Origin of the sequence: Amniculibacterium aquaticum, from assembly GCF_003852705.1 — a bacterium.
GTDB classification, from domain to species: Bacteria; Bacteroidota; Bacteroidia; order Flavobacteriales; family Weeksellaceae; genus Amniculibacterium; species Amniculibacterium aquaticum.
In genome coordinates, this window is record NZ_REFA01000009.1 from 55,701 (window position 1) to 101,908 (window position 46,208).

Genomic DNA, 46,208 nt, shown 5'->3' on the forward strand with positions numbered 1-46,208 from the left:
ATAAGGAAATTTACGCACAGTTAATCGATGATAAAGACGGTAAAACTTTAGCTTCTGCATCTTCCAGAGCATTGAATGCTAAAGGTACCAAAGTAGAAATATCTGCTGAAGTTGGTAAAGCAATCGCCGAAAAAGCAAAAGCTGCAGGAATTGAAGCTGTAGTTTTCGACAGAAACGGTTTTGTATATCACGGTAGAGTAAAAGCTCTTGCTGACGGTGCAAGAGAAGGTGGATTAAAATTCTAATCATTAAAATTTCGGAAATATGTTAGGACTAGATAATATAGAAAAAGTAAAACCGGGAGGATTAGAATTGAAAGATCGTCTCGTAGCTGTTAACAGAGTAACTAAAGTTACCAAAGGTGGTCGTGCTTTCGGATTCTCAGCTATCGTAGTGGTAGGTGACGAAGACGGAACCATCGGTTTTGGTCTTGGTAAATCTAAAGAAGTAGCTTCTGCTATTTCTAAAGCAGTTGAAGAAGCTAAGAAAAATTTAGTGAAAGTTCCTGTAGTTAACGGAACTATCCACCACCAAGTATCTGCAAGATACGGAGGTGCTGATGTCTTCTTAAGACCAGCATCTCACGGTACAGGGGTTATCGCTGGTAACACCGTGCGTATCGTTGTAGAATCTGCAGGGATCAAAGATATTCTTTCAAAATCTAAAGGTTCTTCTAACCCTCACAATGTAGTGAAAGCTACTTTCAAAGCGTTGTTGGATATCAGAAGACCAGAAGAAATCGCTAGAATGAGAGGTATTTCATTAAGTAAAGTGTTTAACGGATAATAATAATCTCAATGGCAACAATTAAAGTAAAACAAGTAAGAAGCGCTATCGGGAGAACAAAAACCCAAAAAAGAACGCTTGAAGCATTAGGATTTAAAAAACTTCACCAAGTAATTGAACATGAGGCTACTCCTTCCATCTTAGGAATGATAAAATCAGTAGGACACTTACTAGAAGTTCAAAAATAATTTGAAAAAGAAGTTAGACGATTAAAAATCAGACCTAATTTTTAAGTCTGATTTTTAATCCAAAATCTAACCTCTAACATCTAAAATCTAAAAAACAATGAAATTAAATAACATTCAACCAGCATCAGGTTCTACTCACAATTCAAAAAGAATTGGTAGAGGACAAGGAAGCGGAAAAGGTGGAACTTCTACAAAAGGTCATAAAGGTCAAAAAGCCAGAGCCGGTTATTCTCAGAAAATCGGTTTCGAAGGTGGACAAATGCCTTTGCAAAGAAGATTGCCTAAATTCGGTTTCAAAAACATCAACAGAAAAGAATTTAGAGCCATCAACCTAGATAGCATCCAAACTTTAATTGATACTAAAAACATCGCAGGAGAAATCACTAAAGATGTTTTGGTAGCAAACGGTTTGGCTTCTAAAAACGAATTGGTTAAAATCATGGGTAGAGGTGAGTTGAAATCTGGTGTTTCTATCTCTGCTGATAAATTTACCAAATCTGCTGAAGAACTGATCGCTAAAGCTGGAGGTAAAGCAATTACTCTTTAAAATTAACGAATGAAAGGATTTATACAAACACTTAACAACATTTGGAACCTGAAGGAACTAAGAGAAAAAATTCTCTTCACTTTAGGGATCATTTTAGTGTATAGATTCGCATCTTATATCTCACTTCCGGCAATTAACTTGGCGGAAGTTGGAGATTTATTAGAACATTATAAAAATAACGGTGGAAACAAGCAAGGAGCAGGACTTCTTGGCTTGCTTTCCTCGTTTACAGGAGGCGCGTTTAGTCATGCTTCTGTAATGGCTCTAGGGATTATGCCTTACATTTCTGCTTCTATTATTGTGCAGCTGATGGGGATGGCTATTCCGTATCTTCAAAAATTACAAAAAGATGGAGAATCCGGTAGAAATACTTTGAACCAAATCACAAGATGGCTTACCATTGGAGTTTGTCTCGTACAAGCACCATCGTATCTAACTTCGATTACTCAAATGTTTTTACCTTATGCACAATTCTCTTCTGCATACTATATAGAACCGAACTCTATTATGTTCTGGTTGCCAAGTATCGTGATACTTACAGCAGGTTCTGTATTTGCAATGTGGTTGGGAGAAAAAATTACCGACAAAGGAATTGGTAATGGTATTTCAATACTAATTATGGTGGGAATCCTTTCCAGATTACCAGAGTCTTTCATGCAAGAAGTAGCAACACAAACCGGAAAAGGCGGCTTAGGATCTATCATGATCCTAGTCGAAGTTATTTTCTGGATGTTGGTGGTATTGCTAGCAATTATACTTTCTGTAGCTGTAAGAAAAATTCCGATTCAATATGTGAGTCGTGCTCAGGCTAGAGGTGGTGTAAACAAAAACCTTATGCAAGGTGCAAGACAATGGATCCCTTTGAAAGTAAATGCAGCTGGAGTAATGCCTATTATCTTCGCTCAAGCATTAATGTTCGTACCTGGTTTATTAACAAAATTTGACGAATCCAATACCTTCTTGGCCGGATTCAAAAATGTATTCTCTTGGCAGTACAATTTATTGTATGCGCTTCTTATTATCATCTTCTCATTCTTCTATACTGCGATTACCATTCCGGTAAATCAAATGGCAGATGACTTGAAAAGAAATGGAGGCCTAATACCTAAAGTAAGACCAGGAAAAGACACTTCCGATTATTTGGATGATATTTTGTCAAAAATTACTTTGCCAGGATCAATATTTTTAGCTATCTTTGCAGTCCTTCCTGCATTTGTGCACGGAACGATTGTTCAAACTGATGGATTTGCCCTATTTTTCGGGGGAACATCACTTTTGATTATGGTAGGAGTGGTACTGGATACCGTTCAACAAATCAATACTTATTTGTTGAATCATCATTATGATGGTCTTATGAAATCAAAATTATCAAGAACGAGCGGATTATAATATATGGCAAAACAAAAACATATCGAACAAGATGGCGTTATAGTGGAATCACTATCTAACGCCATGTTTCGTGTAGAATTAGAAAATGGGCATGTGCTTATTGCCCATATTTCTGGAAAGATGCGTATGCATTACATAAAACTCCTTCCGGGGGATAAGGTAAAGTTGGAGATGTCTCCGTACGACCTTACAAAAGGAAGAATAACATTTAGATATTAAATACACAGTAACTATAATGAAAGTTAGAGCATCTATTAAAAAAAGAAGTGCTGATTGCAAAATCGTACGCAGAAAAGGAGTACTTTTCGTAATCAACAAGAAGAACCCAAAATTTAAACAAAGACAAGGCTAAAATTAAATTATGGCGAGAATTTCAGGTATTGATTTACCAAAAAACAAAAGAGGCGTTATCGGCTTAACTTACATCTACGGAATTGGAAGAAGTACTTCTTCAGAAATCCTTAAAGCAGCCGGTATCAGCGAAGACAAGAAAGTCAACGAATGGAATGACGATGAATTGGCAGCAATCAGAACTTACATCTCCGAAAATGTAAAAGTAGAAGGAGAATTGCGTTCTGAAATCCAATTGAACATCAAAAGATTGATGGATATTGGATGTCAACGAGGAATACGTCACAGACTAGGATTACCTTTAAGAGGCCAAAGAACTAAAAACAATTCTAGAACCCGTAAAGGAAGAAGAAAAACTGTTGCTAACAAGAAAAAAGCAAGTAAATAATCTTTAGATTAGAATTATGGCAAAACAAACAAAAGTAGTAAAAAAGAGAAAAGTAAAAGTTGAAGCTATTGGTGAAGCGCATATCCAAGCGTCTTTCAATAACATCATCATTTCTTTGACAAATAAAAATGGAGAGGTTATTTCTTGGGCATCTGCAGGTAAAATGGGCTTCAGAGGTTCTAAAAAGAATACCCCTTTCGCTGCTCAAATGGCCGCTGAAAACTGCGCAGCAGTTGCACACGAAGCAGGTCTAAGAAGAGTAAAAGTTTTCGTTAAAGGTCCAGGTCAAGGTAGAGAGTCTGCGATCAGATCAATTCATAACTCTGGTATTGAAGTAAGTGAAATCGTTGATGTGACTCCTATGCCACACAACGGATGTAGACCACCAAAAAGAAGAAGAGTATAATCTGATATTTTAAATTTTTAATTTCATTTACGAAATCTAAAATCTAAAATCTAAAATCTATTACAATGGCAAGATATATAGGACCTAAAACTAAAATTGCAAGAAAATTTGGTGTTGCAATTTACGGAGACGATAAGAACTTCGAAAAAAGAAAAAATCAACCACCAGGACAACACGGACCTAACAAAAGAAGAGGGGCTAAGAAGTCTGAATATGCAAACCAGTTAACTGAAAAACAAAAAGCAAAATACACTTACGGTATTCTTGAAAGACAATTTGCTAACCTTTATGTAAAGGCGCAAAGAGCTAAAGGGGTTACCGGTGAAGTATTGCTTCAACTTTGCGAGTCCAGATTGGATAATGTTGTGTACAGAATTGGTTTCGCAAAAACCAGAGCTGCAGCAAGACAGTTGGTATCTCACAGACACATCACTGTTAACGGTGAGTTGGTAAACATCCCTTCTTATACTTTGAAGGCTGGTGATGTTATCGCAGTTAGAGAAAAATCAAAATCACTAGAAGTTGTAACCGATGCTTTGGCTTCTAAGTCAAACTACGAGTGGTTGCAATTTAACGACGAGAAGAAAGAAGCGACTTTCGTTTCTGCTCCAGAAAGAATTCAGATTCCTGAAGACATCAAGGAGAACTTAATCGTCGAACTTTACTCTAAATAATTTTAATCAAATTTTTGCTCAACCCAACAATATGGCAATATTACAATTCATAAAACCCGATAAAGTAATTCTATTAAATTCAGATGAATTCAAAGGTCAATTCGAATTCAGACCTCTAGAACCTGGTTTTGGACTTACCATCGGAAATGCATTGAGAAGAGTTTTACTTTCTTCTCTTGAAGGATATGCAATTTCATCTATCAAAATTGAAGGTGTAGAGCACGAGTTTTCTACAATTCCTGGAGTAATTGAAGATGTAACTGAGATTATTCTTAATCTTAAGCAATTAAGATTAAAAGCAAACGCAGAAAATCAAGCCAATGAGCAAGTGGTTGCTAAAGTATCCGGACAAACAGTAGTAACTGCCGGTGACCTAGGTAAAACCATCAACGGGTTTGAAATACTAAATCCTGATTTGGTAATTTGTAATATGACTAAGGATGTAAAATTCGAAATCACATTCAATATCGAGAAAGGAAGAGGATATGTGCCAAGCGAACAAAATAAATCTCACAATGCTCCTGTAGGAACCATCGCCATCGACTCTATTTTTACGCCAATTAAAAAAGTAAAATATGCAGTTGAGAACTATCGTGTAGAGCAAAAAACAGACTACGAAAAATTAGTATTGGACATCGAAACCGATGGATCTATCAGCCCTCAGAACGCTTTAACAGAAGCTTCTAAGATCTTGATCTATCACTTCATGTTGTTCTCTGATGAAAGAATTACTCTTGAAACAGAAGCCGTGAAAGCATCCGTTCAGTACGATGAAGAAACCCTACATACAAGACAACTATTGAAGTCTAAATTAACAGATATGGATCTTTCCGTAAGAGCCCTTAACTGTCTAAAAGCTGCTGAAGTAGAAACTCTTGGAGAATTGGTATCTTTCAGTAAGTCTGATTTGATGAAATTCAGAAATTTCGGTAAGAAATCTTTGACAGAATTAGAAGAATTAGTACATTCAAAAGGTCTTAACTTCGGTTTTGATGTAGCAAAATATAAGTTAGACGCAGAATAATTAAAACAAAACAATGAGACACGGTAAAAAAATAAATCACCTAGGAAGAACTGCTTCTCACAGAAAAGCAATGCTTTCCAATATGGCTTGTTCTCTTATCCTTCATAAAAGAATCAATACAACAGTAGCTAAAGCGAAAGCTTTAAGAGTTTATATTGAACCACTTTTGACGAAGTCTAAGAACGATACAACTCACAACAGAAGAACAGTTTTCGCTTATTTGCAAGATAAAGAAGCCGTTACTGAACTTTTCAGAACCATCGCTCCTAAAATCGCAGAAAGAAACGGAGGTTATACTAGAATCATCAAAACTGGTTTCAGATTGGGTGATGCTGCTGATATGGCTCTTATCGAATTGGTTGACTTCAACGAACTTTACAATCCTAAAGCTGAAGAGAAGAAAACTACGAGAAGAAGTAGAAAACCAGCTGCTAAGAAAGAAGTTGCTCCTGCAACTGAAACTCCAGCAGTTGAAACTCCAGAAGCTTCTACTGAAGAATAAGAAATTTATATTTCTAAATACTAAGCCACCTTTTTTAGGTGGCTTTTTTGTTATATTTTTTTATTTTTGAATTTCAAAAAACTTATTCTATGACCATGCGCCTTTATATTGCGTTACTAACTTTATTCTGTACTTTATTTTCGTTTGGGCAGAATACTTCCTCCACTTTTGAAATTAAAAATGGAGAATTTTATTTAAACAATAAAGAATTCAAAATCCATTCTGGTGAACTGCACTATTCCAGAGTTCCTAAAGAATATTGGAAACATCGATTGCTCATGATGAAAGCAATGGGTCTGAATGCTGTTACCACCTATGTTTTTTGGAATTACCATGAAGAAGCTCCCGGAAAATGGAATTGGTCCGGTGAAAAAGATTTAAAGAAATTCATTAAAACAGCACAAGAAATTGGGCTTTTTGTAATCATTCGTCCTGGACCTTATGTCTGTGCCGAATGGGATTTTGGGGGGTATCCATGGTGGTTACAAAATGATAAAAACTTGGAAATCCGAACCGATAACCAGGCTTTTTTAGAAGAATGTAACAAGTACATTGTGCAATTGGCTAAACAAATTAAACCTCTTGAAATTCAAAATGGTGGCCCGGTAATAATGGTTCAGGTGGAAAATGAGTTCGGTTCTTATGCCGTTCAAAGACCCGACATTTCTTTGGATCAGCACAGGACTTATTCCCATAAAATTAAAAAGATGATTGTTGACGCCGGTATTCAGTCCAAATTGTTTACTTCTGATGCCAGTTCTCTTTTCAAAGAAGGATCGGTTTTAGGCGCTTTGCCAACAGCCAATGGTGAAGATGATGTCGATAGACTAAAAAAATCAGTAAACCAATATCACAACAGGCAGGGTCCGTACATGGTTGCAGAGTACTATCCGGGTTGGCTGGATCATTGGGCAGAACCTTTTCCTAGAGTTTCCACAGAAAAGGTAGTGGCTCAGTCCAAAAAATATTTGGACAATGGCGTTTCATTCAATTATTATATGGTACACGGTGGGACTAATTTTGCATTTTGGGCTGGAGCTAATTATGATAATAACCACGACATACAACCCGACCTTACGAGCTACGATTACGATGCACCCATTTCTGAAGCCGGTTGGGCAACTCCTAAATACAATGCACTTAGAGCATTATTTCAATCAAAATCGTCTGAAAAATTCATAGAAGTTCCTAAAGCACAGCCTTTAATTGAGTTTAAAGATATTAAATTCACCAAGTCATTACCCATTTTTGATTTCGTAAAAACCATTAAACCTGTGGTTGCTGCTCAACCTTTGACCTTCGAAACTTTAGGCCAAGGTTACGGTTTCGTTTTGTACAGAACGACCGTAAAAAAATCGGAACAAGGAAAATTATTGATCAAAGGACTTAGGGATTATGCCAACATTTATGTAAACGGAAAATGGGTGGGCGAAGTAAACCGCTACTATAAAAAATACGATTTGGATGTACAAATCCCTGCCAATGCACAATTGGACATCTTGGTAGAAAATATGGGCAGAATAAATTGGGGTGCCGAAATTGTAAACAATCTTAAAGGAATAATTTCACCGGTTTTGTTGAACGATACACCAATTGACGGGCATTGGGAAATGTACCGTTTGCCTTTTGATAAAATGCCAAAAATGAATACCAATATTCAAGCGTTTGAGGCTCATCAACCCATTATAAAAGAAGCTACTTTTACCTTAAAAGAAGTGGGAGATACCTTCTTGGATATGCGAAATTTTGGTAAAGGTATTGTCTTTGTAAATGGCAGAAACATTGGAAGGTATTGGTCTAAAGTCGGCCCACAATTGACTTTGTATGTGCCGGGAGTATGGTTGAAAAATGGTAAAAATACCGTACAAATTTTCGAACAGATCAACGATACGGATCAAACCTCAATTTCCAGTCAAAAAGAACATATAGTAGATCAATTGGTTTCTAAAAAATAAAAGTAAACACCCGCCTAATCGATGATTGGACGGGTGTTTTGAAAAACAACTATAGGATCATGAATAAGGATTCTAACTTTTACAATGCTTCTTCTAAAATTTCATTTTGGATTTCCACGGTGTTCAAGGCTTGTTCCAGATCTGCGATAATGTCATCGATGTGTTCTATGCCCAAACTCAGTCGGATTTGTCCTGGAAGAATGCCGGCCTCCAATCGTTCTTGTTCCGACAATTGTTCGTGGGTGGTCGATGCCGGATTGATGATAAGTGTTTTCGCATCGCCCACATTGGCAAGGTGAGACACCAGTTGCAGATGATCGATCAATTGAACGGCACTTTCTCGCCCTCCTTTTATTTCAAAGTTAAGCACACCTCCAAAACCGTTTTTAAAATATTTTTTTGCGTTTTCGTAATCTGGGAATGTTTCCAAACCTGGGTACAATACATTTTTTATTTTAGGATGATTTTGTAGATACTTGGCAATTTTCAATGCGTTTTCCACCGTTCTCTCCACTCTCAACGATAGGGTTTCTACGCCGTGCAACAATAGGAAAGAGTTGAAAGGTGAGATTGCTGGGCCAAAGTCTCTAAGCCCTTCGACTCTGGCTTTTATGATGAAAGCAATGTTTCCAAATTGAGAATTGACTCCAAATACATCCGAGAAAACCAATCCGTGATACCCTTCTGAAGGTTCAGAGAATTGTGGGAATTTGCCGCTTCCCCAATCAAAGTTTCCTCCATCAATAATAATTCCTCCAATCGATGTTCCATGTCCACCAATCCACTTAGTAGCCGATTCTACAACAATGTTTGCGCCATGCTCAATGGGTCTGAACAGATAACCGCCGGCACCAAAAGTATTGTCAACAATCAGCGGGATGCCGTGTTTTTTTGCCACTTCCGAAATGGCATCAAAATCTGCAACATTCAATGTTGGGTTGCCAATGGTTTCTAGATAAATGGCTTTGGTATTTTCATCAATTAATTCCTCAAAATTTTCAGGTTGATCATCGTTTGCAAATCGAGCCTCAATGCCCAATTTTTTTAAAGAAACTTTAAACTGATTGTGACTGCCTCCATAAATGTAAGGTGAGCTCACAAAATTATCGCCTGCTTGCAGGATGTTGGTCAGTGCCAAAAATTGTGCAGAATGTCCCGAAGCGGTTGCCAAAGCTGCAACGCCTCCGTGCAAAGCCGCTAATCTTTTTTCCAAAACATCGGTAGTCGGGTTCATCAATCGGGTGTAGATGTTTCCAAATTCTTTCAGACCAAAAAGATTGGCTGCATGTTCTGCCGAGTTGAAAACATAAGATGCCGTTTGGTACAACGGTACAGCTCTGGAATTGGTGTCTTTGTCCACAGGTTGACCTGCGTGTACTTGCAAGGTTTCGAATTTTAAATTGCTCATAGTATAAATTATTTTAGGTTAATTTCTATTATTCGCAACTTATCCTGAATTCATCGGAAAAAAAATACTCTTCCGACAAGTCGAAAGAGTAGGATATAGTTTTGTATAACTATCGTACTGATTTTCGGACCTATCTTTCCCAAATTTTTGGGTTGAATGTGGCACCTTATCTTTCGACAGGTTGCCAAGGTTTCATCGGGTCAAGTCCCTCCACCTTTCTGGATAAGTTGTTCATTTATTTCTAAATGACGATGCAAATTAATGACATATTTTTTGAATATTCAAAATAAAATTCACTTTATTTTGTAAATATTTAAAAATTCATTCGGATTGTGTGGTGTTTTTTTCATTCCCTTTACTTTATTAATCGTATCTGGCCCTAGTTTTTTAGCCTTTTGGTTTTTGAGAAAAAATGTATCTTTAAGCCTTAATAAAAATGTAAAAATGATACGATATTTATTCATTCTCATGGTTTTTGTTTTTCAAAACCTCTATTCTCAAAATGAACTTATTCCACAACCAAAATCATTAATTCTAGAAAAAGGGGAGCTGAAATTTGGTGAAAATTGGCTCATAAATGCTAAAGAATTTCCTAAAGAAGCTCAATATTTGGAAGATTTTTTAAAACAGAATTTCAAATTTAATGTTGAGCAAACTTCCTTTTCTGCTAACGGGATTCCGAATGTTGTTCTAAAATCGAACACGAAATTAAAGGAAGATTTTTACACCTTGACGGTGGGTAAAACTGTGGTTATAGAAGCGAGAGACGGCAAAGGAATTTTTTACGGCATACAAACTTTAATACAGCTGATTCATGAGAATTTAAGCAAAGGCCAAATGCAGTATCTAAAAATTGAAGATCGTCCGGATTTTCAGTGGAGAGGTATGCATTTGGACTGTTCACGACATTTTTTTTCTAAAGATTTTGTGAAAAAATACATCGATTTTATCGCGATGTACAAAATGAATACCTTTCATTGGCACCTTACCGACGACCAAGGTTGGCGGATAGAAATTAAAAAATATCCAAAGCTAACAGAAGTAGGCGCTTGGAGAAACGGCTCTATGATTGGAGCTTACAGCGAGCAAAAATTCGATAACGAAAGATACGGTGGATATTACACGCAAGAAGAAATAAAAGAAATTGTAAAATATGCCGCCGATAGACATGTAAACATTGTACCCGAAATAGAAATGCCGGGACACGCCGTGGCTGCGATTGCCTCTTATCCAGAATTGGGATGTACAGGAAAACAGATTCCTGTTGAAAATAAATGGGGCGTTTTTGAAAATGTTTTCTGTCCGAAAGAAGAAACTTTCAAGTTTTTGGAAGATGTTTTAACGGAAGTGATTGCGTTGTTTCCCTCAAAAACCATTCATATCGGAGGCGATGAATGCCCGAAAGAAAATTGGAAAAAATGTGCACACTGCCAAGAGCTCATCAAAAAATTCAATTTGAAGGACGAACACGGACTCCAAAGCTATTTTATACAAAGAATTGAAAAATTTCTGAACGGAAAAGGAAGGGAAATTATCGGTTGGGACGAGATATTGGAAGGTGGACTGGCTCCAAACGCGGCGGTAATGTCGTGGAGAGGATTTGAAGGTGGGATAGAAGCCGCCAAACAAAAACACAATGTGGTGATGACTCCTGGAGATTTTTGCTATTTCGACCACTACCAAGGCGATGCCAAAAATGAACCTCTTGCTTTTGGCGGAAATACCACGGTAGAAAAAGTGTATTCCTTCAACCCAATTCCTAAAGAATTAAAAGAGGATGAAAAAAAATATATTTTAGGTGCTCAAGCCAATCTTTGGACCGAGTACATTTTAGATTCTAAACATGTGGAATACATGGTTTTTCCAAGAATAGCGGCTCTTTCCGAAGTGTTGTGGGGGAAAAAATCGTCGTATGACGAGTTTCAAAAAAGATTGTTCAGGCATTTTTCTTTACTTCAGTTATTGGGGATTAATTACAGCAAATCCATTTTTGAAGTCACCGGAAAATCGTTGGTCAACGAAACCGGAAATCCTGTAGTGTTCGCCTTGAAAGGTTTTGACGGTGCCCATGGAATTTATTATACTTTAGACGGTTCCGAACCGAATTTGAATTCAATAAAATACATTTCGCCATTCCCAATCAACAAAAGCTCCACCGTACAAGCGGCGTATTTTGAAAATGGAAAAATAAAGTCTAAAGTTTTTTCTCAAAAGATTAAAGTCTCAAAATCAACCGGTAAAAAAGTGGTTTTAGAAAATGAACCCAGTGAAAAATATTTTGGTATTGGTGCCCAAACTTTAACCGATGGGATAGAAGGAGTTGCTGCCAAATTCAGAAACGATTGGTTAGGCTTCACCGGTAAAGATGCGGTTGCAACAATAGATTTTGGTGGAAAAACCAATTTTTCTACCGTGAAAACCAATTTTGTAAAATCCAATGAAAACTGGATTCATCTACCACAAAGCGTTCAGCTGTTTGTTTCGGATGACGGTATTCATTTTAACAAAATAAAAGAAATTCCAAATGCCGATATTGTAAAAGCAAACGGTCAACTGAACATCAACATCGGAAACCAAAATGCCAGATTTATAAAAATGCTAGCTACCAACACGACCAAAATCCCCGATGGTTTTGCTGGTGCAGGATATCCGGCGTGGTTGTTTGTTGATGAAGTTTCTGTTGACTAGATTAAAAAATGAGCGAGATGCATAAGTCAGCAGATGGATTTATTTGATTTTAATATTAAAATTTAGCATTAATTTCAAATCTTTAACTGCAGTCCTAATTTTGTGAAATGTTACATGAAAATTTCAACTATGGAAAACAGAAGAAAATTTATAAAAAAAGCAGGAATACTTTCTGCAGTATTAGCCGTACAACCTTGGAAAGCAGAAGAGTTATTGCCCAATCAACCAAAAACTAAACGAAAGCCTGTGGTTATTTCTACCTGGGATTTTGGAAAATTAGCCAACGCCGGTGCTTGGGAAATTTTACAAAATGGAGGAAAAGCATTGGACGCGGTAGAAAATGGCGTGAAAATTACCGAAGCCGATCCAAAAGAAAGAAGCGTTGGTTATGGCGGAAGACCCGACAGAGACGGCAAAGTAACGCTAGATGCTTGCATCATGGACGAAAATGCAAACATCGGTTCGGTGGCTTGTTTAGAAAACATCATGCACCCCATTTCTGTCGCCAGAGCCGTGATGGAAAAGACTCCTCATGTGATGTTGGTGGGTAATGGTGCTTTTGAATTTGCACTCAGTCAAGGATTCAAAAAAGAAAATCTACTCACTCCTGAGTCTGAAAAAGAATGGAAAGAATGGTTGAAAACTTCTCGATATCAACCGGTGGTCAATATCGAAAACCACGATACCATTGGTATGATTGCTTTGGACAAAGACGGAAATCTTTCCGGTGCCTGTACCACTTCGGGTATGGCGTACAAAATGCACGGCAGAGTTGGCGATTCGCCCATTATTGGAGCCGGTTTGTATGTGGATAACGAGGTGGGTGCAGCCACAGCAACCGGACACGGTGAAGAGGTTATCCGTACCTGCGGGTCGCATCTGGTGGTGGAATTGATGCGTCAAGGAAAAACACCGCAACAAGCTTGTGAAGAGGCCGTGAAACGAATTCATAAATTTATTTTGAATAGAAAGAAAAACCCAAAAGACATACAGATTGGTTTTATCGCCCTCAACAAATACGGAGAAACAGGGGCTTTTTGCTTACAAAAAGGTTTCTCGTATGCGCTGAGAACCGATACAGAAGACACGATAATTCAAGGAAAAAGTTTAATTTAACATGAAAAGATTCACTTCTCTTTTACTCTTTTTTTACGCCATAAATTTCTTTTACACTCAGTCATGGGAAAGGAATTTGTCTTTGGAAAAATGGAATTTTAACCAAGAAGGAAAATCGGAAATTCTCCCGGCAAAAGTTCCAGGAACCGTACACACCGATTTGTACTACAATAAAAAAATAGAAGACCCTTTCTATTCCGACAACGAACAGAAAATACAATGGATAGAAAATGAAAATTGGATTTATACCACTCAGTTTGAAGTTTCTAAAAAGGAATTGAACCAAGATCATATTCAGTTGCAGTTTCTGGGTTTGGATACTTATGCACAGGTTTTTCTCAACGGCAAGAAAATTTTAGCGGCCAATAATTTTTTTAGAACTTGGGAAGTTGATGCTAAAAAACATTTGAATGTTGGAAAGAATGATTTGAAAATTATTTTCAATTCTGCGGTGAAAAAAGGAAAGGAAGAAATGGCCAAACTGCCGTACAAACTTCCGGAAAACGAAAGAGTGTTTGTAAGGAAACCGCAATATCAGTTCGGTTGGGACTGGGGACCTCGCTTGGTAACCGCCGGAATTTGGAAACCCATTTTGCTCAAATTTTGGAACAATGCCGAAATTATCTCGGTGAAACACCAACAAAAAATTAATAAAGAAAACGCCGAAATTCTTTTTAATATTCTTGTCAACGCTGACAAAACCGGTGTGTACAATTTAACCATCAATAAAAATAAAAAAGAATTTCAACTAAAGAAAGGAGTGAATTCCTTGGATTTTCCGGTGGCAATTACAAACCCTCAACTTTGGTGGACTCACGATTTGGGCACTCCCAATTTGTACCATTTTGAAATTGCTTTGGCAAAAGGTTCAACGGTTTTAAATTCAAAAAATATAAAAATTGGACTCAGAACCGTAGAGTTGGTACAAGAGAAAGACAACGCAGGAAAGAGTTTTTATTTCAAACTCAACGGCAAAAAGCTGTATGCAAAAGGCAGCAACACGATACCTCTGCATTCTTTTTTGCCCACTGTGACGGGTAAAGAGTACGAAAAACTCGTTGGCGAAGCTCTTTTTGCCAACATGAATATGATCCGGGTTTGGGGCGGTGGAATTTACGAAGACGATGCCCTCTACGATTTCTGTGATGAAAAAGGAGTTTTGGTTTGGCAAGATTTTCCTTTTGCCTGTGCCATGTATCCCGGCGATAAAGATTTTTTAGAAAATGTGAAAAAAGAAGTTGTGGACCAAGTTACCCGTTTGCAAAACCACCCAAGCCTTGGTATTTGGTGCGGAAATAATGAGAACGACGAAGGTTGGCACAATTGGGGTTGGCAAAAACAATTGGGATATACAAAGCAAGATTCTACAAAAATTTGGAAGGATTATGTGAAATTATTTCGAGAAATTATCCCCAAAACGCTGGATTCGGTTTCGGCACAAAAACCCATTTATTGGCAGAGTTCTCCTTCCAACGGATGGGGCAGGAAGCAAGCCTACACCGAAGGCGATGTACATTATTGGGGCGTTTGGTGGGGCATGGAGCCTTTTGAAAAATACAAGGAAAAAGTAGGACGATTTGTTTCGGAATACGGCTTCCAAAGTATGCCACAGGCGAGTACCTTTCAAGCGTTCACCCAAAATTTGAGTTTTGAAGATGCAGGAGTTAGAAACCATCAAAAACACAAAACAGGATATGAAACCATAAAAACATATATGGAAAGGGATTTTCCAGTTCCAGAGAAATTTGAAGATTTTATTTACATGTCCCAACTGGTGCAAGCCAGAGGAATGAAAATTGCGATTGAAGCCCACAGGACTTCAAAACCGTATAACATGGGGTCTTTGTATTGGCAACTGAACGATGTTTGGCCTGTAACTTCGTGGAGTTCTGTGGATTATTTTGGAAATAAAAAAGCGGCTCATTTCGACATAAAAAAAGCTTTTGAACCGACATTATTTACCGTAGATTTTAAGGACAATGCCTATAAAATATACCTCAATCGGGATGACGAATGGGTTGAAGCTGGGGAGTTGACTGTTGTTTTGAAGGATTTTAATGGGAAAATTTTGAAAAATTGGACAAAGAAATCGGAGAGAAAATCCGAACTCGAAAAGATGATTTTACAAATTAACTGCCCGGAACTGAACGGTTTTGATGTGAACAGTTCTTATCTGGAGCTGCTTTGGCAGAGTGATAAAGAAATTCGTCAGAACTATTTTTTTGTTGCTCCAAAATTCTTAAATTTAACAAAAGCCAATGTTCAAATAAAAAAAATAAATCGTCATAGCATAGCAGTTACAACAGATAAATTGGTAAAAGGTTTGTATTTGGAAAATTTATACGGAAATTTGTCTGATAATTATTTTGATCTTGGTGCCGGTGAAACCAAAATTATTACCGCTCCACACGAAATCGAGATCAAAAATATGAAGTCGTTGAATGATTTTATTCAACCTAAAAAATAAAATAGAAATGTTAGAAATCGCTTGTTTTGAAATCACTTCTGCCGAAATGGCTTTGCAATCTTCTGTGGATAGGATTGAGTTTTGCACCGAGCAACAAGAAGGTGGGCTGACTCCTGATTTGGAAGAATTTCGTTATCTAAAATCCAAATATGCCACACCCATCCATGTTATGATTCGTCCGGTTGGTGGCGGTTTTAATTATTCCGATGCCGAGTTCGAAGAGATGAAAAAGGAATTGATCGCCTTTAGAGACGCCGGTGCCGATGGTTTCGTATTCGGAATATTGAAAGGAAATCATGAAGTGGATGTCGATAGAAATAAAATCTTAGTACAGTTGTCGGAAGGCAGACCCTGTGTGTTTCACAGAGCAATCGATAGAACTCCGGATGTATTTTCGGCAATGGAGGATTTGGTGAACTGTGGTTTTTCTGAAGTGCTCACCTCTGGTGGGAAATCCTCGGCAATGGAAGGAAAAGAAACTTTGAAAAAAATGATTGATCGCTACAACGATACGGTGAAAATCCTAATTGGAGGTGGTGTTCGGTCTGGAAATATCGATGAGTTGAAATCCTCAACCGGTGGCAAAAGATTTCATTCAGCAGCCATTTTGCCCTATGAAAGTTTTGTGAACATCGACGAAATAAAAAAGCTAAAACACTAAACATAAACTTAAACTTAAAAACCGCACAAAATGAAAAAAACAATCCTTGGCCTTTTGATGTTGGGTCTACTCACACTTACCGCCTGTACTAAAGAATCGGGCAATAAAAACATCGTTAAATCTGAAACGACAGCGGAAGATCCGTCTGTGGATAAAGCGCATCGTTCTGGTAGCAATACCTATACCTACAGAGGCTTGGAAGGGTACAGAGCGAAAGTGATTTTTACCAACCTCGACGGTGAGAATACCCTGACCATACAAGCCAACAACAGCCGTTTTCAGTTGGATAAAAAATCCGAAGATGAAGGTGAAGTTCATTACGAAAGAAACGGAATTTCGGCCATTTCAAAAGGCGATTCCCTGATCGTTACCCAAGACGGAAATGTCATTCCTTTGGCTTGGGACAATTAAAATAGAAAACACCGTATTTCCATCATGGAAGGATTATCTTTTTAGTCCTTCCATGATTTTTTTTTTGCCTATTTTTGTCTTCAAATTTTTATAAAAATGCAACAGACGACCAATACTGTACTCATGATAGAGCCTATCGCTTTTGGATACAATGCTCAGACTGCCGAAAATAATTATTTCCAAGTGAACCAACAAGGCGATGAAACCCAACAAAAAGCGTTGGTAGAGTTTAATAATTTCGTAACCAAACTTCGCGAGAAAGGCATCCAAGTTATTACGGTAAAAGATACATTGGATCCGCATACACCGGATTCTATTTTCCCCAACAATTGGGTGAGCTTTTCTGCCGATGCAAAGGTTTTTCTCTATCCAATGTTTGCTCCCAACCGTAGAGACGAGAGAAGAATGGACATTTTGGAAATGGTACAATCTAAAGGTTTTAGAGTTGATGAAATCGTCGATCTAAGTGCTTCAGAAAAAGAAAATATTTTTTTGGAAGGTACAGGAAGTATGATTTTCGACCATGTGAATAAGATCGCTTATGGCTCGGTTTCTCTTCGTTTGGACGAACAATTATTTAGAGATTTTTGTGAAAAAATAGGGCATCACGCAGTGGTTTTCCACAGTTATCAAACGGCAGGAGAACAAAGGTTGCCCATCTACCATACCAATGTGATGATGTGTGTAGCAGATCGTTTTGCTGTAATTTGTTTGGATTGTATTGACGATGTTGCTGAGAGAAAAATGGTGAAAAATACACTGTTGAATTCCGGTAAAGAGATTGTTGAAATTACCGAGCAACAAATGCAAAATTTTGCCGGAAATATGCTTCAAGTTAACAACAACGAAGGCGTAACTTTTCTTGTGATGAGCCAGACGGCCTACAAATCTTTGAATGCTGAGCAAGTGATTGCCATAGAAAAATATTCAGAAATTATCTACTCGGATCTCAACACCATTGAAGTGAACGGAGGCGGTAGTGCAAGATGCATGTTAGCAGAAGTCTTCTTACCAAAGATTTAAGCACATCTTTTCAGTAATTTAGATACCACCTTTTGGGTGGTTTTTTTATTTTCGGAAGTGAAAATATTTATGCTTTTCATGAAAATAAATGGGCTTTTTAAAAAAAAAATATTTAATTTTTCAATTAATTTTTATAATATTGCAAAGGAAAGTTGCGAGTGCGAAGTTTTAGCATTAACGATTTGTTAATACTCAACGGTTCTGCAAGTCCAAAAGCACGAAGAAAATAGAATGGAAAATAGAAAGTTTATTACTTGTAATAAACCGTTGTATGTTGTACAGCGGATTTTCTATTTGTGTTTCGTACTTTTCCTACCTTAGTTTTCGCGCAATCATCTGTCGCAAACAAATCCCAAATACATCTTACAAACGGTGCTGTATTTTTTTCCAATGAAGAGAATGCAAATAAAAAGCATGTAGAAAAGATCCACATAACAAGTGGAGCGCAATTAGTTATTTCTCCTCAAACTAAGCTTACAGTTGTTCAAAAAAGAAAATCGTCTTCTTTTGTTCCTAAAGAAAATTCTCAAAAGAAAATCAAGGAGCTTAAAAAGAAGATTGCTCTCAACCAAAACAAAATTCAGCATACGAATCGTTTTGTAAATTATACAAGCTCCGAGAAATTCAGCAGTTCTCATCGGTTTTCGAGTATAGCAATACCGAGCATTCAGTTGAGCCAAGACTTTGGAAAGCATCACGAATTTGTTTTTCATGTTTTTGATTTTGGCTACACAATCGTGTTGCTGTTTTTGACAGCAGGATTTGTTTTAAGTATTTCTCACAACTCGTTTAGAGTTCGTCCTCCCCCTTTTCATTTGTCGTTCGGCTTTTAGCCAAGGTATTTCACATCATGATATCGCACGATGTAAATAAAAATTTCAAAAAATAAAATTTTTTACAAATGAATAAAATCAAACAATTTTTAGCATTGTTGTTGGTCTTTTTTACGACTTTCACCTATGCACAATACTGCGTTACTGGTTGTAACGACAATGCTTATATAAACTCGGTAGATCCCAATACCATAGAGTACGATAATATGGTGTCGAATTTTCATAGCTCGATTATCAAAGAATCCAACGGCAGTTTCAAAGTATGGGGGCAGACTACCAATCCGGCAGGCAATGGGCATTTGTATGGTCCGACTATCATTAATAGTACTAACGGGTTCAACTATACCGGTACTCCTCTAAGAGCTACCGCTGCGAGTGATGGAAGCAACAACCAAATGGCTTTACTCACTTCAGATGGTCTTTATATATGGGGGAACACAAATGAAATGGTAGCAACTGCTATAAAAGGTTCAACTGCTTTTGGTGCTGTTTCTATTGGTACTGCCGGAGTAGCCAATGCGAGCAACCTGTCCTATTCAAAAGGCTTACCCAACGGAGTAAATCCAGCAGATGTGAAAATGCTTTTTGGATCTTATGCCACATTGGGTATTGTAACTTGTACAGGTGAGGCATGGGTGCTCTCTTTCAATGGTTCTAAAAATGGGGATGGTAGTACTCAGGGTTCTGGGACAAATGACAATGTTTGGCACCGGGTTTCTACCGCAGCCAATACACCGCTAACCAATGTAGTAGCCATGAGAGGTACTTCTCGTGCCATGATGGCGCTCACTTCTGATGGGAAAATCTACACTTGGGGTACGGGTACTTATACAAATAACGGTAGTGGAGCATCTGATAGAACCTTTGCTACCGAAATTACAAAACCAAGCTTAGGAACAGGGGTTGTGCCAAAAATGATTGGGATGACGCAGTCGTCAGGCGGACAGTCTTATTATTTGTTGGCTTCCGATGGAAAGCTCTACAGCATGGGCGAAAACGGTCACAGACAATTGGGGAACGGCACTACAAATCATGCTACTAATGGTAATGCAAATGAGTTAGTAGACCAAAACTCTTGGGTGAGACCTGCCAAACCCAATACAGCCAACACAGGATACAGTGGGACATTGGACAATGTGGTGTGGATATCTCCTAATGAACACGATGGTATCAACTACGGAACAATCAGCGTACTGACTGCAGATAAAAAAATGTATTCATGGGGAAATAATAACGGTAATATGATAGGAGGTGCAACATCAGGTGCTTATTATGATCCTATCTATATGTCGGGAAGTTCCGCTAGTGGTACAAATGTAATGCTGCCTACTAACAATATCATGGCTGTTGAAACGGGAGGACATACCACACTCAACATCAAAGAGTGCAGTCAGTATTTTGGTTATGTAGGACATAAAACAAATGGTAGTATGGGAGATGGTACCAATGGTAGTGGCAATCCGAATAAATTTTCTTATGCCACTTCTGTTATCCTGCTTTGCGGTTCGCCAACATCGCCTGCCGTGCAAAACCTGAAGATCTGTCCCAATACAACAAAATCACTGACACTTGCGGAATTGGGTTCTGCACCCAACGGGTACAAAGTAAAATGGTTTACCGATGCTGCAGGTACAACTGCTGTAGCCAATCCGTCAGCTGTTGGTATTGGTACTTATTATGCGTATTATGTTAGTATTGCGGGTGATGTGAAACAGTGCTCTAACTTGTATTCTACCATTACCGTAAGCAATTATACCTCTGCAGATCCGGAGTATTCAAGTTGTATTACCGCCTGCTTCAACGACCCTGTCCTTACAGGTAACGGACCAGCTACAAAAGTTGGTATCACACTCTTGAAAAGAGCAGGTGCTCAAAACACCGACAACTGGCCAATGGTAAGAAAATCCGGACACATCGCTTTGGAATCCAACACCCAAGGTTTTGTGATCAACAGACTTTCCGCAACGGAAATGGCAGCGATAAAAACTGCAGGCAATGCCGTAGATGGAATGATGGTTTTCGATACCACAAACAAATGCTTGAGCATCTATGACGGTACAGATTGGAAGTGTTTCGATAAAGCAGCTTGCCCATAAATAAAAGGTTGAGGCAGAACTTGATGTTGAAGTGATGAAGTGATGAAGTTACAAAGTGATAAAACTTTATATATAAGATTAAGTTCTGCCGAACTTTTTTAAGATTTATTAATTTAAAAGAAAAACAATGAAAAAATTAATTTTAAGTATATCCATCATGATTTCCGGAGTGGCTTTTTCACAAGTCATCATCGGGGATCAAACGGGGACGGCAGGCAATAAAAATGCGGTTCTTATCGAATTTGCTGCGGGACAAAACAAAGGGATCATTTTGCCTTATGTTCGTACCGTGCAGGCAGCGGCAGACCTAACTCCGGGAACCATTTTGGTCGATGCTTCGGACGCTACCAAAGCCAAAGTAAAATATTACAAAGACACCAATACTTGGGTCGATCTCAGCTCCGGCAACGAAGCGGATCTAACAAAATTCATAACTTCTAACTCTCCACTGACCAGGGTGAATGTTATGGACAGCCAACCTACTTCAGCAACAGTGACAGAGGTGGCAACGGCCAAGGCTATCATTGGTGCGGATGCATCCACTGCCAAAGGGGTTTTGGTATTGGAGTCCACCAGCAAAGTGATGGTTTTGCCACAGGTTGCAGATACCAATGATGTTACAGATCCCGCTCCCGGGATGATGGTGTACATCAACAAAGCAGGCGCAAAAAGACTGGCCGTATTCAACGGTTCGGTATGGTCCTATTGGAAGCCTTAAGCTTTTAAAATAAACGAAATGATTTGACCGTCACCTTGATTTTTCAATGTGGCGGTTTTTTTATTGATTAATGAATAAGGTGTATAATTTCACAAGTGTGTGAAAAATTTTAAGTATAATTAAGTGTTTTGGTGTTTGTTTTAAGATGATATTGTTAAATTAGCAAATATTAACATTTTGTTGATGTTTTTTTTGGATTATCGTGATAGAAAATTTATATTTGCACTACTAATGTAATCGATTAGTGTTGCTTGCTTTTGGTTATTAGTAAGTTGAAGTCGGGTCAAGTGATTTCATGACACAAAACCTGAAAAATGTTAACGCCACAACCGAGTTGTGGCGTTGCTTTTTTTAATAACTGGCTTCTTCCGTTTTGCTGGAGTGACCGATATCTTGGTTTAAAATTTTCATTTCCTCGGCGGTCAATTCGCGGAATTTTCCATACGGAATGTCCAATTTGATGTTCATGATTCGTATTCTCTTCAGCTTTTTGACATCGTAGCCCAGATATTCGCACATCCTGCGGATTTGTCGGTTCAGGCCTTGGGTCAAGATGATGCTGAAAACCCGATCCGAAAGCTTTTCTACCGTGCATTTTTTGGTTACGGTATCCAAAATAGGAACTCCCGCAGACATTTTTTGTAAAAATTTAGGCGTGATGGGTTTGTCCACCGTTACAATGTATTCTTTTTCGTGGTTGTTTTTGGCACGAAGTATTTTATTGACAATATCCCCATCGTTGGTCATGATGATCAGCCCTTCACTGGCTTTGTCCAAACGACCAACGGGAAATATTCTTTTGGGGTATTTCATATAGTCCACAATGTTGTTGCGGGTGGTTTTGTTGGTGGTGCACTCTATCCCAACGGGTTTGTGCAGGGCAAGATAGACGAATTCTTCGTTGGGTTTTTCTACGACTTTATCGTTCACCGTAACCACATCTCCGGGCAGTACTTTGGTACCCATTTCAGGGATTTTACCGTTGATTTTTACACGCTGAGCATCAACCAACTTGTCGGCTTCTCTTCGTGAGCAGTATCCAATTTCGCTCAGGTATTTGTTTATTCTAATGCCGGATTCGTCCATGTTTTCTTTTTATATGCTGCAAAAATACTTAAAATTGATTTATCACAGGCTCTTCGTCTGAAACCGGAAGTCGGTAAATAAAAAATCCACCGAAAATATCGATGGATTCATGTCTTATTAAATTCACTTTTTTCTCTGATGATTATTCCCTAACCAACGGCATGGTCGAGCATCTTAGCAATCCGCCCATTTTGGAAATTTCTCTGTAAGGGATTTCTTCGACTGTAAAATTCCATTCTTCTCTCAGAAACTTATTCATTCGCCCAAAAGCTTTGTCGGAAACGATGATCTCTGGAGAAATGGAAAAAATATTCGGGTTCATGTCGAACATTTCCTCATCGTTGATGTGGAAGCAGTTTTCTTCGCCAAAGATGTCCAAAATCAAACGGTAATCGCTTTCATCCACAAAACCATTTTTATAAATGATGCATTTGTCTTTACCAATAGGATTAAAGGTGCAATCCAAATGCAGAACACCTTGGTAAGGGACTCTGTCGTCTTTCTTTAAATCCAAATCGATGATTCTTTTCTTGGGAAAATATTCTTTCAAGATTTCGATGGCATATTCGTTGGTTCTTGCGGTTTTGTACGAACGATAATCTTCGGAAAAGCATGTGCCAACAAAGATGAAATCGTCCCAAACAATGACATCGCCTCCCTCGATATGTGCCGTTTCTGGCAGGTTGATGATTTTGCGCCATTCTACTTTTTCAAAAATAGATCGGTAGGCTTCTTGCTCGTCGGCACGGTCTTTTATGACATTGGAAATGATCATTTTATCGTCGATGACAAAGGCGACATCTCTAGCAAAAACCTGGTTGTAATCTTGGATGATGGCCGGTCTTAGGACATCGACATCGTATTTGTGCAACACTTTTTCAAATTCCGTCATCTCGTGGATGATGTCCTCTTCTGTAGGGTAGGTGTCGTGAGCAATGGTGTGGTAGGATTTGGCATCGTAACTTTCTTCCAAAGTGGGTACCGCTCCCATGGATTTTGGCTGACCCAGAACCACGGATCTTAACCTTCCGGTTTCATTTTTTATGTTGAGTTTCATAGATTTTCAGTATTCAACAAATATAAAGAAAGCCTTTTGAATTGGAAAATTTAAAAGGCTTTTAACGGGTAATTTATAGGATTACTTCTTGGTTGTTGACCCAAACGCTGAAGACCACTTCAACCTGAGGTTCTAAAGTTTTGGAAACCGAACAGTATTTGTCAAAAGAAAGCTGCGCTGCTTTCCATGCTTTGTTGGGATCGATATTTCCTTCCAGCATAAATTTCACTAGAATTTTAGAAAAAGGTTTTGCCTCATCTTTTTGTATTCTTTCGCCTTCCACTTCCGCAGAAAAATGGGTGATTTCCTGCCTTTGTTTTTTTAGGATCGCGACCACATCAATGCCGCTGCAACCTGCCACTGCCATCAGTACGGCTTCCATGGGAGAAACGCCTTGTGCATCGGGTTGCGAGGTGTTGTCCAAAAGTATTTTATGTCCGTTTTTGTTGGTGCATTCAAAGAGAAAATCATCGTTGATGCGGTTTAGTTTTATGTTCATTTTTTTTCTTTGTTAAATGGTTTTAAAGGTACAAAAGTAGTTTTTAGACTTTTCAAAACAAATCTTTGATACTTTTTTTTTAAGTTTTAGAAACCAAAATTGATTCCGAATTGCAACATTTTGCGGTCATCAAAAGAGCCTTTCTTGAAATAAGGACTCAACTCCTGACGCACAAATAAATTCCAACTGTTGATTTCTACATTCAATTGTGCTCCATACGCAAATTGATTCAAATTCAAATCGGTTTTTCTATGTCGCCAATTGATGTCTTCTCCTTTTACTATATTGTTTTGAGAAATTTTCACACCACCATACAAATTCAATCCAATACCAAATCCACTATTGATTTTACGATAAGTTTCGCCATCTTCGTCGGTATTTAATTTTGAAAAATGATACTTCAACCCAATTGGAACCATCAAATAAGTCGCTCTTAATTTGCTCTTATCCAAGTTTTTATCGTACTGAACCAAATCAACTTCTCCATTCTCATTCCGATACATAAAATAATCATCTTCAAATCTTAAAGTTCGCCAAGAAAGATAGAGCCCAGACTGAAATGTAAGTGGACTGGTTCGACTAAGTTGTCTGTGGTAAACCAAACCAAAATCAATTCCGCTCGAATAACCAAGATGATCATTTAATTTTTGGTTGTCATCATCGGCCAAAGCAATCATCCCATAAGACAAAAATCCCGTTACTTGGTTGATGGCCGCATACTTTTTCTTTTTAGGTTCTTGTTCTTTTTTCAATTCTTCCAAATCGGTATTCAAAATCGTATATTGAACCTGTTGTTTGGTAATTTCATCTAAATTGAAGTTCAAATCTTTGATTCCAGTATTGATTTTGTCTGAAAATCGAAGTGCAATTTCTGCTTTTAAATTTTCTGCTTTTGTTGCATCTATGATTCCATTTTTCAAATCAGCATCCACTTTTGCTACTTCTTCGCTCATCGCCAATTTTTCACGAATCACCACTTCCCGAACCTGAATGGCATAGGCTTCTACTTTTTCACGGACTACCGGACTCACTCTTTCATCTACCGGTTTTTCTTGATTCAAATCGATTTTCACAACTTGTGCTTGAGCTGAAATTGAGGCCAGACAAAGTCCGACCAAGACGATTATTTTTTTCATCTTAATTAAATTTTATAGGATTGACAATGATTTTATTTATTGAAGTCGATTAATACCAATTTGGAATTGGATTCTGTATTTTTTTGTTTGACTGCTTTGTTGTTTTCAATTGAATAAAGCAACATCTCTGCATCTACATAGTTGGGCTTTTCTTTTGCAACTTGTTTATTCTCAGCGACTAATGCTTTTACTTCCGGAGTTGGTAATTCTATTTTATGAATTTCTTTCGTTTGTTGAACTTGATTTTCAATTGGATTGGCGACCAATTTAACTTTGCTGTCCGGAACTTGAATTTTCTCTGTTTTTAATTTCTTTTCTAAAATTTCAGGTTCTTGAACGACTAATTTTTCTGGTTCTTTTGAATTGATTTCTTGTGGCTCATCAACAACAATCATCTTATTTTCTACATCTTGAACCTCTTTTTGTTGAACGATTTTCTCTTCCAATTTCAAATTTAATTCTTCTGTTTTTGGCTCTTGATTCAGGAAAATCCAGCCAAAAATCAATAGTATTGAAGCTGCAATTCCAATTGGAATCCAAGAATTCAATTGAAGCTTTTTAGATTCCTGAACCGGCTCATCTAACATCGCATTAAGTTTTGTCCAAGCATCTTCAGAAACATCTAATTCTCTGTTTTCAAATTGCGATTTGATTTTATTTTCCAAATTCGTTTTCATTGCATTTTTCTTTTTGTTGAAGAATCAATTCTTTTACTTTCTTTTTTGCACGCATCAACTGTACTTTTGAGGTCGCTTCACTTATGCCCAATGTTTCGGCTATCTCTTTGTGGGAATAATCTTCCAAAACATAAAGATTAAAAACCATCCGATAATTTTCTGTCAATTGATCCAAAATTCCATGAACATCTATTTCGTTTATATCTTCTTCAAAATCTACTACTTCTTTCCAGTCTGCATCTTCCAGATAAACAAAAGATTTGTTGAGTTTTAAAAAATCCAAACATTCATTGACCATAATTCTACGAATCCAACCTTCAAAACTTCCATTTGACTGATAAGCTTCTATTTTCCTAAAAGTTTTCACAAAAGCTTTCAGCATACAGTCTTCGGCATGGTGAATGTCGTTGATGTAAGAACGACAAATAGCCAACATTTTACGAGAAAGTCTGTCGAATAACTCTTTCTGCGCCAGTCGATTTTGCTTCCGTAATTGAGGCAACAAATCTTCCACTTTTTGATTGTTATGTATAGAAATTATCTTCAAATTTTATAGGCTTCTATAGATTAGACGATACTTTATTTTTAAAAGTAACAAGCTTCCAAAAAAAAATCTGCATTTTAAATAATTCAAATTATAAAAATGCAGAAAAAATTAGGGTTTAAGGCTTCATTAATGTAAGCATCTTGATTGTGTCCGCTAAAACATGGTATAAAACTAATTTATTTTTATCCAAGTACGAACAGAATAAACACTATAGAGCGGAGCGGTGGGTCCTTCTTGAACGGAAGGATTGACTTTTTAATTTTACTTCGTATGGTAATGAAGTTAACTGATAGTACTGCAAATATAATAGTTTAAAGCTCAAACTCTAAGTTTAAATCATTCCTCGGGCTTTTATTTCCAAATATTGGTTGATGGCTTCTAAGCTGAGGTTTTCCGGCAAGGTGTACAGAGAGAGTATTCCGTATTTTTTCAGTTCCTGAATGATGAGTTTTTTCTCGAAATCGAATTTCTCAGCGATGATTTTATCATAAGTTTCTTCCAGATTTTCAGGTTTTTTCTGCATCAGATTTTGCAGTTCAGAATTTTTAAAGAAAATGACGACCAGCAAATGGTTCTTGGCAATTCCTCTCAGGTATTTTAGCTGCCTTTGTAGCCCATCCAAGGTTTCGAAATTGGTAAACAACATGACCAAACTTCTTTGGTTGATGCCCATTTTCACATCTTGGTACAATCTGTTGTAATCGCTTTCGTAGAACTCGGTTTGTATGTTGTACAAGGCTTCGGATATTTTTTTTAGTTGCCCCGATTTGTTGTCGGCAGCAACGGAATTTTCCATTTTTTTGGAAAAAGTCATCATTCCGGCACGGTCTCCTTTTTTCAGGATGATGTGGGAAAGTGCCATGCTTGCGTTGATGGAATAATCCAGCAGCGACATTCCGTTGAAAGGCATTTGCATCGATCTTCCTTTGTCGATAAGCAAGTAGATTCTTTGGGATTTTTCATCTTGATATTGGTTCACCATCAATTGGTTTCGCTTGGAGGTCGCTTTCCAGTTGATGGTTCTGATGTCATCGCCTTGTACATATTCTTTTATTTGTTCAAACTCCAAGGTATGTCCCAATTTTCGGATTTTCTTCAATCCACCCATCAAAAATTCATTCTGAAGGGCCATCAATTCGTATTTTCTGAGGTGTACAAAAGAAGGGTAGGCCTTCAGCATGTCATCTTTCTGAAAGATGTATTTTCGACTGACCAATTTTAATGGGCTTTGCACAAAAATATTCAGGCTGCCAAAATGGTATTCGCCGCGTTCTTTGGGTTGAAGATTGTAATTTAACAATACATTTTTTCCGGCAGATAGCATGCGCTCAATCAAAAAATCTCTTTTCTGAAACTGAAACGGAATTTCGTCGATAATCTGTGTGGAAATTCTAAAAAAATAATGATTTTTAATGTCCAATTTAACCCAATTGTCATCGCCGTTGGAGAGTTTTTCGGGTAAAATTCTTTGTGCCGAAATTCCGACCTTTTGACCATACAAAAACAAAGTGTCTACTACCAAAAGCACGATGCATAGGACGAGTAATGCATGTCCCAAAATAACAAAAAACGAAAAGAAAAAGCCCAAAACATAGACCATTCCAATGGTTATTAGAACAAGAAAAAATCGTTGGTGTAGGTTGAATGCTTTCAATTTGTTTTTTAGAAGTTAGAGGTTAGAAGTTAGAGGTTAGAAGTTAGAGGTTGGAGGTTTTAGAGTATTAGGTTTTCGGGATATAGAATTTTCACCAAACACTAAAAACCAAACACCAAACACCAAAAACTACCTCGGTATTTCTATTCCGTCCAATATTTGTCGGATGATTTCATCGGCGGTTAAGCCTTCCATTTCTCGTTCTGGAGAGACAATAACGCGGTGTCTAAGCACGGCTAAGCTGGATTCTTTGATGTCTTCCGGAGTGACAAAATCCCGACCTCTGATCCCGGCAAATGCTTTGGAAGCCACTAGCAATGCCAAACTCGCCCTGGGCGAAGCTCCCAAATACAGGAAAGGGTTTTCTCGGGTGTTGTGAATGATTTTTGCGATGTATTCAATCAAATTTTGCTCGATGATGATGTCTTTGATGATCGTCTGATATTTTCTAAGCTGTTCACCGGAAATGATTTGGTTGACCGCTTCGGTTTTGTCCTCGGTTTTGTTTTCGTGTTGTTTTTTGATGATCTCTATTTCTTGCTCCAAGTTCGGGTATCCCACTTCTATTTTGAAAAGAAAACGGTCGAGCTGGGCTTCCGGCAATCGGTAGGTTCCTTCGTGTTCAATAGGGTTTTGGGTGGCAATAACCAAAAAAGGTTGCTCCATGATGTAGGGTTTTCCGTCCAAGGTAATTTGTCTTTCTTCCATCACCTCGAACAAGGCCGATTGCGTTTTGGCTGGCGAACGGTTGATCTCATCAATCAAAATAAAATTGGAAAAAATTGGTCCTTTTTTAAATTCGAAGTCTGTATTTTTCATATTGAAAACCGATGTTCCCAAAATATCCGAAGGCATAAGATCCGGGGTGAATTGTATCCTGCTGAAATCCACAGCGACCGTTTTTGCCAATAATTTTGCCGTGATGGTTTTTGCCACGCCCGGTACTCCTTCGATCAGGACATGCCCGTTGGAAAGCAGCGCTACCAAAAGGTGCTCGACCATTTGGTTTTGTCCGACAATGACTTTGGCAATTTCGGATTTTATATTTTCGATGCTTTGTCTAAGCTCGCTCAGGTCTATTCTGCTCTCGAAATTGGATGCCGTATCGGGGCTATAATTTTGATTTTCTTCTGTATTCATATTGTTGATAATTGTTGGGTGTTTTATTTTCTGATGTGAGGATGAATTTCGTCTAAAAGTGCATTCATTTTTTCAAAATCTTCCCTGTTTACTTGTGCATAAGGATCTAAGGCTTTCGCGATAAGATCTTTTGCTTGTTTTATTTTTTCAAAATCTTTTCCGGTTTTGGATTGTAGTTTTTTCACAAAAGCATCGTCCAAGTTTTTAGGATCTATGAGGAGTTCCATTTTCACTCGGTACAAGAAATACTGTGCTTTTTTGGCCATCATATCGTGGAAATCTCCTTCTTGCAGATAGAGGTTTCCTATGCTTTGTACAAATTCTACCGATTTGTTTTTCAACGGTTCCATCACCGGGATGATGCGTTGTTTTCTTTTTGCTCCAAAAATAGCGAAAACCAATAATCCTCCCAAAAACAGCCACCAAGCGTATTTTAAAGGTGGGTTTTTCAAGATAAAACTGAGCGGTGATGTCGATGGTAGGTCTTTGATGTTGTCCACAAACCAAAGGGTTTTCTGGTCTTTAAGATAAGAGAAAACGCCTTCTGTATATCGTTCGCCATTGGGTTTTAGCAAATAATAATTGGTCAAAAAGGTAGGGTCGCTGTGGTAATAGATATGTCCTTTTCCAAAGTTTATTTTTATAAAATTGGCATTCCATTGGGTGGAGTCCACTTTTATTTTTCCTAAAATTTCGTTTTTTAAATCGCTGTGGGTTATGGTGGAATTTCCCGGAAATTTGTCCAATTTCAGGCTGTTGTCGGTTAGCTTTTTATCGGTAAATTCATACTCGGATTGCTCTTCGTTGTAGTACGCTTCTACCACAAAATTTAGCGAGTCTTGCATTTTTTTGTTGATTTCTGTATCGATGATCATCGCATCGCTACCGCTGTGGATTTGGTTCAATATTTTTTTCCAAGATTCGGCATCCAAATGTTTTTGTATAACCAAAATGGTATGAGGGCTGTTCTTAGGATTTTCGGTGTAATAATGGTACGGCGAAGGCTTTATTCTTTGGACTTTGTTGTGCAAAAGCGCATCAATCTCGTGGTCGAAGACGAACAATCCGAAAGGTGTTTTTTGGTTGATATCAAAGTTTTTTCGCCAATCGGTAATTTCCTTTTTACCCAATTCGAAAAAAGCCAGCAGCGCAAACACCACCAAGAAAATAATCCCGTAAAGTTTAAATGTCTTGTTCATCGAGGATCAGATCTTAAAGTTTTCAAATTGTTTTTGGAACTGTCGGTATTGGTTTTGGTCGATTTCAAATTCGCCGTACCAAACGAAATCAAAAATTTTCACCAAGTCCAGAAACGACGGATGGATGGAGATTTTAGACAATTCTTCAGCATAATCTTTGTTGGTTTTTTCCAAATGCCAATCGATGATTTTTTTGTCGCTGAGCTTTTTTAGAACCCACAAAAATTGGTATCGCACGGCAGCTCGGTAGTTTTTCTCCAACTCAAAAGTCGAAATTGTTTTTGGAAAATCTATTTCGTGTATGTTTTCAACTACATCACGATTTTGTATGTTGGTTTTTGGTGCTTTTTTACCCAAAAATAACAATCCGTTTTTAGATGCCAAAAATTTGATGATGAAATATAAAGCCACACCCACCACCAAAAGAGCCATTATTTTTACCAAAGCATCTACCCAGTTCAACGATTGTGTAGGGTTGATCTTACTCAAAATAAAATGAATTAATTTGTTGACTTTTCTCATCACCCTGTCCCACAGAGATTCTCTGGGTTTGGATTGGCTGTAGTCGAAATCTTTACTTTGATAATTTTTGCGGTAATTGGACCTAAAAGTTTTAACATCCAGTAGGCTGTTGGTGTAGGGTTTCATTTTCAAAATGGTGTCGGAGGACATTTTTTTTGAAGTTTTTTGAATGACCGAATCCAAATTTTTAGGCGCAATGCTTGTTGGAGATTCTTGTGACCATCCCCAGTTTGAAATTAAGACAAATAAAATTAGAAAATTAAATTTCATGTTTTCCTATGCTGTCTATTTCCAACAAATCTTCGTTTCTGTGCAAATCCAAACGACTGTCATAATACATCAACCCGGCATTCACATACATGATGTTGGAAAGTAAAAGCGATACCAAAATGGAAATTCCGTAAGTCGCAAAATATATCATCCCCATGGTGCTGTCGTAGAAGCCGGTCATGGCAGTGGCTTTGTCGGCATCTGGAATCGTAAGTACCGTTCCGGTCATGATAAAAACAGGAATCATGGAAAAAACTCCGGAAACAATCTGTACAATGAACATGATGACGGCTGTAGATCCCCAATATTTCCAAAAAGGCGATCCATTGTTGATGTTGCTGTATGAAAATTGAGAGCGAATGGCATAGCTGAGTGCCGAGAAAAAGCCTTCTTTACGGTTGAAATAATCGTACAGGGTGAAGCTCATCACATTGGATATGATCGGGATGATGAAGAAAAACAAAAAAATACCGATGATCACAAACATCAACAATACCGAAGCTCCCATAACGATGCCTATGATGGGAAGGATAACAAATACCAATCCCAAACAAAATAAGATGAACTTACCGAAATTTTCCTTCATGTCGGTGATGATGTCGTTTAGTTTTATGTCCTTGTCTTTTGATTCGGCATAGCGCTTTAGATATAAAACCGGAAAGGTATAAACCATCATAATGGCAATGAAGAAGATAACCACAAATGCCACGGCAAGCACGATGAAAAAGCCTAAGTTTTCTTCCAAATACTGCTCAAAATAAAACGATTCTCCTTCCAAATTGGACGAAAATATTTGAGAGAAAAAACTTTTGTAACCCACAACATACAGTGCTACTAAAAAAATGAGAAGCAGCCCGTTGAGGAGAATGAAATTTTTAAAATAATTTTTTCCATTTTCTTTAAAGAAGTTGAAGGTGTCATTGATAAGCGCTCCAAAGTCTCTTTTCTGAAATAATTGCATAGTTGTTTTGTTTTTTATAAACGATAAATGGATAGATAACGAAATAGAAAAAGATCAACGAAAAAGTTCCGAAAATAATCAGAAGGTTCAGCCAAAGTGGCATCTCCATAGAATGTCGGGTAACATAACCTTCTAAAATTCCGGCAACAATAATAAACGGATAGGTGCTGATGTATATTTTGAAACTGTCTCTAAAGCCTTTCTTAAAAGCGTGCATTCTGGAATAGGTTTTAGGAAACAAAATAGAGGCTCCCAAGATTAAGCCACACATGCCAACAATAACAATGGCGGAAATCTCAAAAGCACCGTGGATCCAGATACCTCTGGCACTTTCTGAAAGTACGCCTTGGTTACCAAAAAATGTCTGAAAGGAACCCAGCATGATACAGTTTTGTAGCAATGCATACAGAGATCCCAATCCCAAAAATATACCTGAAATGTACATTTTTGCAGAAACCATCAGGTTGTTGAAGATGATCCCGATGGACATGCCCCAAGTCGATCCGCTGGAATAGACTCCGGTGGCTTCTCCCTTTTTTATGTTTTCTAAAGTCATATTTACATAATCGTCGCCCAAAATCTGTCTTGGGAAATCGGGTTCGTAAATGGTCGAAATAAATCCAATCCCGGTAAAAATGAAGAAAAATAAAAATACATACAGTAAAAATCTTTTGTACTCATAAACCAATAGCGGTACCTCGGTGTCGAAGAAATACAAGAGTCTGTTTTTCTCTAAGCGTTTGGTTTTGTAGATCCTTTGGAATATTTCAGACGAAAGATGGTTCAGGTAAATTGTAGTTTTACTTTTAGGATAATAGGTCTGCGCAAAAGACAAATCGTTGATGAGGTTGATGTACATGCTGGACAAGTCGTCTGGGTTTTTTTGTGCTTTTCCCAAAATAACTTGCTCTACATTCAGCCATTTTTCTTTATTTTGCTTAATAAATGCAATTTCTCTCATCGTTTTGCTAAAATATAAAAAATGTCACAAATTGCCATCACTACTTCACAAAATGTCAATATTTTTTTCAATACCGCCAGTGTCGGCGAAAGAATGTTGGCTTTTACCATCGATATTCTCATCAAGATTGGGTATTTGTTACTCGTTTATTTGGTGGTCATCAAATTTTTAGATCTCGGTACATTCATCAGTAATCTGGATCGTATGTCCAAATCCGTTGTCCTTTTGTTGTTTACCTTTCCCGTTTATTTTGATACCCTTTTTTGGGAAATTACATTGAACGGTCAAACTCTGGGGAAAAAAATAATGAAAATAAAAGTGGTGAAAATTGATGGATACCAAGCTCATGTCTCGGAGTACTTCATGCGATGGATACTGCGATTGGTCGATATTTATTCCAACTCGGGAGTGGTTGGGGTAACGGCGATGGTGGTTTCCAAAAACGGACAGCGATTGGGCGATATGGTCAGCGGAACCACGGTGATTTCACTAAAAAATAAAGTTCATATTTCGCATACCATTATCGAAAATTTACAGGAAGATTATCAGCCTGTTTTTCCTCAAGTTATTGCTTTTTCGGATGACGATATGCGCATCATCAAGGATAATTTCCAAAAAGCGATAAGGCATAAAGACCAACAAGTACTTCGAAAATTGGCTGAAAAAATACAAAGTGTAATTTCTGTAAACGACGATTTGATGGGACTTACGGACAGAAAATTTATTGAAACCGTTATCAAAGACTATAATTTTTATACCGGAAAAGTTGTGGCGTAAACTAGAAGTTAGAAGTTAGAGGTTAGAAATTAGAAGTTAGAAGTTAGAAATTATAGGTTAGAAGCTAGAAACCAAACACCAAACACAAAACACCAAACCCAATATGGAATTCAAAAATACACAAAACGGAAACGGTGGTTTCATCACCCTTTCCAACGAAGAAGAGGAAATTGGCAGACTGACTTATACCATTTTCCCAGAAGATGAAAAATTAATCATTTCCTTTGTCTATGTAAGTCCAAAATATGAAGGAAAAGGGATGGGAAAATTGTTGGTAAGCGAAGGAATTTCTTTTGCTAGAGACCATCATTGGAAAGTTTTCCCTCATTGTTCCTATGCCAGAACGGTCATGTCCAGAATGCCTGATGTTGAGGATGTTTTCCTCCATTCATAATCTTGTTTTAATGAATTTTTAATAAAAATAGAACGGTATGTCCGTGATTTTCAATAAATTTGTAGTACATTAAAGCAAATTATTATGAAAAAATCCATTTTTATGACCGTCTTAGGTCTGTCCCTTTTTTTGGTAGCATGTAGTGAGAAAAAAGATCAACCGGCTACGGATACAACGACAACAGCACCTGCAGAGGATACACCTCCGGTGGCGGAGCCTTCTGCAGCGGTTTCCAACGCCATTAGTTTGACCGGTGACGATAAAATGAAATACAGTCAAACCGAATTTACGGTAAAATCGGGTGAACCTGTAGAACTAACGATGAAAAACATCGGGACTCTTCCTGCTGCATCCATGTCGCATGATGTGGTGGTATTGAAGCCGGGATCGGATGTGACGGCATTTGGACAAGAGGTTTCGAAAATACAAGGAGATATTGAAAAATTGCCGGAAAATTTGAAATCTCAAATTGTTGCTAAAACTAAAGTTCTTGGTCCAGGCGAAGAGGATAAGATTTCCTTTACCCTTCCAAGTCCTGGAGAATATCCTTTTTTATGCTCATTCCCGGGACATTTCGGTGCAATGAACGGTAAGATTACCGCACAGTAATTTCATGAATTTCATAAAAAAAATCCATCTCATTTGAACAGTGAGATGGATTTTTTTATTCTCTATCGAATTGAGCCAGCTTTTTATCGACCCAAATGGTGGCAAAAGGGAAAAATGCTGAGATGAGTGCAAATACAAAATCCTCATCGTCCCATTTGAAAATTTTCCTCACATTTAGCATTAACAATAAATAGAGGGTGAAAAATAAACCGTGGATATTACCGATCACGATGATGTAGATGGTCGGTAGTAACTCGTCGCGATACATCCGTATAAGTACCATTGCCGAGAAAAGCAGAGCCCAAGAAATGGCTTCGGCCAAGCAAATTTTTCTAAACCACCGTATGATTTGTTCTTCGCTGTATTTGGATAAATATTTTTCTATAAAATTCATTTCAAGTTCTTATTTGTAAAACGATGACCCGTCCAAATAGTCGAATACTTCAGGTGGAAGCATGGGTCTTGTATTTTTTCCGGATTTGATCATTTCTCTAATTTCTGTTGCCGAAAGTTCAATTATCGGAGCTTTTATCGTGCTGATGTTGGGGTGGTTTTCGTAACCGTTTTCGGTGGAAATTTCTTCGGAAATTCTAGGATACACAATGATCTGATGGTTGTTGACCAAGAGGTCCGCGTTTTTCCATTTTTTCAAACCCTTCAGGTTGTCTTCGCCCATGATGAGGGCAAAGTTATGATTGGGATGTTTTTCGTGAAGATAGGTAAGGGTATCTATGGTGTAGCTGGGCTTCGGTAAGGAAAACTCGATGTCGGAAGCTCGCATTTTCGGGTAGTTTTTAATGGCGAGATTCACCATTTCCAAGCGGTTGTGGTCTTTCAAAAGCGACTTTTTATCCTTGAACGGATTTTGGGGCGATACCACAAACCACAATTCTTCCATGTTGGTATTTTCCAAAATATAATTGGCTAAGATAAGATGACCAATATGAATGGGATTAAATGAACCGAAAAACAAACCGATTTTTTTCATTTATAGAACTGATTTAGTGGAAGTTTACATCTTTTAGATTCAGGTAATAGGTGACATTTCCTTTCCAATGATTTTCTTCAACGGTAAACGCAATATCGAAGGTTTTTGTTTTGAAATCTTCAAAATATTGACCTAACTTAAATCCAACACATTCTATATTCCTGTTGGTTTCAGGATTTGGAATGTAAAATTTTAGATGGCTGTCGTCTTTGCCCATTTTTTTAATGCTTCCTGTTACGGTTTGGTTTTTAAGCACCAAAATAGGCTTCATGTTGTGCGGACCAAATGGAGCTAACTTTCTATGAAAATTAAAAAAATCTTTGTTTAGAACTCCAATGTCAACGGCAGAATCTATGGTGACGGTAGGTGTTTTTTGATGTTCCAGAATTTTTTCTGAAACCACTTTTTCAAATTTTATTTTAAAATCTTCAAACTTGCTTTTCTCCATGGAAAGTCCTGCAGCTGCGGGATGTCCGCCAAATTTTAAGAAATATTCCGAACACATTTCCAAAGCTTCGTGCAAGTCAAAATCGGATACCGATCGTGCCGAGGCTACCATTTCTCCGTTGTTGCCATCGGTAAAGACCAATGTAGGTTTGTAGTAGGTTTCGGTAAGTCTAGAAGCGACAATGCCTATCACACCTTTGTTCCACTCGGGTTGGTACACCACGGTGGTGAATTTGTCGACTTGTTGGGTTTTTACAATCTGATTGAGAGCATCTTGTGTCGAGTTCATGTCCAATTCCCGTCTTTCGTCGTTCAGGTTCATGATGTTTTCTACAATTTGCGTGGCGTGTTTCAGATTGTCGGAAACCATAAGTTCTACCGCTGCTTTTCCGTGAGAAATTCTTCCTGCAGCATTTATTTTTGGGGCAATTTCGAAGACGATATTGGAGATTTCAAAAGTAGAAAGTTTCTCTTTTGGAATCAATAAACGAAGTCCCAATTTTGGAGTTTTACGCAGGATTTTCAGGCCCATTTTGGCAAAAGCACGGTTCTCACCCGTCATCGAAACGATGTCTGCAGCTATGGAGATGGCCAAAAGATCGGTGAGGTCAAAAAGTTCATTTTCCGGAATTTTATACAAGGTATTCAGACCTTGGCATAGTTTGAAGCCTACACCACAACCCGAAAGTTCCTTGAACGGATAGCGACAATCCACTCTTTTGGGATCCAAAACTGCGGCTGCTTTTGGGATTTCTTCTCCCGGAAGGTGGTGGTCACAAATGACGAAATCAATGCCAAGCTGATTGGCGTATTCTACTTTGTCAATGGCTTTTATCCCACAATCCAAGGCGATAATGAGGCTGTATCCGTTAGCTTTAGCAAAATCAATACCTTCGTTGGAGATGCCATAACCTTCGGCGTTTCTGTCCGGGATGTAGAAGTCCAAATATTTTTTTTCTACAATCTTGGAAAGATAGAGGTACATGAGAGCCACAGCTGTGGTCCCATCGACATCGTAATCGCCATAGACCAAGATTTTTTCTCCATTTTCAATGGCATTGGCAACTCTTTCTACGGCTTTTTGCATGTCGGCCATCAAGAAAGGATTGTGTATGTCTTCCAGTTTTGGTTTGAAAAATTCTCGGGCTTTTTGGTAGTTGTCGATATTCCTGAGCACTAGGATTTTAGATTCAAAAGTTCCAAAACCAAGTGACGAACTTAGTCTGTCAACGATTTCTTCGTCGGGCTCGGGTTTGTAGATCCATTTTAAACTCATAGCCAACAAATTTAATGAAAATTATTGGATTCATGGTGGTGTTTGGGAGAGATAAAGCGTTATTTTTGTTTTGTAAATTTGATTTTTTATGAAGAGAAATCTGGCTCAATTGTTTTTTTTGGGATTTCTAAGCAGCTCTTGTTCTTCGCTGGAAACTTCAATGAATATTCTTCCCAAGTATCCGGTTAATTCCGTGAGAAAAGGAATGGTGCTTCCTGAGGTGGAAAGAGAATTTCAGCAACTCAATTCGACTTATACCCAAAACACAAAAGAATTGGTGGAGGTGATGATGAATTCTGGTCCGAACGATGAAAAGGTAGCGATTTCCATTGAGAATGCTTCTCCTTGCAATATGGTGGTTGCTGTTTCGGGTAACGGTCAATTAAAGAAAATCCCTGTTGGTGTTAGTCAAACTCGAGGTTTGGTGGTAAGGAAAGGGCAGTACCGATTGTCCACAAAAGTGTGTTCATCTCTTTATGATGAGGTGAAATTGGTCAACGAAACTCTTATTTTAAAACTTGACGAATAAAAAACCACCTCGCTTAGGAGGTGGTTGAATGTTTATTTTTAATTTGGATTAAGAATACATTTGAGCTTGTAATTCTTTTACTTTTTTGTCATCCAAATATTCATCGTAAGTCATTTCTCTATCGATAGCACCTTTTGGGGTAAGCTCGATAACACGGTTGCACACGGTTTGTAGCATTTCGTGGTCATGAGAAGACAATAAGATGTTTCCTTTGAAGTTGGACAAAGAGTTGTTCAGTGTAGTGATGCTTTCTAGGTCCAAGTGGTTGGTGGGTTCGTCCAACAATAAAATGTTGGCTTTTTGCAACATCATTCTAGAGAACATGCAACGCATTTTTTCGCCTCCAGAAAGTACGGTGCAGGATTTTAGAGCTTCGTCTCCGGAGAATAACATTCTACCCAAGAAACCTCTAATGAACTCTTCGTGTCTTTCTTCGTCGTTTTTGGTAAATTGTCTCAACCAGTCCACCAGGTTTTGGTTTTCTTGGAAAAACTCGGTGTTGTCCAATGGCATATACGATTGGTTTGTGGTAACTCCCCAATTGAATTCGCCTTTGTCTGCTTTAGAATTTTCGGATAAAATTTGGAAAAATTCAGAAATGGCCAATGAGTTTTTAGAGATGATGGCTACTTTGTCTCCTTTTTTCAATTTAATATCCAAATTGCTGAAGAGCAATTCCCCATCTTTTGTTTTTTCCAAACCTTTTACTTCTAAGATTTGATCTCCTGCTTCTCTTTCGGTTTCGAAAATGATGGCAGGGTACCTTCTTGATGTAGGTTTGATGTCGTCGATATTTAATTTATCCAACATTTTTTTTCTGGCAGTTGCTTGTTTTGCCTTTGCAACATTGGAAGAAAATCTAGCGATAAAGTCTTGTAATTCTTTTTTCTTTTCTTCAGCTTTTTTGTTAGCTTGGGCTCTTTGTCTGGTTGCCAATTGAGAAGCTTGGTACCAGAAAGAGTAGTTACCTGTGTATAAATTAAGTTTAGAATAATCCAAATCTCCAATGTGTGTACAAACGGTATCCAAGAAGTGACGGTCGTGGGAAACCACGATAACTGTGTTTTCGTAAGTGGAAAGGAAATCTTCCAACCAAGCAATGGTATCAATGTCCAAGTCGTTGGTAGGTTCGTCCAAGATCAATACATCGGGATTTCCAAATAGAGCTTGTGCTAGTAGGACTTTTACCTTGTCTTTATTTTCTAATTCACCCATCATTTGCCAGTGCATTTCGTCTTTGATGCCTACATTAGAAAGCATGGTTTGTGCATCGGATTCTGCATTCCAGCCGCCCATTTCATCGTAAATTACACCCAGTTCGCCTGCTTTTATACCGTCTTCGTCAGAGAAGTCTTCTTTAGCATACAAAGCATCCATTTCTTCTTTGATGTCGAAAAGCTTTTTGTTTCCTCGAAGTACGGTTTCTAATACGGTGAATTGGTCGTATGCAAAGTGATCCTGCTCCAAAACCGACATTCTTTTACCAGGTTCTAAGGAAACATTTCCAGTCGTTGGATCTTGTTTTCCTGTTAAAATCTTAAGAAAAGTAGATTTTCCTGCACCATTTGCGCCAATAATTCCATAGCAATTACCTTTGGTGAAAAGAATGTTCACCTCGTCAAATAGCACTCTCTTGCCAAATTGCAATGATAAGTTAGATACTGTTAACATATTGTTTTGTAAATTTGCTGCAAAAGTACGAAAACTAATTTTAGAAACCGATTGCTGTAGTCTTATATATTAATTGGGTTTTAAGATGTTAAATTACTTTAAGATAAAAATTCACTTTTTTAACATATTTTTGGACGATGAAAATAGAGAAATCCATCAACATCCTAAATAAAAGAGCGCGATTCGAATATGAAATTTTAGAAGAAATTGAAGCCGGAATGGTGCTGACCGGTACCGAAATAAAATCGCTGAGATCTTCTAAAGCCTCGATTACAGAAAGCTTTTGTCAGTTTATTGATGATGAGTTGTACATCATTAATATGATGATTGATGAATATAAATTGGGTACTTTTTATAACCATAAAACAAAAAGGGAACGAAAGTTGCTACTGCACAAGCGGGAACTTCAAAAATTCCAAAAAAAGTTAAAAGATGCAGGGAATACCATTGTTCCTTTAAAGTTGTATATCAATGATAAAGGCAAGGCGAAAATACGAATAGCATTGGCAAGAGGAAAAAAACTTTTTGATAAACGCGAGGCAATTAAAGATAGAGAGAATAAAAGAAATCTTAACAGACTGATGAAGAACAGTTAAAAAAATCTTAATAAAACTTTGCGCATAAAGAAAAATTATATTTATTTTGCATTAATAATTATCTAATCATTTAATTCTATGAAAAATCTAAAATTAGGAATTTCAGCATTGGCACTTACAATTGCCTCTTCTGTTTTCGCTCAAACGACCAATAATCCTTGGTTAATCGGGGTTGGTGCGCACGGAGTGAATCATGTAGCTGTAAAAGGTAACGATTTTGGAGGAACTTTGACTAACTTCAAGCAAGTGTTCCACATGAACAATTATACCATTACACCTCCATTGTCAAAATTAACTGTTGCTAGAAACTTGAACAAATATTTAGTTCTAGACTGGCAAACGACAGTAGGAAATGTAGACAACAAGAGATTCGGTATGGGCAAAGAGTTCATGTTGAATACAGGTCTTGGTTTGCAATTTAAAATCAACGGATTCTGGAATGAAGAATCTTGGTTTGATCCGTATTTGAGAGTAGGTGCAGGGTACCTAAGACACGATTATACTGGTCTTACTTTCCCAAGAACAGACATCAATGGAGAATACTATTCTTCTGCTAATGGAGAAGGTGATTTAGTTGGAAAAGCCAACTTCTTTACTGCAACAGGTGGTATTGGATCTAACTTCTGGTTGACTAAAAACTTTGGTCTTAATCTACAAGGAGATTATGTGTCCACTCCAGGAGACAAGTCTGATGTTGCTAATTTCTGGCAAGCTTCTGCATCTTTAATGTTCAGATTCGGACAAAGAGATAGAGACCACGATGGTATCCTAGATAAAGACGATGAGTGTCCAGATACTCCAGGTCTTAAAGAATTCAAAGGTTGTCCTGATACCGACGGTGACGGAATCCGTGACCTAGACGATAAATGTCCTGAAGTTGCAGGTCCAGTAGAAAACCAAGGTTGTCCTTGGCCAGATACTGACAATGACGGAATCTTGGATAAAGACGATGCTTGTCCTGAAGTTGCAGGTCCAGTAGAAAACCAAGGTTGTCCTTGGCCAGATACTGACAATGACGGAATCTTGGATAAAGACGATGCTTGTCCTACTGTACCAGGTCTTCCTGAATACAACGGTTGTCCAAAACCTAAAACAGTAACTGCTACTGAAACAACTGAAGCTCTTAAGAATATTTTCTTCAACTTCAACAAAGCGACTCTTAGACCAGAATCTGAAGTTAAATTGGATGCTGCTGCTAAAATCCTTAAAACTGATGGTGGTAACTACCTAATCACAGGTGCTACCGACAAAAAAGGAAGCGATGTGTACAACTTGAGATTGTCTAGAGAAAGAGCTGCTGCTGTTGTTGCAGGTCTAGAAGCTAGAGGTGTTAATGCTGCTAACCTTAAATCTGTAGGTGTTGGTGAGCAATTGGCTACTGTTTCTGAAAAAGCTTCTGATGCTGAAAGAATGGTTGACAGAAAAGTAATCGTTACAGCAATCGAAGATCAAGCGAAATGGGATGCACTTCCTAAGCACGATGTTGAAGCTAAAAAAGCTCCAGCTAAAAAAGCTCCAGCTAAAAAAGCAACTAAAAAGAAAAAATAATAAATTTTTCTAAATAATTAACGCTCTCAGCAATGAGAGCGTTTTTTTATTTTCCTAAAATGATTATTTTTGCATACAAAATTTTAAACTATGGGTCGCGCATTTGAATATAGAAAAGCTTCCAAAATGGCCAGATGGGACAAAATGGCCAAAACATTTTCAAAAATAGGAAAAGATATCGCCTTGGCCGTTAAGGCCGGTGGTCCAGATCCAGAATCCAATCCCGCTCTTAGACGATGCATACAAAATGCCAAAGGGGCAAACATGCCAAAAGATAATGTGGAAAGAGCCATCAAAAAAGCCTCAGGTGCCGATGCGGAAAATTATGAAGAAATTACCTACGAAGGATACGGGCAAGGTGGTGTGGCATTTTTTGTGGAATGTACAACCAACAACCCAACAAGAACCGTGGCCAATGTAAGAGCTGTATTCAATAAATTTGACGGTAATCTTGGAAAAAACGGAGAGTTGGCTTTCATCTTTGACCGAAAAGGAATTTTTACTCTGGATCGTACGCTGGTAACTATGCCTTGGGACGATTTTGAAATGGAAATGATCGACGGAGGAGCTGAGGAAATAGATAGCGATGATGAAGAAATCATGATTACCACAGCTTTTGAAGATTTCGGAACATTGTCCCACAAACTTCATGAAATGGGATTAGAAGCCAAGTCTGCTGAATTGCAAAGAATTCCGAACAATACAAAAGAAGTGAACTTGGATCAGTTCAAAGCCAATATGAAAATGTTGGAACGCTTTGAAGACGATGACGATGTACAAAATGTATATCACAACATGGAAATTACCGATGAGTTAATGGAGTCATTCACATAAAAAAAAGAACCATGAGTAAAAAAATCTCGTGGTTTTTATAGTTAATCACTATTGTCCGATAAAAAATTATGAGGGTTTTTCTTTTGAAATTGCCCTCATTTGTTTATGGTAGCTTTGCAGTGACAAAACCTGATCGCTACTATGAAAAAAAAATGCATATTTTTTGGTATATCGGTTTTGGGAAAGCAAATTTCTATTATTGATGATTACATCATCCTTGCAAATAAGTTGAGAAAAGAAAATAGAGTAAAGATAAAATTCAAACTATCAATCGTCTAATTCCTTATAACTTATTGTTAAATATTTGTTGGTACTTATTAAAAAAAACTATATTCTTCTTGCTTTTTGTCTTCTACTTTCCCATGTCAAAGCACAAAGCAACGCAACTATTCAGCAAACAGAAAATATACCGAATTGGTCTAATTTGTTATACAATTTAGACACCTCCAAATAATTTCCGGGTTTTTAATTGATAAAGTAACCACTTTTGCTAACATTATCAACTACAATACAACAGAAATAAATATTTCTAATCGTTCGCATTTTAACCAAGCGTTAAGCGAATTGTACAGAGCTTCCGACCAAACAAGGTTTGTAAGTTTATCAGAATTAAAAAATAGAACAGAAGCTACCACCCATACTATAAACAATTACTACTCAATATAAACCCCATTTACAAAAATTGTACATTTGAAATATTAATTTTATAACCAATAGATATGAAAACAATAATTTACATCCTCTCTTTAATAACGCTAATGAGTTGTAGCAGAGATAGTGAAAACACAAAAAACCCAACATTTACTTTGCCCCCCGAAACTCAAGTGGGAGCAAATACATTTGGCGTAACCATTAATGGCAAAGTCTACATACCCAGAGACCCAACTGGTGTTAGCGTAGGACCAACAGCAAAGGGTATGATTTTTTGGGGAACTTCTGATAACTCTTGGAATGAAATTGAAGTTGTTGATGGAGCTAGTTCTGTGGGTTTTAAAATGATTATTCATTTGCAAAATTTTTATAATTTGGGAATTGGAGAATATATTTTAAAACAAAGTAATTTTCAAAATGGAATAGATAGTACTCCAAATAACCATATTTATTTTAAAATTTGGGATAGTAACATTAGTAACTATGCGTATTATGGATCGATTGAAAATCAAGGAAAAATTAACAATACTCGTCATTCTAACGGAATAATTTCAGGAAATTTTTCAGGGAAATTTGTTAGATATGATAATCCAAATGAGTCTATAACGATTACAGATGGAAGGTTTGATATAAATACTGTTACCTTATCAAATCATCCATTTCCATAAAAAATACAAATACTCTTTTTACAAAACTTTATACTAATTTCACAAATATGAAAAAACTTTTTATTCTTCTTGCTTTTTATCTTCAGCTATCGCATGTAGTCGCACAAGGCAACGCAACTATCCAGCAAACAGAAAATATTCCTAATTGGCCTAATTTGTTATCCAATTTAGACACTTCTCAAATAACTTCCGGGGTTTTAATAGATAAAGTAACCACTTTTGCTAACATTATCAACTACAATACAACAGAAATAAATATTTCTAATAGTTCGCATTTTAACCAAGCGTTAAGCGAATTGTACAGAGCTTCCGACCAAACAAGGTTTGTAAGTTTATCAGAATTAAAAAATAGAACTACATCAACCACTGCTAATAATTCGGTTGATATAGGCATTATTAATACTACATTCCATAAACTCAATTTTAACGAAGAAAATCCTTCTGCCGGAGGGATAACTTACAATGAAACCACCTCAAAATATGTTGCCGTTTCGGGAAGAGCTTATGACTACAATAATGCAAAAGACACCAATTTTCTTACTATCTTTAAACGACCTAAATACAATATATTATGAAAACAGTAATTTACATCCTATCGTTTATAACTCTTATGAGTTGTAGCAGAGATAGTGAAAATACAAAAAATCCTACGATTACATTGCCAGCCGAAACACAAGTGGGTGCTAATACTTTTGGCGTAACAATTAATGGTAAAGTCTATATACCCAGAGACCCAACCGGTGTTAGCGTAGGACCAACTGCAAAGGGAGTAATATTTTGGAGGTCACCTGATCTTCAACATACCTATGATGAGCTTGAAATTAAAGACGGTGCGAGTTCCACAGGATTTAAAATGATAATTCATTTGCAAAATTTATTTCAAATAGGTCAAGGAGAATATATTTTAAAACAAAGTAATTTTCATAATGGAATAGATAGCATTCCTTTTAATCATATTTATTTTAAAATTTGGGACAGTAATATTAGTAATTATGCGTATTATGGCTCTATTGAAAATCTTGGCTCAATAAATGTAACAAGATATGATTTTGCTAATAGAATTTTTTCTGGAAATTTTTCAGGGAAATTTGTTAGATATGACAATCCCAACGATTATATTATTATAACCGATGGGAGGTTTGATATTAATTGGAATACTATACAAAACCACCCATTTCCATAAACATCCAAATTATGAAAAAAATAATCTCTTTTTGTCTTATTTGGCTGCTCATTTTTACTTCTTGTGTTACTACAAAAGTGAATTCCAGCAATAAAAATAACTATTCCGTTCTGAAAGAAAACAAAACATACATAATCAAAACTAAAAGCAAAGGTAATATCAGACAGTTTATATTTAAGAATTCTACTGGCAACAGCATAATTGGAGTGTATCAAAACAAAGAACTACAGATTAGCAAAGATGATATTTTAAAAATCAATAAACTCAGTTTAGGAAAAACAATCCCGGTTGTTTTTGTAGGCTTATTAATTGGTGGTTTTTCAATTTATATGACAAACAGTCCTGTTTTTTTTAATACAAACTAACAAAAATAAATGAGATAACGATAATTACCTCTCAAATTAAAAAGTAACCTAACAAATTAAAAATCATGAAAAAAATCTATATTCTTCTTGCTTTTTGTTTTCTACTTTCCCATGTCAAAGCACAAGGCAATCCAACAATACAGCAAACAGAAAATATTCCTAATTGGTCAAATATGCTATCCGATTTAGACACCTCTCAAATAACGAGGTCACTGAAAAACCATCTTCATTTTGAATAAGATTTAATTTCAGACAAGAATTAAGAGCTTATTACACGACTTTAAAATCGGTAATAAGCTCTTTACATTTTTTGGAGTTCTAAATTTAATGGG

Annotated in this window: 50 protein-coding genes and 1 riboswitch (1 of these 51 only partly in view); of the genes, 33 read left to right on the forward strand and 17 right to left on the reverse strand. The window is 37.3% G+C overall.

Annotation, left to right across the window (positions count from 1 at the left end; genetic code table 11):
- From rplR to EIY84_RS05615, 13 genes are all read left to right on the forward strand, one after another.
- A protein-coding gene (gene rplR, locus EIY84_RS05555) for a 50S ribosomal protein L18 (RefSeq protein ID WP_124641033.1) crosses the window boundary here: on the forward strand, positions 1–245 show its 3' portion. The gene continues 103 nt to the left of window position 1, outside the view; 245 of the gene's 348 nt are visible here — the last part of the coding sequence; the start codon falls outside the window, past its left edge; its stop codon occupies positions 243–245.
- Positions 246–264: 19 nt separating this feature from the next.
- Positions 265–786, forward strand: coding sequence for a 30S ribosomal protein S5 (gene rpsE / locus EIY84_RS05560; protein ID WP_124641035.1), 522 nt, complete (start codon positions 265–267; stop codon positions 784–786).
- A gap of 11 nt (positions 787–797) precedes the next feature.
- The gene (gene rpmD, locus EIY84_RS05565) at positions 798–974 is read left to right on the forward strand and encodes a 50S ribosomal protein L30 (protein ID WP_124641037.1); all 177 of its coding nucleotides are present in this window, start codon (positions 798–800) and stop codon (positions 972–974) included.
- Positions 975–1,071: 97 nt separating this feature from the next.
- The gene (gene rplO / locus EIY84_RS05570) at positions 1,072–1,521 is read left to right on the forward strand and encodes a 50S ribosomal protein L15 (RefSeq protein ID WP_124641039.1); all 450 of its coding nucleotides are present in this window, start codon (positions 1,072–1,074) and stop codon (positions 1,519–1,521) included.
- Between the two features lie 9 nt (positions 1,522–1,530).
- A complete protein-coding gene (gene secY / locus EIY84_RS05575) occupies positions 1,531–2,910 on the forward strand; it encodes a preprotein translocase subunit SecY (protein ID WP_124641041.1) in 1,380 nt (459 codons plus the stop codon).
- 3 nt (positions 2,911–2,913) lie between these two features.
- Positions 2,914–3,129 carry a translation initiation factor IF-1 gene (infA, locus tag EIY84_RS05580; RefSeq protein ID WP_124641043.1) on the forward strand — a complete coding sequence of 72 codons (216 nt, stop codon included), beginning with the start codon at positions 2,914–2,916 and terminating at the stop codon, positions 3,127–3,129.
- 16 nt (positions 3,130–3,145) lie between these two features.
- Entirely contained in the window at positions 3,146–3,262 is a 117-nt protein-coding gene (gene rpmJ / locus EIY84_RS05585) for a 50S ribosomal protein L36 (protein ID WP_007839480.1), read from the forward strand.
- A gap of 9 nt (positions 3,263–3,271) precedes the next feature.
- On the forward strand, positions 3,272–3,649 hold the full coding sequence (gene rpsM, locus EIY84_RS05590) for a 30S ribosomal protein S13 (protein WP_124641045.1): 378 nt from the start codon (positions 3,272–3,274) through the stop codon (positions 3,647–3,649).
- A 16-nt stretch (positions 3,650–3,665) separates the two neighbouring features.
- A complete protein-coding gene (gene rpsK, locus EIY84_RS05595; protein ID WP_124641047.1) occupies positions 3,666–4,055 on the forward strand; it encodes a 30S ribosomal protein S11 in 390 nt (129 codons plus the stop codon).
- 65 nt (positions 4,056–4,120) lie between these two features.
- Entirely contained in the window at positions 4,121–4,729 is a 609-nt protein-coding gene (gene rpsD / locus EIY84_RS05600; RefSeq protein ID WP_124641048.1) for a 30S ribosomal protein S4, read from the forward strand.
- 31 nt (positions 4,730–4,760) lie between these two features.
- Complete coding sequence (locus EIY84_RS05605; RefSeq protein WP_124641050.1) at positions 4,761–5,753, forward strand: DNA-directed RNA polymerase subunit alpha; 993 nt, start codon at positions 4,761–4,763, stop codon at positions 5,751–5,753.
- A gap of 13 nt (positions 5,754–5,766) precedes the next feature.
- Positions 5,767–6,255 carry a 50S ribosomal protein L17 gene (gene rplQ, locus EIY84_RS05610; protein ID WP_124641052.1) on the forward strand — a complete coding sequence of 163 codons (489 nt, stop codon included), beginning with the start codon at positions 5,767–5,769 and terminating at the stop codon, positions 6,253–6,255.
- A gap of 89 nt (positions 6,256–6,344) precedes the next feature.
- Positions 6,345–8,210 (forward strand): glycoside hydrolase family 35 protein, encoded by a 1,866-nt coding sequence (locus EIY84_RS05615; protein ID WP_317124606.1) that lies wholly within the window; start codon positions 6,345–6,347, stop codon positions 8,208–8,210.
- Between the two features lie 79 nt (positions 8,211–8,289).
- On the opposite strand, the gene EIY84_RS05620 is transcribed toward EIY84_RS05615, so the two are convergent.
- Positions 8,290–9,618, reverse strand: a complete 1,329-nt coding sequence (locus EIY84_RS05620; protein ID WP_124641054.1) for an O-acetylhomoserine aminocarboxypropyltransferase/cysteine synthase family protein — start codon at positions 9,616–9,618, stop codon at positions 8,290–8,292.
- A 127-nt stretch (positions 9,619–9,745) separates the two neighbouring features.
- Positions 9,746–9,847, reverse strand: a riboswitch (SAM riboswitch).
- A gap of 215 nt (positions 9,848–10,062) precedes the next feature.
- Between EIY84_RS05620 and EIY84_RS05625 the strand changes: the two genes are divergently transcribed.
- From EIY84_RS05625 to EIY84_RS05665, 9 genes are all read left to right on the forward strand, one after another.
- Positions 10,063–12,306, forward strand: coding sequence for a glycoside hydrolase family 20 protein (locus tag EIY84_RS05625; protein WP_124641056.1), 2,244 nt, complete (start codon positions 10,063–10,065; stop codon positions 12,304–12,306).
- 129 nt (positions 12,307–12,435) lie between these two features.
- Complete coding sequence (locus EIY84_RS05630) at positions 12,436–13,422, forward strand: N(4)-(beta-N-acetylglucosaminyl)-L-asparaginase (protein ID WP_124641058.1); 987 nt, start codon at positions 12,436–12,438, stop codon at positions 13,420–13,422.
- A 1-nt stretch (position 13,423) separates the two neighbouring features.
- Positions 13,424–15,889, forward strand: a complete 2,466-nt coding sequence (locus EIY84_RS05635) for a glycoside hydrolase family 2 protein (protein ID WP_241154738.1) — start codon at positions 13,424–13,426, stop codon at positions 15,887–15,889.
- Complete coding sequence (locus EIY84_RS05640; RefSeq protein ID WP_241154739.1) at positions 15,864–16,550, forward strand: copper homeostasis protein CutC; 687 nt, start codon at positions 15,864–15,866, stop codon at positions 16,548–16,550. Before EIY84_RS05635 ends, EIY84_RS05640 begins: the two co-directional genes overlap by 26 nt.
- Before the next feature lie 30 nt (positions 16,551–16,580).
- Positions 16,581–16,961, forward strand: a complete 381-nt coding sequence (locus EIY84_RS05645; protein WP_124641060.1) for a hypothetical protein — start codon at positions 16,581–16,583, stop codon at positions 16,959–16,961.
- Between the two features lie 96 nt (positions 16,962–17,057).
- Positions 17,058–17,984: a citrulline utilization hydrolase CtlX gene (gene ctlX / locus EIY84_RS05650; RefSeq protein ID WP_124641062.1), complete on the forward strand. Its 927-nt coding sequence runs from the start codon at positions 17,058–17,060 to the stop codon at positions 17,982–17,984.
- Positions 17,985–18,280: 296 nt separating this feature from the next.
- On the forward strand, positions 18,281–18,817 hold the full coding sequence (locus EIY84_RS05655) for a hypothetical protein (RefSeq protein ID WP_124641064.1): 537 nt from the start codon (positions 18,281–18,283) through the stop codon (positions 18,815–18,817).
- A 68-nt stretch (positions 18,818–18,885) separates the two neighbouring features.
- Positions 18,886–20,913, forward strand: coding sequence for an RCC1 domain-containing protein (locus tag EIY84_RS05660; RefSeq protein WP_124641066.1), 2,028 nt, complete (start codon positions 18,886–18,888; stop codon positions 20,911–20,913).
- A gap of 127 nt (positions 20,914–21,040) precedes the next feature.
- Complete coding sequence (locus tag EIY84_RS05665) at positions 21,041–21,631, forward strand: hypothetical protein (protein WP_124641068.1); 591 nt, start codon at positions 21,041–21,043, stop codon at positions 21,629–21,631.
- A gap of 351 nt (positions 21,632–21,982) precedes the next feature.
- Here the strand turns inward: EIY84_RS05665 and rluF are convergent, their stop codons facing one another.
- From rluF to EIY84_RS05725, 12 genes are all read right to left on the reverse strand, one after another.
- Positions 21,983–22,717, reverse strand: coding sequence for a 23S rRNA pseudouridine(2604) synthase RluF (rluF, locus tag EIY84_RS05670; protein ID WP_124641071.1), 735 nt, complete (start codon positions 22,715–22,717; stop codon positions 21,983–21,985).
- 142 nt (positions 22,718–22,859) lie between these two features.
- Positions 22,860–23,774, reverse strand: a complete 915-nt coding sequence (locus EIY84_RS05675; protein ID WP_124641073.1) for a dimethylarginine dimethylaminohydrolase family protein — start codon at positions 23,772–23,774, stop codon at positions 22,860–22,862.
- A 73-nt stretch (positions 23,775–23,847) separates the two neighbouring features.
- Complete coding sequence (locus tag EIY84_RS05680) at positions 23,848–24,273, reverse strand: OsmC family protein (protein WP_124641075.1); 426 nt, start codon at positions 24,271–24,273, stop codon at positions 23,848–23,850.
- Between the two features lie 86 nt (positions 24,274–24,359).
- Entirely contained in the window at positions 24,360–25,409 is a 1,050-nt protein-coding gene (locus EIY84_RS05685; protein ID WP_124641077.1) for an outer membrane beta-barrel protein, read from the reverse strand.
- A 32-nt stretch (positions 25,410–25,441) separates the two neighbouring features.
- Complete coding sequence (locus tag EIY84_RS05690) at positions 25,442–26,086, reverse strand: hypothetical protein (RefSeq protein WP_124641079.1); 645 nt, start codon at positions 26,084–26,086, stop codon at positions 25,442–25,444.
- A complete protein-coding gene (locus EIY84_RS05695; protein ID WP_124641081.1) occupies positions 26,064–26,633 on the reverse strand; it encodes an RNA polymerase sigma factor in 570 nt (189 codons plus the stop codon). Before EIY84_RS05695 ends, EIY84_RS05690 begins: the two co-directional genes overlap by 23 nt.
- Positions 26,634–26,964: 331 nt before the next feature.
- Complete coding sequence (locus EIY84_RS05700) at positions 26,965–28,287, reverse strand: DUF58 domain-containing protein (RefSeq protein WP_124641083.1); 1,323 nt, start codon at positions 28,285–28,287, stop codon at positions 26,965–26,967.
- 129 nt (positions 28,288–28,416) lie between these two features.
- On the reverse strand, positions 28,417–29,427 hold the full coding sequence (locus EIY84_RS05705) for an AAA family ATPase (protein WP_124641085.1): 1,011 nt from the start codon (positions 29,425–29,427) through the stop codon (positions 28,417–28,419).
- 23 nt (positions 29,428–29,450) lie between these two features.
- Positions 29,451–30,626, reverse strand: a complete 1,176-nt coding sequence (locus EIY84_RS05710) for a DUF4350 domain-containing protein (RefSeq protein WP_124641087.1) — start codon at positions 30,624–30,626, stop codon at positions 29,451–29,453.
- 6 nt (positions 30,627–30,632) lie between these two features.
- Complete coding sequence (locus EIY84_RS05715) at positions 30,633–31,418, reverse strand: DUF4129 domain-containing protein (protein ID WP_124641089.1); 786 nt, start codon at positions 31,416–31,418, stop codon at positions 30,633–30,635.
- A complete protein-coding gene (locus tag EIY84_RS05720; RefSeq protein ID WP_124641091.1) occupies positions 31,408–32,379 on the reverse strand; it encodes a DUF4013 domain-containing protein in 972 nt (323 codons plus the stop codon). Before EIY84_RS05720 ends, EIY84_RS05715 begins: the two co-directional genes overlap by 11 nt.
- Positions 32,336–33,340: a stage II sporulation protein M gene (locus EIY84_RS05725; protein WP_124641093.1), complete on the reverse strand. Its 1,005-nt coding sequence runs from the start codon at positions 33,338–33,340 to the stop codon at positions 32,336–32,338. Before EIY84_RS05725 ends, EIY84_RS05720 begins: the two co-directional genes overlap by 44 nt.
- A gap of 21 nt (positions 33,341–33,361) precedes the next feature.
- Here EIY84_RS05725 and EIY84_RS05730 point away from each other — a divergent pair, with 21 nt between their 5' ends.
- The 3 genes from EIY84_RS05730 to EIY84_RS05740 all read left to right on the forward strand — a co-directional run bounded on the left by EIY84_RS05730 (position 33,362) and on the right by EIY84_RS05740 (position 35,120).
- Positions 33,362–34,117: an RDD family protein gene (locus EIY84_RS05730; protein ID WP_124641095.1), complete on the forward strand. Its 756-nt coding sequence runs from the start codon at positions 33,362–33,364 to the stop codon at positions 34,115–34,117.
- A gap of 103 nt (positions 34,118–34,220) precedes the next feature.
- Positions 34,221–34,511 carry a GNAT family N-acetyltransferase gene (locus EIY84_RS05735; RefSeq protein WP_124641097.1) on the forward strand — a complete coding sequence of 97 codons (291 nt, stop codon included), beginning with the start codon at positions 34,221–34,223 and terminating at the stop codon, positions 34,509–34,511.
- Between the two features lie 84 nt (positions 34,512–34,595).
- Positions 34,596–35,120: a plastocyanin/azurin family copper-binding protein gene (locus tag EIY84_RS05740; RefSeq protein ID WP_124641099.1), complete on the forward strand. Its 525-nt coding sequence runs from the start codon at positions 34,596–34,598 to the stop codon at positions 35,118–35,120.
- A 55-nt stretch (positions 35,121–35,175) separates the two neighbouring features.
- Here EIY84_RS05740 and EIY84_RS05745 read toward each other — a convergent pair whose 3' ends face one another.
- From EIY84_RS05745 to recJ, 3 genes are read right to left on the reverse strand one after another with little or no spacing between them, the layout of a single operon-like run.
- Entirely contained in the window at positions 35,176–35,514 is a 339-nt protein-coding gene (locus tag EIY84_RS05745; protein WP_124641101.1) for a DUF3817 domain-containing protein, read from the reverse strand.
- A gap of 9 nt (positions 35,515–35,523) precedes the next feature.
- On the reverse strand, positions 35,524–36,108 hold the full coding sequence (gene nadD, locus EIY84_RS05750) for a nicotinate (nicotinamide) nucleotide adenylyltransferase (RefSeq protein WP_124641103.1): 585 nt from the start codon (positions 36,106–36,108) through the stop codon (positions 35,524–35,526).
- A 13-nt stretch (positions 36,109–36,121) separates the two neighbouring features.
- Positions 36,122–37,831: a single-stranded-DNA-specific exonuclease RecJ gene (recJ, locus tag EIY84_RS05755; RefSeq protein WP_124641105.1), complete on the reverse strand. Its 1,710-nt coding sequence runs from the start codon at positions 37,829–37,831 to the stop codon at positions 36,122–36,124.
- Positions 37,832–37,919: 88 nt separating this feature from the next.
- On the opposite strand from recJ, the gene EIY84_RS05760 reads away from it, so the two are divergent.
- Entirely contained in the window at positions 37,920–38,360 is a 441-nt protein-coding gene (locus EIY84_RS05760) for a DUF6759 domain-containing protein (RefSeq protein WP_124641107.1), read from the forward strand.
- 48 nt (positions 38,361–38,408) lie between these two features.
- Here EIY84_RS05760 and EIY84_RS05765 read toward each other — a convergent pair whose 3' ends face one another.
- Positions 38,409–40,031 carry an ABC-F family ATP-binding cassette domain-containing protein gene (locus tag EIY84_RS05765; protein WP_124641109.1) on the reverse strand — a complete coding sequence of 541 codons (1,623 nt, stop codon included), beginning with the start codon at positions 40,029–40,031 and terminating at the stop codon, positions 38,409–38,411.
- Between the two features lie 137 nt (positions 40,032–40,168).
- On the opposite strand from EIY84_RS05765, the gene smpB reads away from it, so the two are divergent.
- The 7 genes from smpB to EIY84_RS05800 all read left to right on the forward strand — a co-directional run bounded on the left by smpB (position 40,169) and on the right by EIY84_RS05800 (position 45,876).
- The gene (smpB, locus tag EIY84_RS05770; RefSeq protein WP_124641111.1) at positions 40,169–40,627 is read left to right on the forward strand and encodes an SsrA-binding protein SmpB; all 459 of its coding nucleotides are present in this window, start codon (positions 40,169–40,171) and stop codon (positions 40,625–40,627) included.
- 78 nt (positions 40,628–40,705) lie between these two features.
- Entirely contained in the window at positions 40,706–42,175 is a 1,470-nt protein-coding gene (locus EIY84_RS05775) for an OmpA family protein (RefSeq protein ID WP_124641113.1), read from the forward strand.
- Between the two features lie 90 nt (positions 42,176–42,265).
- Entirely contained in the window at positions 42,266–43,009 is a 744-nt protein-coding gene (locus EIY84_RS05780; RefSeq protein WP_124641115.1) for a YebC/PmpR family DNA-binding transcriptional regulator, read from the forward strand.
- 719 nt (positions 43,010–43,728) lie between these two features.
- On the forward strand, positions 43,729–44,328 hold the full coding sequence (locus EIY84_RS05785; protein ID WP_124641117.1) for a hypothetical protein: 600 nt from the start codon (positions 43,729–43,731) through the stop codon (positions 44,326–44,328).
- Positions 44,329–44,375: 47 nt separating this feature from the next.
- Positions 44,376–44,903, forward strand: a complete 528-nt coding sequence (locus EIY84_RS05790) for a hypothetical protein (protein ID WP_124641119.1) — start codon at positions 44,376–44,378, stop codon at positions 44,901–44,903.
- Positions 44,900–45,511 carry a DUF5025 domain-containing protein gene (locus EIY84_RS05795; RefSeq protein WP_124641121.1) on the forward strand — a complete coding sequence of 204 codons (612 nt, stop codon included), beginning with the start codon at positions 44,900–44,902 and terminating at the stop codon, positions 45,509–45,511. Before EIY84_RS05790 ends, EIY84_RS05795 begins: the two co-directional genes overlap by 4 nt.
- Before the next feature lie 11 nt (positions 45,512–45,522).
- Positions 45,523–45,876: a hypothetical protein gene (locus EIY84_RS05800; RefSeq protein WP_124641123.1), complete on the forward strand. Its 354-nt coding sequence runs from the start codon at positions 45,523–45,525 to the stop codon at positions 45,874–45,876.
- The last annotated feature ends 332 nt before the right edge of the window (positions 45,877–46,208 follow it).

Bases quoted from the DNA above. Each gene is read 5' to 3' on its own strand.
- EIY84_RS05725 (WP_124641093.1), bottom strand. From the start codon at position 33,340: ATGAGAGAAATTGCATTTATTAAGCAAAATAAAGAAAAATGGCTGAAT.
- EIY84_RS05785 (WP_124641117.1), top strand. From the start codon at position 43,729: ATGAAAACAATAATTTACATCCTCTCTTTAATAACGCTAATGAGTTGT.
- EIY84_RS05720 (WP_124641091.1), bottom strand. From the start codon at position 32,379: ATGCAATTATTTCAGAAAAGAGACTTTGGAGCGCTTATCAATGACACC.
- ctlX (WP_124641062.1), top strand. From the start codon at position 17,058: ATGCAACAGACGACCAATACTGTACTCATGATAGAGCCTATCGCTTTT.
- EIY84_RS05790 (WP_124641119.1), top strand. From the start codon at position 44,376: ATGAAAAAACTTTTTATTCTTCTTGCTTTTTATCTTCAGCTATCGCAT.
- rpsK (WP_124641047.1), top strand. From the start codon at position 3,666: ATGGCAAAACAAACAAAAGTAGTAAAAAAGAGAAAAGTAAAAGTTGAA.
- EIY84_RS05645 (WP_124641060.1), top strand. From the start codon at position 16,581: ATGAAAAAAACAATCCTTGGCCTTTTGATGTTGGGTCTACTCACACTT.
- EIY84_RS05775 (WP_124641113.1), top strand. From the start codon at position 40,706: ATGAAAAATCTAAAATTAGGAATTTCAGCATTGGCACTTACAATTGCC.
- EIY84_RS05685 (WP_124641077.1), bottom strand. From the start codon at position 25,409: ATGAAAAAAATAATCGTCTTGGTCGGACTTTGTCTGGCCTCAATTTCA.
- EIY84_RS05635 (WP_241154738.1), top strand. From the start codon at position 13,424: ATGAAAAGATTCACTTCTCTTTTACTCTTTTTTTACGCCATAAATTTC.
- infA (WP_124641043.1), top strand. From the start codon at position 2,914: ATGGCAAAACAAAAACATATCGAACAAGATGGCGTTATAGTGGAATCA.
- EIY84_RS05665 (WP_124641068.1), top strand. From the start codon at position 21,041: ATGAAAAAATTAATTTTAAGTATATCCATCATGATTTCCGGAGTGGCT.
- EIY84_RS05740 (WP_124641099.1), top strand. From the start codon at position 34,596: ATGAAAAAATCCATTTTTATGACCGTCTTAGGTCTGTCCCTTTTTTTG.
- rpsD (WP_124641048.1), top strand. From the start codon at position 4,121: ATGGCAAGATATATAGGACCTAAAACTAAAATTGCAAGAAAATTTGGT.
- EIY84_RS05765 (WP_124641109.1), bottom strand. From the start codon at position 40,031: ATGTTAACAGTATCTAACTTATCATTGCAATTTGGCAAGAGAGTGCTA.
- EIY84_RS05745 (WP_124641101.1), bottom strand. From the start codon at position 35,514: ATGAATTTTATAGAAAAATATTTATCCAAATACAGCGAAGAACAAATC.
- nadD (WP_124641103.1), bottom strand. From the start codon at position 36,108: ATGAAAAAAATCGGTTTGTTTTTCGGTTCATTTAATCCCATTCATATT.
- EIY84_RS05640 (WP_241154739.1), top strand. From the start codon at position 15,864: ATGATTTTATTCAACCTAAAAAATAAAATAGAAATGTTAGAAATCGCT.
- EIY84_RS05605 (WP_124641050.1), top strand. From the start codon at position 4,761: ATGGCAATATTACAATTCATAAAACCCGATAAAGTAATTCTATTAAAT.
- EIY84_RS05660 (WP_124641066.1), top strand. From the start codon at position 18,886: ATGAATAAAATCAAACAATTTTTAGCATTGTTGTTGGTCTTTTTTACG.
- EIY84_RS05630 (WP_124641058.1), top strand. From the start codon at position 12,436: ATGGAAAACAGAAGAAAATTTATAAAAAAAGCAGGAATACTTTCTGCA.
- secY (WP_124641041.1), top strand. From the start codon at position 1,531: ATGAAAGGATTTATACAAACACTTAACAACATTTGGAACCTGAAGGAA.
- EIY84_RS05715 (WP_124641089.1), bottom strand. From the start codon at position 31,418: ATGAAATTTAATTTTCTAATTTTATTTGTCTTAATTTCAAACTGGGGA.
- EIY84_RS05620 (WP_124641054.1), bottom strand. From the start codon at position 9,618: ATGAGCAATTTAAAATTCGAAACCTTGCAAGTACACGCAGGTCAACCT.
- EIY84_RS05710 (WP_124641087.1), bottom strand. From the start codon at position 30,626: ATGAACAAGACATTTAAACTTTACGGGATTATTTTCTTGGTGGTGTTT.
- rpmD (WP_124641037.1), top strand. From the start codon at position 798: ATGGCAACAATTAAAGTAAAACAAGTAAGAAGCGCTATCGGGAGAACA.
- EIY84_RS05690 (WP_124641079.1), bottom strand. From the start codon at position 26,086: ATGAAAACGAATTTGGAAAATAAAATCAAATCGCAATTTGAAAACAGA.
- EIY84_RS05680 (WP_124641075.1), bottom strand. From the start codon at position 24,273: ATGAACATAAAACTAAACCGCATCAACGATGATTTTCTCTTTGAATGC.
- EIY84_RS05795 (WP_124641121.1), top strand. From the start codon at position 44,900: ATGAAAACAGTAATTTACATCCTATCGTTTATAACTCTTATGAGTTGT.
- EIY84_RS05735 (WP_124641097.1), top strand. From the start codon at position 34,221: ATGGAATTCAAAAATACACAAAACGGAAACGGTGGTTTCATCACCCTT.
- rpsM (WP_124641045.1), top strand. From the start codon at position 3,272: ATGGCGAGAATTTCAGGTATTGATTTACCAAAAAACAAAAGAGGCGTT.
- smpB (WP_124641111.1), top strand. From the start codon at position 40,169: ATGAAAATAGAGAAATCCATCAACATCCTAAATAAAAGAGCGCGATTC.
- EIY84_RS05625 (WP_124641056.1), top strand. From the start codon at position 10,063: ATGATACGATATTTATTCATTCTCATGGTTTTTGTTTTTCAAAACCTC.
- rpmJ (WP_007839480.1), top strand. From the start codon at position 3,146: ATGAAAGTTAGAGCATCTATTAAAAAAAGAAGTGCTGATTGCAAAATC.
- EIY84_RS05615 (WP_317124606.1), top strand. From the start codon at position 6,345: ATGACCATGCGCCTTTATATTGCGTTACTAACTTTATTCTGTACTTTA.
- EIY84_RS05705 (WP_124641085.1), bottom strand. From the start codon at position 29,427: ATGAATACAGAAGAAAATCAAAATTATAGCCCCGATACGGCATCCAAT.
- EIY84_RS05730 (WP_124641095.1), top strand. From the start codon at position 33,362: ATGTCACAAATTGCCATCACTACTTCACAAAATGTCAATATTTTTTTC.
- rpsE (WP_124641035.1), top strand. From the start codon at position 265: ATGTTAGGACTAGATAATATAGAAAAAGTAAAACCGGGAGGATTAGAA.
- recJ (WP_124641105.1), bottom strand. From the start codon at position 37,831: ATGAGTTTAAAATGGATCTACAAACCCGAGCCCGACGAAGAAATCGTT.
- EIY84_RS05675 (WP_124641073.1), bottom strand. From the start codon at position 23,774: ATGAAACTCAACATAAAAAATGAAACCGGAAGGTTAAGATCCGTGGTT.
- rplO (WP_124641039.1), top strand. From the start codon at position 1,072: ATGAAATTAAATAACATTCAACCAGCATCAGGTTCTACTCACAATTCA.
- EIY84_RS05760 (WP_124641107.1), top strand. From the start codon at position 37,920: ATGAAGAGAAATCTGGCTCAATTGTTTTTTTTGGGATTTCTAAGCAGC.
- EIY84_RS05800 (WP_124641123.1), top strand. From the start codon at position 45,523: ATGAAAAAAATAATCTCTTTTTGTCTTATTTGGCTGCTCATTTTTACT.
- EIY84_RS05780 (WP_124641115.1), top strand. From the start codon at position 42,266: ATGGGTCGCGCATTTGAATATAGAAAAGCTTCCAAAATGGCCAGATGG.
- rplQ (WP_124641052.1), top strand. From the start codon at position 5,767: ATGAGACACGGTAAAAAAATAAATCACCTAGGAAGAACTGCTTCTCAC.
- rluF (WP_124641071.1), bottom strand. From the start codon at position 22,717: ATGGACGAATCCGGCATTAGAATAAACAAATACCTGAGCGAAATTGGA.